The organism is Burkholderia sp. PvR073 (assembly GCF_054055695.1).
In genome coordinates this window covers 1-56,067 of sequence record NZ_JBSRXO010000007.1, presented here as the reverse complement: position 1 = coordinate 56,067, position 56,067 = coordinate 1, and the positions used below count along the sequence as shown (strand labels likewise).

Genomic DNA, 56,067 nt, shown 5'->3' with positions numbered 1-56,067 from the left:
ACGCTGATCGCGCATGTGCGCCGCCTGATCGATTTTGCGCACGCGACCGGGATGCCGGTCTTCTACACCGCGCAGCCGGCGATGCAGGCGACGGTCGACCGGGCGCTTCTGACCGACATGTGGGGGCCGGGCCTCACCGCGCAGCCGTCGTGCGCGTCGATCTGCGAAGCGCTTGCGCCGGCATCCGGCGATACGGTGCTCGACAAGTGGCGCTACAGCGCATTCCAGCGCTCGCTGCTCGACACTCGCCTGCGCGAGCAGAGGCGCGATCAACTCGCGATCTGCGGCGTCTATGCGCACATCGGCTGCCTGATGACGGCATGCGATGCGTTCATGCGTGACGTGAAGCCATTCTTCGTTGCCGATGCGCTCGCGGATTTTTCCGAGCGCGAGCACCGGATGGCGCTCGACTACGTGGCTGGTCGCTGCGGGATGACTGTGACCACGGACAGGCTCGTCGGCAACGCTGCGGCGGCGCCGACACTTGCCGCGATCGCCGCACAGGTTGCCCACAGCCTGCGGATGCCGGCCGCCGATCTGCACGAGCACGATAACCTGGTCGACTGCGGTTTCGATTCGATCCGGATGATGACCCTCGTCGAACAGTGGCGCGGACAAGGGTACGACGTCACGTTCGTCCAGTTGGCCGAGCAGCCGACGCTCGGCGCGTGGACGCGGGTACTGCAGCGCGCGGCGCAGGTGAGCGCGTGAAGGCCGGCCCGACGCTGCAGGACGCGCGTCCGGCACCGTTTGTCAGTACCGCGGCGGTGTCGGTGCCGCAGGCCGAACGCGTGCTGTTCAAGCTGTGCAAGCATTTCGCGATCAAGGTGCCCGTCGTGTTCGACACGCATTGCGCGACCGTCGATTTTCCATACGGCGTGTGCCGGGTGGTGCGCACCGACGACGTATTGCAGCTTCGCTGCGAGGCCGATTCGCCGGAGGGGCTCGCACAGGTCCAGTACGTCATGGACGAACACCTGGGCCTGATGTCGCGCAACCGCGCGCTGGTGGTCGCTTGGGCGCGCGGCGCATGATGCGGCCCGCTTCCGGTTCAACGAACTTCGTGATGTGTCCGCTCATGCAAACCGAACCCGCTTCTTCTCCGCTTCGCGCAACGTCCGCGCAATATGGCATCTGGGTCGCGCAACAGGTCGATCCCGACGATCCGGGCTATCTGACGGCCGAGATCATCGAACTCGACGGTGCGCTCGACGTCGCTGCGCTGACCGACAGCGTCGAGACCGTGCTCGACCACGCCGACACACTGCATATGCGCTTTGCGTGGCAGGACGATGCGCTGTGGCAGGCGCGCGGCACGCCGCGCACGAGACTGCCGCTGGTCGACCTGTCGGCCCGTGCGGACCCCGTCGAGGCGGCGCGCGCGTGGATGAAGGCGTCGCTGTCCACCTGCTGCGACGTGACCGCCGATCCGCTGTACCGCACCGCACTGCTGCGACTGTCGCCGACCCGGCACTGGTGGTATCTGCAGGTCCATCACATCGCGCTCGACGGCTTCGGCTACGGTCTGCTGCAGCAGGCCGTGGCGGCCCGCTACAACGCGCGCGTCGGCGATACGCCGCTGCCGGTGCTGCCTGACTGGCGACTCGGGCGCGTCGTGGACGCCGAAGCGGTTTATCGCGCCGACGGCGGGTTCGAAGCCGATCGCGCGTTCTGGCGAGCGCATCTGCGCGACGTGCCCGCACCGCTCGTGCTCGTGCCGAAGCACGAGATCGCGCTCGACGCGCGGCGCGAGACACGCGTGCTCGACGCCGGCCGCGTGCAGGCGTTGCGCGCGGCCGCCGAGCGGGTCGACGTCGACTGGAACGCATGGCTGCTGTGCGCGATCGGTCTGTGGCTCGCGAAGCAGGGCGGGCAGTGCGATCTGACGCTCGGGCTGCCCGTGATGAACCGGCTCGGCACGCCGGCGCTCGCCGTGCCCTGCATGGCGATGAACATCGTGCCGTTGCGCGTGCATGTCGATGCCGCGTGTTCGTCGCGCGCACTGGCGAGCGAATGCGCGGCGCGACTGCGCGCGATCCGGCCGCACCTGTATTACCGCTACGGCTGGATTCGCGGCGATCTCGGCCTGCTGGAGCGCGACGCATTCCTGTTCAACCAGGCCGTCAACGTGATGCCGTTCGAACGGCAGGTCGCATTCCACGGGCTCGCGAGCGACACGCGTGCGGTTAGCGGCGGCCCGGTGAAGGATCTGAACGTAACGCTCGCCGTGCGCGGCGGCGCGTGGCACCTGACGCTGGAAGCGAACCCGAACGCCTATGACGAGGCCGTGCTCGCCGCGCATGCCGACGATCTTTCGGCGTGGCTGGACGCGTTCGCTGCGCATGCGCCGGACGAGCCCGTCGGCGTGCTGCTCGGCGGGATGCCGACACCGTCGATCGTGCGCGGCGCACCGCTGACCGGGCCGTGCGACGACGTGCTCGAACGGATCGAACGCGTCGCTCGCGCGGCGCCCGCGCATCCGGCGATCGAAGCGGGCGAGCGCTGCATCGACTATCGGACGCTGCTCGCCGACGCCGATGCGCTCGCGGGGGAACTCGTGCAGCGCGGCATCGCGCGCGGCGCATGCGTTGCGATCGCCGCGCCGCGTGCGCCCGATGTGATCGCAGCGATGCTCGCGGTACTGAAGGTCGGCGCGGTGATCGTGCCGGTCGATCCGGACGGACCGCCTCAGCGGGTCGTCGCGATGCTGGCGGACGCCGCACCCGCGCTCGTGATCACGCGCGATGCATGGCGCGGATGCGCAGACGGTCGCGCGGTGCTCGATCTCGATGCGGCGCGACCGCCGTCGCCGTCATGGGGGACGTACGCAACCGACGCTGCGCAACCCGCCTATCAGTTGTATACGTCGGGCTCGACCGGCCGGCCGAACGGTGTGCGGGTCGGGCGCGGCGCGCTCGCCCATTTCGTCGAAAGCACGCGCGACCTGTATCGGATCGGCCCGGAAGACCGCGTACTCCAGTTCGCGCCGTTGCATTTCGATGCGAGCTTCGAGGAAATCTTCGCGAGCCTTTGCAATGGCGCGACGCTGGTGCTGCGCGACGACGCGATGCTCGATTCGGTCGATGCGTTTACCGCGGAAGTCGAGCGGCTCCGCATCACGGTGCTCGACTTGCCGACCGCCTACTGGCATGTGCTCGCACACGCGCTGGACGCTCGCCATGCCCGACGTCTTGCCGGCGTGCGGCTGACGATCATCGGCGGCGAAGCCGCCTTGCCGGAGCGGATTCGGCGCTGGCGTGCGCACTTGCCGCATCGCGTGTTGTTGAACACCTATGGGCCGACCGAGACGACGATCATCGCGACCGCCGCGCGCGTGAGCGGCCCCGACGCGGTCTGGCGCGACGGTGAACCCGTGCCGATCGGCATGCCGCGCGCAGGGATCGACGCGTATGTCGTCGACGAACGGCTGTATCCGGTGGCGAAAGGGCGCATGGGCGAACTGGTGTTGTGCGGCGACGCCCTAGCGCTCGGTTACCCGGGCAATGCGGCGCTGACGGCCGAGCGCTTCGTCGCGCTGCCCGGCACCGGCGCGCGCGCGTACCGGACTGGTGACCTTGCCGCCGTTATCGACGGCCGGCTGGTATTCGACGGCCGGATCGACCACGAGGTGAAGATCAGCGGCGTACGGATCGACCCGCGCGAGATCGAGGACTGGCTGTTGCGCACGCCGGAGGTGCGCGAGGCTGCGGTGATCGCGTTGCGCGGCGACGCCGACGTGACGACGCTCGCGGCGTTCGTCGCGGGCACCGACGACACGGCCGCACTGCGTGCGCAACTCGCCGACGCGCTGCCGGCCGCCGCGATTCCCGACGCGTGGCATGTGCTCGAGCGCTTGCCGCGCAACATCAACGGCAAGACCGATCGCAATGCGCTGCGCCAGCTTGCGATGGCGGCCCGCGTCGGTGTGGACGACGCGCCGGCCGCCGACGCGCTCGAACGACAGGTGATGCATGCGTGGCGCAGCGTGCTCGGCGGCGTAGCGCTGACGGCCGATTCGAATTTCTTCGAGATCGGCGGCAAGTCGTTGCAGGCGATCCAGGCAAGCGCGCGGCTCGCGAGTGCGCTCGGCCGCGACGTGCCGGTGTCGATGCTGTTCCGTCATGCGACGGTCGCGGCGCTGACGGCCGCGCTACGTGCGCCGCTACCGTACCGGCCGCGCGCGCAGCGCGACGCATTCGGCCCGCACCTCGCGATCCAGACGGCGAGTGGCGCCGCGCAACGGCTGATCTGCATTCATCCGGCCGACGGTCTCGCATGGAGTTACTTGCGGCTGGCGGCGTACCTGCCCGACACGACGATCGACGGGCTGCAACTGTCGCTCGACGATACGAACGGCGCGGTCGACTTCGATGCACTCGTCGACACGTACGTACGGCGCGTGCGGGCACTGCAGCCGCACGGGCCGTACCACCTGCTCGGCTGGTCGCTGGGCGGCGCGCTCGCCTACGCCGTCGCGGCGGCCCTCGATCGCGCGGGTGCGCTGGTCGGCGTGGTCGCGCTGATGGACAGCTATCCGTCTTCCGCGTGGACAGCCAGGCCGCAGCCCGTGCGCAGCGATGCGCTGCGGATCCTGCTGACGGTGAACGGCGATTTCGATACGGCGGCGCTGTCCGACACGTCGCTGCGACAGCGCCTGCTGCGCGCGAACAGTCCGTTCGCGGCGCTCGGCGGCGCGGGGCTCGATGCGCTGGTCGACGCGACGCTGCGGCAGATGCGGCAATTTCGCGCGGCACCCACACCGCACTACGGCGGCGAACTGCTGCTGTTCAACGCGACGTGCAAACAGCCCGGCATACCGGGTCCCGACAGCTGGACAGTACATCGGCCCGCGGCGTTGCCGATCTGCGTGGCGCTCGACTGCTCGCACGACGGGATGTCCGATCCGGCGCCGATGGCGGCGATCGGTGCCGCACTGGCCGAACGGCTCGCAGGGTGGGCCGACCTGGCGTTCGAAACGAGGAGCGAGATGCAATGAGCACGACAGTCGACATGACGTTTCCGGCGGGCGTGGCCGTCGTCACCGGCGCGGCCCGCGGGATCGGCGCCGCCGTGGTTCGCGGGCTCGCCGCACGCGGCGTCGACGTCGCGGCGTTCGATGCCGATGGGGACACGCTGGCGCGTGCCGCGGCGGACCGTCCGCCGGCGCCGGGCCGCGTCCATCCGTTCGCGCTCGACGTGGCCGACCCGCACGCGGTTCGCGTTGCGGTCGAATGCGTGGCCGCGACGACCGGCCCGATCGGCATGCTCGCGAACGTGGCCGGCGTATTGCGGCTCGCGCAGGCGACGTCGCTGACCGACGACGACTGGGCGCATTGCTTCGCCGTGAATACGCACGGGGTGTTCCATCTGGCGCGTGCGGTCGCGCCGTACATGATCGAGCGGCGCGCGGGCAGCATCGTGACCGTCGGATCGAACGCGGCGCTTGTGCCGCGTGCGCAGATGGCCGCCTACGCGGCGTCGAAGGCCGCCGCGCATCAGTTCACTCGCTGCCTCGGCCTCGAGCTGGCCGGGCACGGCATCCGCTGCAACATCGTCGCTCCGGGCTCGACCGACACGCCGATGCAGCGTCAGCTGTGGCGCGGGCCGGACGGTGCCGCAGGCGTCATCGCGGGCGCGCTCGAAACCTTTCGCACCGGCATTCCGCTCGGCCGCATCGCGGAACCCGAAGACGTCGCCGACGCGGTGCTGTTCCTGTTGTCCGACGCGGCGCGGCACGTGACGCTGCATACGCTGTGCGTTGATGGCGGCGCGACGCTCGGCGTGTGATCGTTCGTGACGTCCGTCGGCATTTCGTATCAGGAGCATGGTCATGAAACAGATTTCGGCTTGCGCCGCACACGCGGCGGCAGGCGCGTTCGGGCGGCTGCTCGCGGACATCAATGCGCTCGGGCTGCCGGTCGCGGCCGAGGTGCTGGATGTCGCACCGCCGCACTATCTGTCCGACCTTGTGAGCTGGGCTGCGATCGGCGCCCGCTCGACGGCGAGTTGCGCTACGGCAGTTCGGTCACGGACCCGTGCGTCGGCTGAGAAGCCACCGAGGCCGCGTTGCTGTGCGCACATCGCCGGTTGACCGGCGGCGATGCACGCCGGAACCGCGGTCGGACTTTTTTTCTCCATCGGAACATGTATGTCGACTGCCCCCGCAGATTCCCTGCAAGCGCCGGCTGACGCCGGCACCTCTTTCATTCCGCTGCTGCTTGCGAACTTCGCGATGGTGGCCGGCACCTACGCGTTCGTCACGATCGCCGGCCCGATGGCGCGGTGCATGCATCTCGCGCCGCTGCATTTCGGCGCGATCATCGGTATCGTCGGACTCGTATGGATGGCCGTCGCTCCGCGTTGGGGGCGGGCCGCGGACATCCGCGGGCGGTTGCCGACGATGCGCGCGGCGATCGGCGGATTCGTCGCGAGTTCGCTGCTGCTGGCGGGCTACGTCGGCTGGGCGTTGCGCGGCGGCGGCCACGCCGTGCCGCCGGCGTGGGCCGGCTTTCTTGCATTGCTCGTGACGCGCGCCGCGATGGGCGGCTGCTATGCGGGGCTGCCGGTCGCCGCCACCGCGTGGATCGCCGACCGGACGCCGGTCGCCGGACGGGCGTCCGCGCTCGCGCGATTCGGCGCGGCGGGCGCAATCGGGATGGCGCTCGCGCCGCCGTTGGCGGGCTGGCTCGCGGGGGTGGACATGACGCTCGCGCTCGCCGTTTTCGCGCTGCTGCCGCTTGCCGGATTCGCTGGACTGCGGCGGCTGCGCAGCGATGGTCCGCATCTCGCACGGCATGCGCCGCCCCGGCTGAAACCGACCGATCCGCGCTTGCGCTTACCGTGGGGCAGCGCGTTCGCGCTGTACAGCGCGGTGATGATCGCGAACAGCGTGCTCGGTTTTTACGTGATCGACCGGCTGCAGGTCCGGACGAGCGATGCATCGAGGGTGGTCGGCTATGCGCTCGGCAGCGCCGGGGTCGGCCTGATCGCGATGCAGTCGCTGGTCGGCCGCCTGCGCGCGGTCGCGCCGCGTCAATGGCTGAGCTGGGGCGCGCTGGCGGGCGGCGCCGGGTTCGTGTCGACGCTGGCGGTGGGGGCTGCGCATCCGTTGCTGCTGTGCGCAAGCTATTTGGTCGCGGCGTGCGGCATGGGCGCGGCCTTTCCGACGGTCGCGGCGCTCGCGAGCACGCGCGTCGAACCGCACGAGCAGGCCGCGTGCGCGGGCGCGATGTCGATGGCCCAGGGGCTCAGCATGGTCGTTGCGCCGCTGGTCGGTACGATGCTGTACGAACTGCATCCGGCGGCGCCGTTCGCTTCGATCGGCATGGTGCTCGTCGTCGTGTTCGTCGCGGCCCGCGCCGACGGGGCAGGTACGACGGCGGCGTGACGGTGTTCGATAGACGGGCGCGACACGATCGCCCAGGTGCGTTGGTGTGTACGAGCGGCGCGAGGGGGATCCTCGACGCAGGCAACGGCAGCAAGGTCGACCTGAGCGGCGGCGGCCTGAAGCAGCAGGTCACCAAGCAGATCTGCGACAAGGTGCTGGCGCAAGGGAAGTCGCTGTTGTAAGCCGGCGTCGCGGGCCGTTCGCGCACGTCGAGTCCGTGCGCGAACGGCAGAAAAGGCCGATGTGGCGGCGGCAGAAGCCGGCTGTCGCCATCGCCGGCGGTAACGTCCGGTCGCGTCAACCCGAAAAGTCCGTCACGACCGTCACACCGGCGCCTTCGAACCGGTTCATGTTCATCAGCGCATCAATCGACTGGGCGAGACTGATTTCCTTGCCGATCAACCGGTTCGGCGCAAGCGTGCCGGCATGCACCATGTCGAGCATCGCGTCGTAACGATGCGCCTGCATCCCGTGGCTGCCCAGAATCTCCAGTTCGTGCGCGATGACCTTGCTCATCGGCACGGCCGGCGTCGCATGCTCGCCGAGCATCAGCCCGACCTGCACATGCTTGCCGCGGCGGCGCAGATTGCTGATCGAGTTGAAGCAGGTGGTCGGATGGCCGAGCGCATCGAGCGACACGTGGGCGCCGCCGCGCGTGATCTCCTTCACCGCCTCGACAACGTCCGCGACTTGCGACGCATTGACGGTCGCCGCTGCGCCGACCGATCGCGCGAGCGCGAGCGCCTGGTCCGAAATGTCGATCGCGACGACGTTCGCACCGATCGCATGCGCGATCATGATCGCCGACAGTCCGACGCCTCCGCAGCCGTGCACGGCGACCCACTGGCCGGCCGACGTGCGCCCCTGGTCGACCACCGCGCGAAATGACGTCACGAAGCGGCATCCGAGGCTCGCCGCGGTCGGGAAATCGAGCGCGTCGGGCAGCCGTACGAGGTTCAGGTCCGCGTGATGGATGCCGACGAACTGGGCGAACGAACCCCAATGCGTGAAGCCGGGCTGAAACTGCCGCTCGCATACCTGCTGGTTGCCGGAATGGCATTCCGGGCAGTGCCCGCAGCCGCCGACGAACGGCACCGTGACGCGGTCGCCGGCCTTCCAGCGCGTGACCGCCGCGCCCGCCGCGACCACGACGCCGGCCAGTTCGTGCCCCGGCACATGCGGCAGCACGATGTCCGGGTCGTGCCCCATCCAGCCGTGCCAGTCGCTGCGGCACACGCCGGTCGCCTTCACTTCGATCACGACGCCGTCGGGTGCCGGCGTCGGATCGTCGATATTCATCAACCGCGGCGCCGCGCCGAACGCTTCATAAACGACTGCTTTCACTATCTCCTCCTGGATCGAATGAGTCTTTCAATATAGCCGGACGAAAGCGGATTTATCTTTCATTTTGCGATTGAGAAACGGGTATTCTTGAGATAGCCTTGCGAAGATCGGGCGAATGCCGCAAGGAGCTTTCATGGAACAACTGGACAGGATCGATCGCGGCATGCTCGACATGCTCCAGCAGGACGGGCGCGTATCGAATGCACGGCTCGCCGAAGCGTTCTCGCTGAGCGAGACGTCCTGTTGGCGCCGGCTCAAGCGGCTGGAGGAAGCGGGGTTGATCGCGGGCTATCACGCGCGGCTCGACCGTCGAAAGCTCGGGCTCGGCGTGATGGCGTTCGTGCAGATCGTCTGCACGCAGCACAGCGAGGAGGTGACGGCCGAGTTCGAGCGTCTGATCCAGGCAAGCCCCAACGTGCTTGCATGCGACAACACGACCGGCGAAGCGGATTTTCTGCTGCAGGTGGTGGCGGCCGACCTTGACGACTACAGTCATTTCGTTGAAAGGGTGCTGCGCAGATTGCCGGGCGTGCTGAGCATCCGCTCGAACCTGTCGCTGCGGCAGTTGAAGTCGACGCAGCGGCTGCCGATAGCGTGATGGCGCAAACCGGCGCTCGCGCATGCGCGAGCGGTCAGTCGGCCAGCCGCTTGTCGGCGAGCGCCTTGCAGCAGTCTTCGTAGACCCATTGCACGAGTTTCGCCCGGTAGTCGAGATCGTCGGTATCGACGATTTCCTCGACCGCGTCGCGCGCCCATGACGCATCGACGAAGCCGGCGTGCCGCTTGGCGATGTCCTGCGCCAGCGCGGCCAGCTTCGCGATCGCGAGCCAGTCGGCCTGCCGGTGATGGCGGTCGAGCCAGCGGTGCGCGGCCTGCACCTGGAAAGACGCGTCCGGCCAGGATTCATTCAGATAAAACGCGCCGAGATTGCCGCAGGTGAGCCAGCACAGCAGCTCCAGGCGATCTTGCGAACCGAGGGTACGGGATGCGTCGGTCATGGCAGCGCTCGCGAAAGGCATCGATTCCGGGTGGCGCGGCCTGCAGCGGCCGGCGCCGATACTAAAAACATAGCACGATGCGGACCACGTCGTGCACCCGCGTGGCGCGGATGCCGCAGCCGCGGGAAGCGGGCGTGCGGCGCACCGTCCGTGCGCGCTGCGGCCGCGTTCGACGTCATCGCCGTGCCGCGCCACACTCGTTAGAATGGCCGTTTTCCGGGAGACAGGAAGCGATGAAAATCTACGACCAGTTCTACATCGACGGCGCATGGCGCAAACCGGCCGGAACGGGCACGATCGACGTGATCGACTCGGGTACCGAGGCCGTGATCGGCCGGATTCCCGAAGGCGTCGCGTCGGATGCGCAGGACGCGATCCGCGCGGCGCGCGCGGCATTCGACGCATGGGCCGCGACGCCGGCCGCGACGCGCGCGGGCTACCTGCGCAAGATTGTCGAGCGCCTGCAGGCGCGCAGCGAGGAACTCGCGCAGTCGATCACCGGCGAAGTCGGGATGCCGATCAAGCTGTCGCGCGCGATCCAGGTCGGCGGCCCGATCTACAACTGGAAGGCGTACGCGAAGCTCGCCGAATCGTTCGAATTCGAGGCCACGGTCGGCAACTCGCTGGTCGTGCGCGAGCCGGTCGGCGTCGTCGCGGCGATCACGCCGTGGAACTATCCGCTCAATCAGGTCACGCTGAAGGTCGCACCGGCACTCGCGGCCGGCTGCACGGTTGTTCTGAAGCCGTCCGAAGTCGCGCCGCTCAACGCGTTCATGCTCGCCGAAGCGATTCACGAAGCGGGCCTGCCGCCGGGCGTGTTCAATCTCGTATGCGGTTATGGCCCGGTCGTCGGCGAGGTGCTGGCGACCGATCCGGACGTCGACATGGTGTCGTTCACCGGTTCGACGCGTGCCGGCAAGCGCGTGGCCGAACTCGCGGCCGCGGGCGTGAAGCGCGTCGCGCTCGAACTCGGCGGCAAGTCGGCGTCGGTGATCCTCGACGATGCCGATTTCGCGGCGGCGGTGAAGGGCACGGTCAACGCGTGCTACCTGAACGCGGGCCAGACCTGTTCGGCGCACACGCGGATGCTGGTGCCGGAGGCACGCTACGACGAGGCGCGCGAGATCGCGAAGAAGGCGGCCGAAGCGTATGTCGCGGGCGATCCGCGTGAGGAAGCGACGCGCCTCGGCGCGCTGGCGTCGGCCGCGCAGCAGCAGCGCGTGCAGGCGTATATCCAGCGCGGGATCGACGACGGCGCGGAACTCGTGACGGGCGGCACGGGCCTGCCGGAAGGGCTCGCGAAGGGCTTCTTCGTGAAGCCGACGGTGTTCGGCCGCGTCGATCCGAAATCGACGATCGCGCAGGAAGAGATCTTCGGGCCGGTGCTGTCGATCATCACGTATCGCGACGAAGACGAAGCGGTGCGCATCGCGAACGATTCGCCGTACGGGCTCGGCGGCGCGGTGTGGGCGGGCAGCGACGAACGCGCGATGCGCGTCGCGCGCCGCATCCGCACGGGTCAGGTCGACATCAACGGCGGCATGTGGAACGGCGCCGCGCCGTTCGGCGGCTACAAGCAGTCGGGACACGGCCGCGAGAACGGCGTGTACGGGCTCGAAGAGTATCTCGAGTACAAGTCGATGCAGCTCAAGCCGGCGAATCCGGCCTGAGCGTTTTACCCCGCATGACCCGAAACGGCACGCTCGCGTGCCGTTTTTTATTGACGGCCGTCAAGGTGCGCGCCGGTGGATCGTCGATCATCGCGTTTCCGATTTTCGTTTGTTTCGACGAGGTTCAGATGACCGCACGCACTTCCTTCCCGCCGCTCAAGATTCGCGGCCGCACGTTGCTGCCCGTGGTGCAGGGCGGCATGGGCGTCGGCGTTTCCGCGCACCGCCTCGCCGGCAGCGTCGCGCGCGAAGGCGCGCTCGGCACGATCGCCAGCATCGACCTGCGTCACCACCACGCGGACCTGCTCGCGCGCTGCCGCGCGAATCCCGATCGCCCGACGCTCGAGGCCGCGAACCTCGACGCGCTCGCACGCGAGATTCGCCTCGCGAAAACCTACAGCGAAGGGCGCGGGATGATCGCGGTCAACGTGATGAAGGCGGTGAGCGCGCATGCGGACTACGTGCGCGTCGCATGCGACGAAGGCGCCGACGCGATCGTGATGGGCGCCGGCCTGCCGCTCGATCTGCCCGACCTCACGCAGGGGCACGACATCGCGCTGATCCCGATCCTGTCGGACAGCCGCGGCATCGCGCTGGTGCTGAAGAAGTGGATGAAGAAGGGGCGGCTGCCCGATGCGATCGTGATCGAGCATCCCGCGCATGCGGGCGGCCACCTCGGCGTCACGCAGATCGACGACCTGCACGATGCGCGCTTCGATTTCGCGCGCGTGCTCGACGAGACCGCACAGGTGATGGCGTCGCTCGGCCTCGCGCGCGACACGATCCCGCTGATCGTCGCGGGCGGGATCAACAGTCACGACACGGTGCGCGCGGCGCTCGTGGCCGGCGCGAACGGCGTGCAGGTGGGCACCCCGTTCGCGGTGACGGAGGAGGGCGATGCGCATCCGAACTTCAAGCGCGTGCTGGCCGATGCGCTGCCCGACGACATCGTCGAATTCGTTAGCGTGACGGGGCTGCCGGCGCGCGCGGTGAAGACCCCCTGGCTCGATCGTTACCTGCGCAACGAAACGCGTATTCGCGACAAGCTCGGCGCGTTCCGGCAGCGCTGCCCGACCGCGCTCGAATGCCTGAGCGTCTGCGGGTTGCGCGACGGCATCGAGAAGTTCGGCCATTTCTGCATCGACACGCGGCTCGCGGCCGCGCTGCGCGGCGACGTCGCGAACGGCCTGTTCTTCCGCGGCCGCGAAGCGCTGCCGTTCGGCAACGCGATCCGCAGCGTGCGCGATCTGCTCGATCTGCTGCTGACGGGCCGCGCGGCCGAGCCTGCGACAAACCGTCCGATGTTTACGCTGGCTTGACGAATATCAAGATGCTCCAAAGACCCTACAAGGAGAATGGAATGCATTCTTCAGGGGTCCGCACCATGCATAAAACGATTCGAACTTGTGTCACCGCCGCGGCCATTGCGGCAAGTCTCGCCGCGCTGCCTTCGCTGTCGCACGCGGCTTCGCCGGGCGACGGCATCAACCAGGGTGACGTACTGGTCCGGCTGCGCGCGATCAGCATCCAGCCGAACGAACGCGCGAGCGACACGCTGGGCGCGATCAACACCGGCGTGAACAACGCGATCGTGCCGGAGCTCGACTTCACGTACATGATCCGCGACTACCTCGGCGTGGAACTGATCCTCGGCACGTCGCGGCACCAGATGACGTCGAGCCTCGGCAATCTCGGCGGCGTCGGCGTGCTGCCGCCGACGCTGCTGCTGCAGTACCACTTCAACCATGCCGGCAAGGTGCGCCCGTACGTCGGCGCGGGCCTGAACTACACGTACTTCTACAACAACGGGCTCAATGTCGGCGGCGAGGGCGTGTCGATCAACAAGAGCAGCTTCGGTCCGGCGCTGCAGTTCGGCGTCGACGTGCAGGTCACGAAGAAGGTGTTCATGAACGTCGACGTGAAGAAGATCTGGATGAGCACCGATGCGACGCTCGGCGACAAGGGCATCGGCACGCTGCACATCGATCCGCTGATCGTCGGCGTGGGCGTCGGGATGAAGTTCTAGGCGCGCGCGGAAAAGAACAGAGTTGGGGTTGGCGGCATGGCAGTCGGCATGCCGCTCTTTTTTTGTGCGGCTTGCGCGACGGACGCGGGCGACGATTCGCAGCGCGCGTCGGCCCGCTCGTAATAGCGCGTCGTCGCAGGCGGCTTGGCCGGCAACGCGATCGCCAGGCGGCAGGACGCGCCGTCCGGCAACGCGACCCGCAGCGGCGTCGTCAGTTGGGCGCCCGTGAGCAGCAACCTGCCTTCGCTTCCGGTGACGGTCACGAACCGGTCGTCGTCGTCGGTGACGGTCGACAGCACCGGCAGCGGCACGCCGTCCGCCAGCGTCACGGTCAGCAGCACGCGCCGCGTTTGCTCGACGGCAAATTCGACGCGGCTGACCGAGCCTCGGCCGGCTTCGACGGTCTGTATGCCGTTCTTCAGGTCGAGATTGCGCGGCAGGCTTTTCGTGTTGATCCGGACGAGTGTTCGCGCGTACGCGGGCAGCGATGCGATGACGGCGCGGCCGTGGCGATCGGTCCAGACCGGGCCTGACGGCGTGATGAGTTCGATGCCGGCGCGATCGCCGACGCGGGCGAGTGCGAGCGTGTCGCGGATCTCATACGGCGACAGCATGCCGACGCCATTGAGCAGCGCGACCGCACCGCGCAGATTGATACCGAGCGTGGCGCGATCGGCGCCGTAGAGGCCCGCGTTGACGATCGCGCGCACATGCTTCGGCGTGCCGCTGACCGTCGCGCGGATCGACGGCGACCGGATCGCGGTGTCGTAGTCGGCCGCGACGCTGTAACTGCCGGTCCGGCCGAACGTGTCGGAATAGCGGGCGCCCGAACGCACCGAGTCGCCGGTGACGTTCGCAAAGGCGCTGACGCTGCGCGTGCCGATCGGCACGGTCGCGCTCACATAAACCTGGGTGCCGACGGCGCCGCGGGTGCCGAACGTCCGGCTCACGTTCAGCACGAGCGAGCCCCGCCCGAGCGGGCGGGTCCATGCGCCGGCGATGCGCTGCATCGCGGGGCCGTCGACCACCGCGACCCGCGTGTAGTCGAACGACAGCATGCCGAACGTGCGATCGCGCCAGCCGAGCGCCGCCGCGAACTGGGTGCGCGCCGGCGGCGTGAATGCGTCGATCGACCGCACCGCATCGGTCAGTTCACGGTATCCGGACGTGCGGCGAACGAACGACACATCGGCGCGCAATGGCGTGTCGCCGTTGCTCGATAGCGCGAGACGCGTCTGGGCGCCGTGGCGACCGGCGGCGCGGGTGACGTCGACGCCGACGGCCGCGGCGACGCCGGCAAGCGGTGCGAATTCCACGCTCGCGGCGCCCGCCTGCAACGGCGACGACATGAGGATGCCGGCGTTGAGCCGCGCGCGTTGCCCGATCTGCCAGCCGCGCGTGGCGGTCGCGAGCCACGGGGCTTGTGCGTATCCGTCGTTCTGCAGGCGGCCGACCGCGATCGCCAGCCCTTGCGCGGCGGCGAGCCCGGCACCGGGCAGCGACGAACCCGGCACGATGAAATGCTGCACGTCGCCAGTGGCCTCGACGACGGTCACGTCGAGATCCGCGCTGCCGCTGACGAGCGGCAGGTCGGTCAGCGTGAACGGCCCCGGCGGCAACTGCGACGCATGGATCAGTACGCCGAGCTGGCGCACCTCGACGCGCGCCTGCGTGCGCGCGATCCCGGTCACGCGTGCGGCCGCGCCGGGCGTGACGGCGAGTGCTTCGTCCGGAAACATCTGCACACCGAACGTCCGGCCGATCGCGAACAGCGTCGAGCGCGGGACGATCTGCCCGGCCTGCAGCGTCGTGCCGCGCGATGCGAACGTGCGCTGGGCGTAGGCTGCCTGATGATCGATGCCGGCATGGCCGTCGACGACCGTGGCGATCTGGCTGCTGCGCACGATCCAGTCCGCCGCGTTGAAGCCGGCTTCGGTCGTGGCTTGCCAGTATTGCGACGTGCCGGCCGGGTTACGCGTCGTCATCGCGAGCAGGTCGTAGTTGACGAGCCCGGCGAAGCCGCCGTGCTCGAACATACCGGGCGTGCGCCGGCCCGTGTCGAGTGCGTCGGGCGGCACGACCAGGTCGACGGCGCCGTCGGCCGGGCGCAGCGTGACGATCGCCTGCGGATAGGCGCGCCGGTAGTCGTAGCAGGGCGGCGTGTCGGCGCTGGGGCTCCGCGCGGTCGCCGCAGTCGCATCCCGGAGCGCGTCGGGCACGACCAGGCCGGCCGCGCGCAGCAGGCCCGGCGTCGCGCACAGGTTGCCGTTGTCGTCGAATCGCGCATCGGCGCGTCCGGCGCGCTTGCCGTTGACCGTCAGCCGAACGGAAGCCGTGCCGGGCATGAAGCGCGGCGCGTGCGCGAAATAGCGGCTCGCCGCGGCGTCGATCCCGTGCTCGCGCAGCACGCCGGTATCGAACTCGAGCGTGTCGGGTGCGGTGGGGCCCGGGTCGGTGGCGGCGACGCACGGCATGCAGCTCGCAACGGCGAACAGCCCGAGCGCGAAGAGGCCGCGCGGGCCACGAATGGCACCTGACATCGCAGATCCGGAATCGAATACGCGGTGCTTACCGTTGCGTGGCCGCAGCGGCCGCAGCGGGGACCAGCGCCGCGTCGTAGTGATCGACCGAGTAGCCGTAGACGGTGGCGGGGAAGAGGCGCACGCGCTCCGGCGTCGCGGCCTCGCGGGCCAGTGCGATCCGGCGGGTCTGTCCAGCCAGCACGTAGGGTGCGGGAAGCGACACGATCTGCCCCGACGGGAGCAACTGCACTTTCTGTTCGAGACGCACCACATAGCGGCTGTCGTTGCGCACGATCAGCTTGCCGTCCTCGATCGACCACTTCAGCAGTTCCCATGGCCGGTCGTTGCGCGCGAGGTCTTGCGGCTGGATCAGCACCGGCAGGTTCTGGCGAATGATCGTCTGGATCTCGTTTTTGTTCTGGCGTTTCGGCGGAATGCCGGAGAACGAGACGCGGGCGAGGCGCTGCGTGGCGAGCGGCGCGTTGCCGGCGAGAACGAACCGGACGAGCTGCACCGCACCGCCTTCGACTCGCGCGATCGGGGGCGTGACGATGAGGAGCTCGGCCTTGTCCTCGGGAATGGGCTCGACCGTCGTATGCAGGAGCGTCGGGTGGGTGTCGGTGTTCCTGACCGAGATCGTTCCTTCGCCGTCGGCTTCGTCGACGATCACCACGGACGTCTCGGGCACGACGCCCATCGCGTGTACGACGCTCGAACCGATCAGGCAACCGAGGAGCGGGGCGAGCAACGACGCCCGCAGGGTATGGCATGCAGGGAATTTCATGGAGGTGGCAGGTTAGGCGGTAATCGTGCTGCGCACCGCCGCTTCGGCGAAGCGGCGGTGCGGTCGATGCCTGTCAGGCAATCGACGCGATCGGAGGAAAGACGCGTACCGGAATTACAGGTACACGAGCGACACGGTGGCGAGGCCGTCGAGATTGATTTCCTGGCTCAGGTCGAGATTCGACGTCTTGTCGATCGCGGCCTGCACGTCGAGCGTGCCGGTGAAGACCTTCGCCGCGACCGGGACGGTCTGACCTTTCTTCGCCCACGACTCGTAGCCGCCGGTGTTATTGACAATCCCGTTGGACGCCCCCCAAGTGGCGCCGCTAGTGCTCGAATAAATCGAATCGACCGCCGCGCCATCCGCCGTGAATGAGTTCGTTCTGAAACGGAATGCAAAAGCGCCGATATTCTTGTCGCCGGCCGAGCCGAGGCCGAATTGCGTGTTAACCGAATTGGCCGAGCCGAAGAAATTGATATTGCCGGTAAATGCGCGGGTGCCGGCACGATTATCCTGCGCGCTCAGTGCGACGCGGGCGGCGGCGTCACAGGTGATCGTGATCGAATCCGACAGGACCGCGAGCAGCGTGGGCGCGGTCGGGCTGAGTTCGGCCGAGCCGATCAGTCCGTAATCGAACGTGCCGCCGCCGGCGAGCGTCGGCGTGCAGGCGCCGGGCTTGATCGTCCCGGTGACCTTGACGTCGAACGAGTCGGCGAACGCCGATGCGCTCCCCAGGGCGAGCAGACCTGCCATCACGACGTGCGACGCTTGGTTCGTCATCTTAACGAATTTCATCTGAGCGGTTTCCTTTAACTACCCGGAATTCCGAAGTCAATTCGGTGATCCGGTTTTTCGATTGGTGGAAGATAAATCGCTCGCCATAATTTCCGGAGAGCGGATGGAATTTATCAATTAGATTTAAGAATTGAAATCGTACTTGTACAGATTTTTACGGCGATTTCTATAGTATTTATAGAATTTAATCGAGAAAATAATCCGATTTATCGATGGAAACTGGTGTTTCGATCGTTACGAATGTCAGATGTAATATTTTTCAGCTTCGATAAGGATCGGGCGGATTGGATTCAATCTGAGCGGACAATATCGAAGAACGGGCGGCGCGACCCCGGCATGCCTGTTGGCGACGGACGATCGTGACGAAGGACGCGCGGCGTCATCGCGCCCATGACGCTTGCCGGCAGCGGGAAGTCGGAACGGAAACGGAGTGCGTCGCGTCGATTGCGACGGAGCGAGTGCGGTGGTGACGCGGGGGGAGTGAGGTGCGGCCGGGCAGGCCCGCCAGCGGGCAGCCCGTGATCGGGCCCGCGGCGCCCGGGCGGGCGCATCGCGTCGGCATGCGCCGACGCGGGATGGCTTACAGCTTGTCGTACTGGAAGCGCATCGCGGTGCCTTCGCGCTTGATGCGCTCCCACACGGCCCGCTTTTCGTCGTCGCTCAGGAACACCCAGTTCGATACTTCGGCGGCCGTGCGACCGCAGCCTTTGCAGACTTCGTCGAAGAGGGTCGAGCAGACGCCGATGCAGGGGCTGTCAGGCAGGTCGTGGAGATTGGAGGCCATCGGAAGGTTTTGCGCCGTGAAATCGTCAGGGCGTCATTTTAATGCATGGAGGCCGGGCGGCCGGCCGGATGCCGGAGCGACGCCGGTGCGCACGCGGTTTCGCCACCGCTTTCTTTTCCTGATGGACAGGCGTCGATTAACCGATAGAATTCCCCCGGAACGCCCCGCCGTGCGGGCCGCCCGGGCGGCTTGCGGCGGGAATCTGTTCCGTTTGCGCGACACGGGCATGATTTTTTTGTGACGGCACGCGAATGATGGTAGCGTTCGGGGTTTTCGAGGGGCGGCGTGCCAGAATGCGCCGCCATGACGAGGCAGACGGCAGCCGGACACGCGGTCCGGCCGGAGGGAGAACGGGATGAAAGCAAAGGTAGTGGGCCGGTTCGCAGCGCTCGCGCTGTGCGTGGGTGCGTCGGCCGCAGCGGCGAAGGATACGCAGCTCAATATCTATAACTGGTCGGACTACATTGCGAAGGACACGATCCCGAACTTCGAGAAGCAGACGGGCGTCAAGGTTCGCTACGACAACTACGACAGCGACGACACGCTGCAGGCGAAGCTGCTGACGGGCAGCTCGGGCTACGACATCGTCGTGCCGACCAGCAACTACGCGGGCAAGCAGATCGCGGCCGGCATCTTCACGCCGCTCGACAAGTCGAAGCTGCCGAACCTCAAGCATCTCGATCCGCAACTGATGGCGCTCGTCGCCGGCGCCGATCCGGGCAACAAGTACACGGTGCCCTGGGCATACGGCACGACCGGTCTCGCCTACAACCTGACGAAGGCGCAGCAGGCGCTCGGCAAGGTCCCGCTCGACAACTGGGACATCCTGTTCAAGCCGGAAAACCTCTCGAAGCTGAAGACCTGCGGCGTGTCGGTGCTCGACGCGCCGGACCAGATGTTCGCGGCGGCGCTGCACTACATCGGCAAGGATCCGATGAGCACGAACCCGGCCGACTACAAGGCCGCGATGGAAGTGCTCAAGAAGATCCGCCCGTACATCACGCAGTTCAACTCGTCGGGCTACATCAACGACCTGGTCGGCGGCGACATCTGCTTCGCGTACGGCTGGTCGGGCGACGTCGTGATCGCGAAGCATCGCGCGCTCGAAGCGAAGAAGCCGTACAAGGTCGAGTACTACATTCCGAAGGGCGGCGCACCGGTCTGGTTCGACGTGATGGCGATCCCGAAGGACGCGAAGAACAAGGACGCCGCGCTGCAATGGATCAACTACATCGAGGATCCGAAGGTGCACGCGGCGATCACGAACGCCGTGTACTACCCGAGCGCGAACGCCGAGGCCCGCAAGTACGTGCGGCCGGACGTCGCGAACGACCCGGCCGTCTACCCGCCGGCCGACGTCGTGAAGACGCTGTTCCTGCTCAAGCCGCTGCCGCCTGAAATCCAGCGTCTGCAGACGCGTCTGTGGACCGAGCTGAAATCGGGCCGCTGACGCGAGCCGAAGTGAGCCAGCAGTCATGAAGCCCCTGGTGCCCCCGGGGGCTTTGTTCGTCAAACGCAGGAGAGAAGCAGCACATCATGAATAGCCAGTCGGGTGCGCCGGTTGCGGGCGCGCCGTCCTTCGTTCCTTCGTCCGGCGCGAATGCGCGCGCCGAGAACTTTGTCCAGATCGTCGACGCCGTCAAGAAATTCGGCGAGACCGAAGTGGTGCGCAACGTGAACCTGACGGTACGCCAGGGCGAGCTGTTCGCGCTGCTCGGCAGCTCGGGTTCCGGCAAGTCGACGCTGCTGCGCATGCTCGCGGGCCTCGAGACGGTCACCTCGGGCAAGATCCTGATCGACGGCGAGGACCTCGCGCAGATGCCGCCGTACAAGCGGCCCGTGAACATGATGTTCCAGTCGTATGCGCTGTTCCCTCACATGTCGGTCGAATCGAACGTCGCCTACGGCCTGAAGCAGGAAGGCACGCCGAAGGCGGAGCTGAAGGAGCGCGTCGCCGCGGCGCTCGAGCTCGTGCAGATGAGTAAGTACGCGAAGCGCAAGCCGCACCAGCTGTCGGGCGGCCAGCAGCAGCGCGTCGCGCTCGCGCGTTCGCTCGTCAAGCGCCCGAAGGTGCTGCTGCTCGACGAGCCGATGTCGGCGCTCGACAAGCAGATCCGCCAGCGCACGCAGATCGAGCTCGTCAACATCCTGAAGAAGGTCGGCGTCACCTGCATCATGGTCACGCACGACCAGGAAGAGGCGATGACGATGGCCAACCGGCTCGCCGTGATGAGCGAAGGGCAGATCGTGCAGATCGGCTCGCCGAACGAAGTCTACGAATATCCGAACAGCCGCTTCTCGGCCGAGTTCATCGGCTCGACGAACTTGTTCGACGGCGTCACGGTCGAGGACGAACCCGACTACGTGTACATCGAATCCCCGGAGCTGCCGAGCCGGTTGTACGTGAGCCACGGGATCACGGGCCCGCTCGGGATGCCGGTCACGGTGTCGGTGCGCCCCGAGCGGATCGCGCTCACGCGCAAGCCGCCCGAAGGCGCGTTCAACTGGGCGCGCGGCAGGATCACCAACGTCGCGTACATGGGCGGCTATTCGCTGTATCACGTGAAGCTCGACGCGGGCAAGACGGTGATCGCGAACGTGTCGAGCCTCGCGATCACCGAGCTCGACACGCCGTCGCTCGGCGACGAGATCTACGTGCGCTGGAGCGCGACCGCAGGCGTGGTGCTGACGTCATGAACACGCTCAAGTCCCTGCTCGCATGGCCCGTGCGGCGCTTCAGCCTGACCGGCGCCTCGGCGGTCGTCGCGGGGCCGTACACGTGGCTCGTGCTGTTCTTCCTCGTGCCGTTCGTGCTGGTCGTGAAGATCAGCTTCGCGGAGCTGCAGCTCGGCATCCCGCCGTACACGGAGCTCGCGTCGTACACGGACGGCGTGGTGCACATCGCGCTGAACCTGTCGCACTACGCGTTCTTGCTCACCGACAGCCTGTATTTCGCGACCTACGTGAATTCGGTGGTGGTCGCCGCCATCACGACGCTGCTGTGCCTGCTGATCGGCTATCCGATGGCGTACTACATCGCGCGTTCGAACCCGGCGACCCGCAACCTGCTGATGATGGGCGTGATGCTGCCGTTCTGGACGTCGTTCCTGATCCGCGTGTACGCATGGATCGGGATCCTGAAGAACAACGGGCTGCTGAACAACTTCCTGATGTGGATCGGCTTGACCCATACGCCGATCGAGCTGTACCGCACCAACTACGCGGTGTACATCGGGATGGTGTATTCGTACCTGCCGTTCCTCGTGATGCCGCTGTACGCGCACCTCGTGAAGATGGACCTGCGCCTGCTCGAAGCCGCGTACGACCTGGGCGCCAGGCCGTGGCGGGCGTTCGTGCAGATCACGCTGCCGCTGTCGAGGAACGGGATCATCGCGGGCTGTCTGCTGGTGTTCATTCCGGCGGTCGGAGAGTACGTGATTCCGGAACTGCTCGGCGGCGCGAACACGCTGATGATCGGCCGCGTGATGTGGAATGAGTTCTTCAACAACGCAGACTGGCCGATGGCGTCGGCCGTGACCTGCGCGATGGTGCTGCTGCTGCTCGTGCCGATGGCGATGTTCCAGCACTTCCAGGCGAAGGAGCAGGAGGGCCGCCGTCGATGAAGCCGAATCGCTACCTGCAGTTCGCGGCGCTGTTTGCCGGCTTCGCGTTCCTGTACATCCCGATCATCAGCCTGATCGTCTATTCGTTCAACGAGTCGAAGCTCGTCACCGTGTGGTCGGGCTTCTCGTTGCGGTGGTACTCGGCGCTCGTGGACGACGACGAGCTGCTGACGGCCGCGTGGCTGTCGCTGAAGATCGGCGTGCTGACCGCGTTCGCGTCGGTGTTCATCGGCACGTGGGCCGGCTTCGTGCTCGCGCGGATGGGCCGCTTTCGCGGCTTCGCGTTGTTCAGCGGGATGATCAACGCGCCGCTCGTGATCCCCGAGGTGATCCAGGGCATCTCGCTGCTGCTGCTGTTCATCGAGCTGGCGAAGTGGATCGGCTGGCCGGCCGAGCGCGGCGTGTTCACGATCTGGCTCGGCCACGTGATGCTGTGCATCTCGTACGTCGCGATCATCGTGCAGTCGCGCGTGCGTGAGCTCAATCCGTCGCTCGAGGAAGCCGCGCTCGATCTGGGCGCGACGCCGCTGAAGGTGTTCTTCACGATCACGCTGCCGCTGATCTCGCAGGCGCTGGTCGCGGGCTGGCTGCTGGCGTTTACGCTGTCGATCGACGACCTCGTGCTGTCGGCGTTCCTGTCGGGCCCCGGTTCGACGACGCTGCCGCTCGTCGTGTTCTCGCGCGTGCGCCTCGGCCTGAACCCGGAGATGAACGCGCTCGCGACGCTGTTCATCGTCGCGGTGACGGCCGGCGTCGTGATCGCGAACTTCGTGATGCTGCGCCAGGAACGCAAGCGGATGGCCGCGTTCGCCGTCTGACGTTCTCGCGCACAGGTTGCGCACGCAACGAAAAACGCCCGGTGCCGACGACGAGTCGGGCCGGGCGTTTTGTTTTGGGGTGCGCGCCGAGTGCGGCTCGCGGCTTAGGCGCTGAAGGCCGCCTTCGCCAGCAGCCCGCACGCCACGCAGACGAGCACGGCCGCGAAGCCGGCCTGCACGTGCCGCGCGGACAGGTGCCGGGACGCGCGGCGGCCGACGGCCATCCCGAGCGCGGTCGCGACCGTGAACCACAGCATCATGTCGAGCGGCGCGCGCGTGCCCGACACGAGCGTCGCGAACACGCCGCCGGTGCCGACCAGCGCGATCACCATCAGCGACGTCGCGACCACGCCGTGCATCGACACGTTCGTGAACTTGCGCAGCATCGGCACGATCACGAAGCCGCCGCCGACACCCAGCAGCCCCGTCATCAGTCCCGTCACCGCGCCGGTCGACGCGAGCGCGATCCCGACCGGCCAGGACCACACGAGCCGGCCCGTATCGGGATTCACGCGACCGACGCACAGCGGCGATTCGGCCGTGTCGCCGGGCGCGTTGCGCAGCGCCTGCCGTAGCAGGCGGCCCGCGACGACCAGCATCGTCAGCGCGAACAGCGCCAGCAGCACGCGCTGCGGCAGCACGTGCGCGAGCCGCACGCCGAGCGTCGTGAGCGGCACGCCGGCCACGGCCATCAGCAGCGCCGCGCGATAGCGCACGAGCCCGCGGCGAAACCCTTCGAGCGCGCCGAGCGCGGCACTGCCTGCGACCGCGACGAGCGCGACGGGCGTGGCTTGCTGCATCGGCCAGCCCATCCCGGCGACGAGCGCGGGCACCGCGAGAATGCCGCCGCCCGCGCCGGTGAGGCCGAGCACGGCGCCGACGAAGCCGCCGAGTACGAGGGAAATCAGCATGATGTCAGCGGGTTCCGGTCAACGGGCGATCGCGGGCTTCGCGAGCCATTCGCGGCCCCTGAGCATCGCCTTCCAGTAGAGCGGCGGCAGCACGCGCTCCTTGAGCAGCCACGCGAGCCGCGACGGACGCTTGCCGTCGATCAGCCATGCGGGGAAGGTCGGCGCGACCTTGCCGCCGTACAGGAATTCGGCGAGCACGATCTTGCCGCGCTCGACGGTGAGCGGGCACGATCCGTAGCCGTCGTACGCGGCGTTGCCGAGCGCGCGGCCCAGCGACGCGAGCAGGTTGTGCGCGACCACGGGCGCCTGCTTGCGTGCGGCCGCGGCGGTTTTCGCGTTGGTCGTGTTGGTGACGTCGCCGAGCGCGAAGATGTCCGCGAACCGCCGGTGCCGCAGCGTCGCCGGATCGACGTCGATCCAGCCGGCTGCGTCGGCGAGCGGGCTCGCGCGCACGAAATCGGGCGCCTTCTGCGGCGGCACGACGTGGATCATGTCGAACGCCCGTTCGACGGTTTCCGTACCGCCGTCGGGCAGCGCACGCGTGAACGTCGCGCGCCGCGCCGGGCCGTCGATCGCGACGAGGTTGTGACCGAACGACAGCGCGATGTCATAGCGTGTCACGTACTCCATCAGCGCCGGCACGTAGTCGGCGACGCCGAACAGCGCGCCGCCGGCATTCAGGAACTCGACGTTCGCGGCGCCGAGGCGCCCCGTGCGCCGCCAGTGATCGCACGACAGGTACATCGCCTTTTGCGGCGCGCCCGCGCACTTGATCGGCATCGGCGGCTGCGTGAACAGCGCATTGCCGCCGCGGAACGCCTGTACCAGTTCCCACGTGTACGGCGCGAGATCGTAGCGATAGTTCGACGTGACGCCGTTGCGGCCGAGTGTCTGCGCGAGGCCGTCGATCGCGTGCCAGTCGAGCTTGAGCCCCGGGCACACGACCAGCCTGCGGTAACCGATGCGCCGGCAGCCGTCGAGCACGACCGTATGCGCGTCGGGTTCGAAGCCGGCGACCGCTGCCTGGATCCATTTCACGCCGCGCGGCAGCAGGTCGGCCATCCGGCGCGCGGTCGTGTCGGGCCGGAACACGCCCGCGCCGACCATCGTCCAGCCCGGCTGGTAGTAGTGGGTATCGGCCGGATCGATCACCGCGATATCGAGCGACGCGTCGCGCGCAAGCAGGCTCGACGCGACCGCGACGCCGGCCGCGCCCGCGCCGACGATCACGATGTCGTGCCGCGCGTCGACGGCCGGTGCGGCCTGATAGCCGCCTGGCGCGAGGCCCTGCGCAAGACGCGGCGCGAGCGCGCCGAGGTCGTAGCCGGCCGCGGCGGCGATCGCGATGATGTCGCCGGCCGGGCGCCGACCAGCCTGCGACAGCGCCCACAGCGTCGCCGAACGCGTGCCGCTGCGGCAGTACGCGAGGACCGGGCCGGCGAGCGTCGTGACGAGCGCGCCGAACTGCGCGGCCTGATCGTCGGTGACCTTGCCAGTGTCGACGGGCAGGTCATGCACGGCGATGCCGAGCGGCGCGGCGGCGGCGCGGATCTCGGCGACGGTCGGCTGGTCGGCGCCTTCGCCGTCCGGACGGTTGCAGACGATCGCGCGGATGCCCGCCGCGTGCAGCGCGGGCAGGTCGGTCGCGGCGATCTGGGGCGAGACCGACAGCAGGTCGGTCAGCGGGCGGATGGTCATGTCGGGGTTCTCCGGTCGGGGCGGCGGCTCAGATCGCGTCGAGCGGGATCTTCAGGTAGCGCACGCCATTGTTTTCGGGCTCGGGCAGGTGGCCGGCGCGCATGTTGACCTGCACGGACGGCAGCATCAGCACCGGCATGTCGAGCGTCGCGTCACGCGCGGTGCGCATGGCGACGAAATCGTCCTCGGTCACGCCGTCCTTCACGTGCACGTTCGCGCGGCGCTGCTCCGCGACGGTCGTCACGAACTGCACGTCGCGCCCGCCCGGCTGGTAGTCGTGGCACAGGTACAGGCGCGTGTCGCGCGGCAGGCCCAGCACGCGTGCGATCGAGCGGTACAGCGTGCGTGCGTCGCCGCCGGGGAAGTCGCAGCGGGCGGTGCCGTAGTCGGGCATGAACAGCGTGTCGCCAACGAATGCCGCGCGCTGCGTCGCATCGTCGACGCAGTAGGTCAGGCATGCGGGCGTATGGCCCGGCGTATGCAGCGCGCGGATCGTCAGCGCGCCGAGCGCGAGCGTGTCGCCGTCGTCGAGCAGCCGATCGAACTGGCTGCCGTCCTGGGCGAAGCCGGGGCCGGCGTTGAACAGCGTGCCGAACACGTGCTGCACGCGGCGCACGTGCGAGCCGATCGCGATCCGGCCGCCGACGTGCGCCTTCAGGTAAGGCGCGGCCGACAGGTGGTCGGCGTGCACGTGCGTTTCCAGCAGCCAGTGCACGGTCGCGCCGAGTTCGGCGACGCGGGCGATCAGCCGGTCGGCGCTGGCGGTGCGCGTGCGTCCGGACTTCGGGTCGTAGTCGAGCACGCTGTCGATCAGCGCGCACGCGCGGCTCTCGGTATCGAGCAGCAGATAGCTGACGGTGTGGGTCGCCGGGTCGAAAAAGCCTTCGACCGACAGCAGGGGGGCATGGCTCACGGGATGTCCTCGATCGGGTTCTGCATCGGCAATCGGCAATCCCATGTTCAAGAAGCGTGCCAATCCGCGCCGCGACGCCGGTCGATCCGACAGGTACTTGATTTGGTTCGGATTTTCCGCGCGATCGCGATGCGTCGCGGGCGCGGCCGGCCGATGACCGCCAGTGCGCACTGCCATGTCTGGCAGTGTCGTGGCAGAATTGGCAGTCCGCCTGGCAGTTCGTCCGGCCATTCGTTCTCTCGCCTCCCCATGAATCCGCACGACACCATTCCGATCGTTCCCGCGCCGTCGCGCGCCGTCATGCCCGACGTGCGCGCGCTCGTCGCGTATCTGGAACAGGATCCGCAGCCGATGATCGTCCTCGATCCCGACTACCGCATCCTCGCGGCGAACGATGCGTACCGGCGCCAGTTCGGCGTGGCGGGCGTCGAGCACGTCGGCCGGCACTGCTTCCAGGTCTCGCATCACTACGACGTGCCGTGCGACCAGGCCGGCGAGCATTGCCCGATGAAGCAGGCGCTCGAGTCGCGCAGCCTGAACCGCGTGCTGCACATTCACCATACGCCGCGCGGCCCCGAGCACGTCGACGTGGAATTGCGGCCGATCTTCGACGCGCGCGGCGACGTGATCGCGTACGTCGAGCGGCTGACGACGGTGCGCAGCGCGTCCGCGCAGCCCAGCGCGGAAGGGCTCGTCGGCGGCGCCGACGCGTTCAATGCGGCACTCGGCGCGCTGCAGCGCGTCGCGCCGTCGATGCTGCCTGTGCTGCTGCTCGGGGAATCGGGTACCGGCAAGGAACTGTTCGCGCGAGCGCTGCACGAGGCGAGCGCGCGCGCGATGGGGCCGTTCGTGGTCGTCGATTGTTCGGGCATCGCCGAGACGCTGTTCGAGAGCGAACTGTTCGGCTACGAGAAGGGCGCGTTTACCGGCGCGAACCAGCGCAAGCCGGGCCTCGTCGAGACCGCGCAGGGCGGCACGCTGTTTCTCGACGAAATCGGCGACGTGCCGCTGCCGATGCAGGTGAAGCTGCTGCGGCTGATCGAGTCGGGGACGTTCCGGCGCGTCGGCGGCGTCGAGGCGCTGCGCGCCGATTTCCGGCTCGTCGCGGCCACGCACAAGCCGCTGCGCGAGATGATCGACGACGGGCGGTTCCGGCAGGACCTCTACTACCGGATCAACGCGTTTCCGATTCCGCTGCCGGCGCTGCGCGAACGGCGCGGGGACGTCGCGCTGCTGGCCGAATCGATCCTGCGCCGCATCGCGAACGCGCGCGGCAACGCGGGCGATGCGAGCGCGCGGCCATTCGCGGCCCGGCCGTTCGTGCTGACCGAGCGCGCACGCGCGTGCCTCGATGCGTATGCATGGCCCGGCAACATCCGCGAGCTGCGCAACGTGCTGGAACGCGCGTGCCTGTTCGCGGACGACGGCACGATCCGGGTCGAGCACCTGCCGGCCGAACTCGTCGCGGCGGCAGCGGCGCCGCAGGAGCGTGACGCGGACGCGCGCGGCCTGTCGGACGCGGAGCTCGTGCGCATCGCGCGCACCTTCGACGGCACGCGCAAGGCGCTGGCCGAGCAGGTCGGGATGAGCGAACGGACGCTGTACCGGCGGATGAAGGCGCTCGGTCTCGGCTCGCGCGAGCGCTGAACGGTAGCGCGAGGCTGGTGGCGGCACGCGGCTTTGTCGATAATGGCGCGTTCGATTCCCATGCCATCGCCGATGAAAAGACGTTTCCTTTCGCGTTGCCTGTTGCTTGCAGTCGCAGCGCAGGCCAATCCGGCCCGGGCCGCCGACTACACGTGGACCGATGCGGCCGGCGCGCATGTGGTGACGCTTGCCAAAAGCGCGTCCGGCGACGACGTCGAGCTCAAGGTGTCGGCGACGCTCGACGGCCGGCCCGACTGGACCGTGCGCGACTACGTGAAGGCATGCCCGGTCGACGTGATCCTCGACGTCGTGCCCGCGTCGATCGAGATGCGCGACCTGCTCGGCAACGGCCGCAAGCAGTTCCTGTTCGCCTACCGGATCGGCTGCCGCGGCGACGTCAGCGCCGACCAGGTCAAGTACTTCCTGATCGACGCCGGCACGAAATACGTGTTGCGCGGCGAGGAAACCGTCACGGTCAAGGGGCAAGTTCATGGACGGCGGCGCGGCGCCCGTGCCGAATGCGGACCTTAAGGCCCGGCCCGTGTTCCTGCGCTACATGACGAAGCACTGGCGCGCGATCAGCATGCGCGACTACGACTAGGCGGCCGCCGGGCCGTTGCGCGCGCTACAGGCGGGCGGCCGACACCAGCTGAGCATGCTGAACAATAAAAAATCACAATCGAACAACAATTAATTATCGTTTTACGATAATTATCGACGTACAATCGACGCACGTTCATTCCCCGTCGAGGACTTCGCATGCATTCCGATCGCATCGCCCGTATCAGCCAGAAGATGGCCACCGTCACGCTGGGGTTCATCGTCGGCATGCTGGTGCTCAATGCCGCGTGCTGGGCGTTTCCGTCACTGAACGCGGCCTCCGGGCCCGGCCTCGTGTTCGGCCTCACCGATTCGGTGATCTCGAACCTGCGCGTGGACGTCGCCGCCTTCCCGTGGTGGCAGAAGGCCGTCGGCATCCTGCTGTCGAGCGTGCCGCTGATTGCGCTCGCGAACGGCCTGCGTCATCTGCGCGCGTTGTTTCGCACCTACGCGCGCCGCGACTATTTCTCCGCGCAAGCGGCCGGCCATCTCGGCAAGACGGGCCGTGCGATCGGCCTGTGGGTGTTGCTGAGCCTGTTGTGCGAACCGCTGCTGAGCGTGTGGGCGACGCTGCGCGAACCGGTCGGCCATCGCGTGGTCAGCATCGGCTTCAGCCTGCCGTACGTGGTCGCGCTGTTCACCGCGGCCTGCATCGCGGTCATCGCGCACATCCTCCGGCAGGCAAGCGAACTCGATGCCGAACATCGGCAGTTCGTCTGAGGCGCGCGATGACGATCGTGGTCAAGCTCGATGTGATGCTCGCGACGCGCAAGGTCCGCTCGAAGGATCTCGCGGCGGCCGTCGGCATCACCGAACAGAATCTGTCGCTGCTCAAGCAAGGGAAGGTCAAGGGCATCCGCTTCGCGACGCTCGCGGCCATCTGCCGCTATCTCGACTGCCAGCCCGGCGACCTGCTCGCGTTCAGCGATGACGGTGTCGGCGAGCCGGACTGATACATCGCCGCCGCGACGTGTCGAGACGGCAGGGTGCCGTCGGCCGCGCATCGTCGCGCTGGCCGTCGCAGTCTCCGTATCGATTCACCTGCTCGGATGGTTCGTGCTGCAACAGGCATCGACGGCTACCGGCCCGAAAGCCGGGGCGCCGCCCCGGATCACGCTGCGTGTCGAACTGATTCCCGCGCGGCCCGCGCCCGGGGGGCGTGCGCGTGACGCCCGGCGAACCGGCCCGGTCGCGGGTGAGGGCGGCGTCGAGAGCGCCGTGCGATCGACGAAACGATCCGCCGCGGTTGCAACGTCGCGCATGACGATGCGGTCGACTTCGGATGTGGCGGGCGTTTCGCATCGGCAAGGCGAGACACCTGCCGGCGCAATCGCAAACCGATTTGAAAATCATCCCGAGACCGCATCAAGCCCCGACCTCGACTGGCGCCGCGATCTGGATGCAATCGGCTCGCGGCATGCGGCGGTGCGCAGTCCGGCGCAGGCGGCGGTCGGTGCATTGGGCGCGTCGTCCGGCGGCTCGGCTGTGAGCCGCGACACCGTCGACGCGAGGCTGGCCGATGGCATGTCGGACGCCCGTCGCGCCGACTGCCGGCACGCCTATTCGGGCGCGGGCCTGCTCGCATTGCCGATGCTCGCACTGGATGCGGTTCGCGACACCGGCTGCAAATGGTGAAACGGGCGGCATGCGGGAAACCCGCCTGCCGCCCGCACCTTCATGCGCTCAACACGCTCAACACGCTCAACGCGCAGGCACAAGCTGCGCCATCGCCTCCCGCACGAAACCGAGCAGCGTGTCGTCGACCCACGAATCCTTCGTCAGCGCCGGCTCGTTCATCAGCGCATGGCGAAATTTCGCGTGCGTGGCCGGATCATGGCCCGCGTAGCTGCAGAACAGATCGAGCCAGCGCTGCGCGAGCGCGCGGCCTTGCGGCGAATCGGGCGTCGCGCCCGCGTCGATCGCGTCGCGTACATCGGCCATCAGTTGCGGCCATTCCATCGCGCGTTCGCCGTAGTGCGCCCGCATGAAGCGGATCTCGTCCGGCGCGAGATACTTCTCGAAAATGCGCATTTTCGACTCCGCCGTCGCGCGCAGCACATAGTCGCGCAGCGCGGTTGAAATGCCGATCTTCGACTGCATCGCCGGTTCCCGTTCGTGCATCAGGTTCAGCTTGGCGAGCAGCCGCGGGTCGTTGTTCGTGTCGCGCACGAGCAGCGCCATCCAGCGAGCGGCGAGCGCTCGGACGCGCTCGTCCTCGGGCGGCACGCCCGCGTCGTGCAGCGCGCGGACCTCGCCGATGAGCGCGATCCATTCCGCGTCGCCCGCCTGGCTCTTCTGGTACATCGGCAGGCGCGCAAGTTCTTCCTCGGAGAAATATTTGTCGTACACGGTCATCAACTCCAGTGTGGTGAGCCAATCGGCCAGTTCCGGCTCCGTGCCCGCCGCGAGCTGGGCGTGCAGGCTCACGAGCCGCTCGCGTAGCTGCGCGGTCTGCGCGAGCTGAAGGTCGAGCAGCGCGATCTGCTTGGCGACGAGATCGACGAGCGGGGTGGTGCCGGGCTGGTTCAGGTGGTCGCCGATTTCGGCGAGCGACAGTCCGAAGCGACGCAACGCCTGGATCTGGTGGAGCCGGGCGATGTCGTCACGGTCGTACAGCCGGTAGCCGTTGTCGGCGCGCGCCGAAGGCGTCAGCAGACCGATGGCGTGATAGTGATGAAGCGTGCGGACGGTCAGCCCGCTGCGTTTCGCCAGCTCTCCCACTTTCAGTCGCATTCGTTCCTCCGTTCGGTGCGCACACTGGAGTCTCGAACGTTACGCTACGTGAGGGTCAAGCGGAAGATCGCGGATCGGCGCGCGGGATGGCCCCGCGCGCCGTGCGTCCGAAGGAAACCGCGCGTTATTGCGGCGACGGTGGTGACGGCGGCGCGTCGGGCGCGGCCGTGCGCGCCTGGGCGCCGGCGGCGTCGTGAGCCACGTTGCCGGGATTGCCGGTCGTATCGGCTTTCCCGTCCTTGCCGGCGCCGTCGACCGGCGGCGTGCCCATCGCCTGGTAAAGCCGTGCGGTATCCGCGAACCGTGCGCCGGTCGCGCGAAGCTCGTCGAGCCGCGCATTGCGGTACTGCAGCTCGCTGGCGCGCGCGGCCGACGGCGGCAGCGCGCCGAGCCGCACGCGGGCGGCCGCGTCGTCGTACGCGCCGCGCGCGGAAAGCGCGGCGTGCGACGACGCGTCGAGCGCCTCGGCATCGTGCTCGAGCGCCGCGAGCGAATCGGCCACATTCTGGAACGCGCCGAGCACGGCCTGCTTGTACTGATCGACCGCGGCCTCGTAGGTCGCCTTCGCCGCGCGGCGCTGGGCGAGTAGCGCACCGCCGTGGAAGATCGGCTGGCTCAGCGACGCGCCGACATTCCAGATCGAGCCGGCGCCCGACAGCATCGTCGGCCAGTTGAAGCCGCCTTTGCCCATCGCCGCCGACAGTGACAACTGCGGGAACATCTGCGCGGTCGCGAGGCCCACTTCGGCCGCGGCTGCCTTCAGCCCGGCATCGGCGGCCTGGATGTCCGGGCGGCTTTGCAGCAGGTCCGACGGCACGACGACGGGCACCTGCTCGGGCAGGTGCAGATCGGCGAGCGCGAGATCGGCCGGCGGCCGGTCGGGCGTGCGGCCGACCAGCACCGCGAGCGCATGGCGGGCCGAGTCGCGTTGCTGGCGTAATGCGGGCAGGCTCGCCGCGAACGTGTCGGCGCTTTGCCGTGCAGTCAGCGCGTCGCTGCGCGACGCCGAACCGAGCGCATGGCGGCGTTCGGCGTCGTGCGCCTGATCGTTCGCGAGCGCGACGAGCCGCTCGGTCGTCTCGATCTGCGCATTGAGCACCGCCACGGTGATCGACGCGGTGACGATGTTCGCGGCCAGCGCGCGCCGTGCGGATTCGAGCTGGAACGCACTGACGTCGACGCGTTTCGCGAGCGCGCGGTTCGCGAAGCGCGACACGCCGAACAGGTCGATCGTGTAGCTGGCCTGCAATTGCCCGACGAACGTGTCGTACAGCAGCGTCGGCGCGCCGAGGGCGGGAATCGGCACGCCGAGCGCGCGCTGGCGCGTGGCCTGGGCGCCAGCGTCGATCGACGGCAGCATCGAGCTGCCGATCTGCCCGCGCAGCTGCTCGCGCGCGGCATCCAGCGAATGCGACGCCGCGCCGAGCGTCGGGCTGTTGCGCAGCCCTTCGTCGACGAGCGCGTTCAGCGCATCGGAACGATACTGCGTCCACCAGTCGGGCACCGGCTGCGCGCCGACCTCGAACTGCTGCGCGACGCCTTGCGCGGATACCGTTTGCTGCACTTGGGGCATGGCGCCGTAATGCGCGGGCGACGGCATTGCGGGCGGCTCGCCGCTCGGCGCGAACCATGCGCAGCCGGCCAGCGGGCCGACGAGGCTCGCGGCCGCGAGCGCCCGCGCGGCCTTCGTTTTCAGGTTCATCGACAGTTCCATGGTCAGGCTCCCGACGGCGCGGCAGGCGTGCCGTCGTGCGGCGGGCCGTCGTGTGGTTCATGCGGGTCGCGTTCGTCACGCTTCACGCGGAACCACGCGGCGTACAGCGCGGGCAGGTAGAACAGCGTCAGCACGGTCGCGCTCGTGATCCCGCCCATCAGCGCGGTCGCCATCGGCCCGAAGAAGTTCGAGCGCAACAGCGGGATCAGCGCGAGCACGGCGGCCGCGGCCGTCAGCGTGATCGGACGGAAGCGCCGCACGGTCGCGCCGACGATCGCGTCGAGGCGTCCGTGGCCGGCCGCGATGTCCTGCTCGATCTGGTCGACGAGAATCACCGAGTTGCGCATGATGATCCCGAACATCGCGATCACGCCGAGCATCGCGACGAAGCCGAACGGCTGGCCGAACAGCAGCAGCGTGCCGACCACGCCGATCAGCCCGAGCGGCGCGGTCAGCACGACCATCAGCACGCGCGAGAAGCTCTGCAGCTGGATCATCAGCAGCGTGAACACGGCGATCGCCATCAGCGGCATCTGCGCGTTGATCGACTTCTGCGCTTTCGCGCTTTCCTCGACCGACCCGCCGATGTTGATCTGGTAGCCGACCGGCAGTTGCGCGCGCAACGCATTCAGCTTGCCGTCGATCGTATGCGTGACGTCGATGCCCTGGGCGCCGGCGCGTACGTCGGACTGCACGGTGATCGTCGGCTGGCGGTCGCGCTCCCACACCACGCCGTATTCGAGTGCCGGCGTGAAGCGGCCGAGCGAGCCGAGCGGCACGGGGCCGTTCGGCGTCGGCAGCGCGAGGCCCGCGAGCTTCGCCGGGTCGACACGGTCCGCACGCGGCGCGCGCAGGTCGACCGCGATCAGCTTGTCGCGTTCGCGATACTGCGTGACGGTCGTGCCGGACAGCGTCATCGCGAGGAAGCTCGACACGTCCTGCGACGTGACGTTCAGCTCGCGCGCCTTCTTCTGGTCGAGCTCGAAGCGCACCGAGCGCTCGGCCGGCTCGTCCCAGTCGAACTGCACGTTCACCGTGCGCGCGTCGCCGCGCATCGTCGCCGCGACCTTCTCGGCGATCGAGCGCACGGTCGCGATGTCGTCGCCGCTCACGCGGAACTGCACGGGGTAGCCGACGGGCGGCCCGTTCTCGAGCCGCGACAGGCGCCAGCGCACGGCCGGGAACTGGTCGCGCAGCGTGGTTTCGAGCCAGGTGGCGAGCTTCTCGCGATCCTTGACCGATTTCGCGGTGACGACGAACTGCGCGAAGTTCGGCAACTGCAGCTGCTGGTCGAGCGGCAGGTAGAAGCGCGGCGCGCCGCTGCCGACGAAGCTCACCGAATGATCGATCTCGGGCCGCTTGTCGAGTATTTTCTCGAGGCGCTCGGTCTCGCGCAGCGTCGCGGCGAACGACGCGCCTTCGGGCAATCGCACGTCCACGAGCAGCTCGGGGCGATCCGAGCTCGGGAAGAACTGCTGCGGCACGAGCGAGAAGCCCATCAGCGCGACGACGAAGAGCGCGCCCGTGATCAGCAGCACGACGAAGCGCCGCTCGATGCACCAGTCGACCCAGCCGCGCAGCCGCGTGTAGAAACGCGTGTCGTAGATGTCGTGCTCGTGATCGTCCGGCAGGTGGGCTTCGTGCGCGTGCTTCTTGCGCTCGGGCAGCAGGTGATAGCCGAGCAGCGGGATCAGCACGACGGCCGCGAACCACGACGCGATCAGCGCGATCGCCGACACCTCGAAGATCGAGCGCGTGTACTCGCCGGTGCTCGACTTCGCGAGCGCGATCGGCAGGAAGCCCGACACCGTGACGAGCGTGCCCGTCAGCATCGGGAACGCGGTGCTGGTGTACGCGAACGCGGCGGCGCGCGCGCGGCTGTAGCCCTGCTCGAGCTTCACGGCCATCATCTCGACCGCGATGATCGCGTCGTCGACGAGCAGCCCGAGCGCAAGCACCAGCGTGCCGAGCGACACCTTGTGCAGCCCGATGTCGAACAGGTACATGAACAGGGCGGTCACGGCGAGCACGACCGGAATCGAGATCACGACGACCATCCCGGTGCGCAGGCCGAGCGACACGAGGCTCACGACCAGCACGATCGCGATGGCTTCGGCGACGGCTTCCAGGAAATCGTCGACCGAATGCGCGACCGCGTGCGGCATGCTCGACACCAGCGTCAGCTTGAGGCCCGCCGGCAGTTGCGCCTGCAGGTTCTTCGATTCGGCATCGAGCGCCTTGCCGAGCCGGATCACGTCGCCGCCCGGCTGCATCGTCACGCCGATGCCGAGCACGGCACGGCCGTTCGTTCGCATCTGCGTGACGACCGGATCGTCATAGCCGCGCTTCACCGTCGCGAGATCGCCGAGCCGGAACGTGCGGCCGTTGATCCGGATCAGCGTGTCGGCGATCGCCGCGACGTTGTCGAACTGGCCGCTCGGCCGCACGAACACACGATCGTCGGCGGTCGTCAGCACGCCGGCCGACGAGATGTCGTTCTGCGCGTTGATGGCCTGCCCGAGCTGCTGCGGCGAGATGCCGAGGCGCGTGAGCTGCGTGTTGTCGGCCTCGATGAAGATCCGCTGATCGGGGTCGCCGAAGTAATCGACCTTGCCGACGCCCGGTACGCGCAAGAGCACGGTGCGCAACTGGTCCGCATAGTCGTGGAGCTGCGCGGGCGTGAAGCCGTCGCCTTCGAGCGTCCAGATGTTGGTATAGACGTCGCCGAATTCGTCGTTGAAGAACGGGCCCTGCACGCCGGGCGGCAGCGTATAGCCGATGTCGCCGACCTTCTTGCGGATCTGGTACCAGGTCTCGGGCACGTCCTTTACGGGCGCCGCGTCCTTCATCGTGAAGAAGATCAGCGATTCGCCGGGCCGCGAATAGCTGCGCAGGAAGTCGATGGCCGGCGTTTCCTGCAGCTTGCGGCCGATCCGGTCGGTCACCTGTTCCTGCACCTGCCGCGCGCTCGCGCCGGGCCAGAACGTGCGGATCACCATCACGCGGAACGTGAACGGCGGATCTTCGGATTGCGCGAGCCGCGTGTACGCGAGGATGCCCGCGAGCGTCGCGAGCGCGATCAGGTAGACCACCAGCGCCTGGTGGCGCAGCGCCCATGCCGACAGGTTGAAGCGGCCTTCTTCGCGGGGGCCGCTCATGATGCGAAGTCCTGCGGGTGGAGGGGGGCGACCGGCCGCACCTTCTCGCCCGCGCTGACCGTATGCACGCCCTGCAGCACGACGCGTTCGCCAGGCTGCAGCCCTTGCGACACGGTGACGGTGCGTTCGTTGAAGCGGGCGACGTCGACGCGGCGCAGTTCGAGCGTGTCGTCCTTGGCGCGCACGACCCACACGGCCGGATGCGGGCCGTCGTGGAACAGCGCGGTCGCGGGCAGCGTGATGCTCGGCGCGTTGCCGGCAACCGGTGCGCCGTCGAACGCGACGTTCGTGGTCATCCCGAGGCGGACGGCCGGATCGGGCGCGGCGAGCGTGAGCTTCACGCGATAGGTGCGGCTCTGCGGATCGGCGGCCGGCGCGATCTCGCGCACCTTCGCGGCGAACTGGCGGCCCGGCAGCGACGGCAGCGTAACGCTCGCCGCATGACCGGGCGTGAGCGACGCGAGCGCGGCCTCGGGCACGTCGCTGACGACGTCGACGTCGCCGGACCACGCGAGCTGGTAGACGGCCTGGCCGGCCGATACGTTCTGGCCGGTGTCGGCCTGTTCCGCGGTGATGGTGCCCGCGTGATCGGCGACGAGCGTCGCATAGTGGAGCTGGTTCTTCGCGAGCGCGAGCTGCTGCTGCGCCTGGTCGCGCTGCGCGAGCGCCGACGTGTAGCTGTTCTGGGTCTGTTCGAGTTGCGCGGTCGCGATCAGGTTCTCGCGCGCCTGCGCGCGGTCGCGGTCGAGCTGCTGCTTCGCGAACGCGAGGCTGTGCGTCGCGGCATCGAATTGCGCCTGCGCACTCGCGGCGTTCTTTTCGACGTCGGACGGATCGAGCAGCGCGACGACCTGGCCGGCCTTGACCGTATCGCCGAGCCGCACCTTGCGCTCGACGATCTTGCCCGCGATGCGAAACGACAGCGGCGTCGCATAACGGGGCTGGATCTCGCCGGGCAGCGTGGCCGCGACCGCGGCGCCGTCGGCGTGCGCGGGCAGCGCGACGACCGGGCGCGGCGCGGGCGGCGCGGCTTCCTTCGGGTGACAGGCGGCAAGGACGAGCGCGGTGCCGATCAGCAGCACGGCGCGGGAACCGGAGCGATTCACGAAACCCCCAGATCAGGTGAGAGCGGAACGAAGCCGGCAAGCGCGGCGGGCGCTTGCCCCGAGTGGCGCCGGGTCGGCGCGCACGGACAGTGCCGAACGAGGTTGTTCGGAAACTGCGGCGAATTCTAATACACACCTGTATCTGAATGCAAAGATGAATCCGAAAGGGGGTTGATGCTAGACTGCGCGCCATGAAACCACAGCGCTTAACTCGCGAGCAGAGCCGGGACCAGACGCGCGAACGTCTGCTGAAAGCCGCGCACCGGATTTTTCTGAAGAAAGGCTATGTCGCCGCGAGCGTCGAGGACGTCGCGGCGGCGGCCGGCTATACGCGCGGCGCGTTCTACTCGAACTTCCGCAGCAAGTCGGAGCTGCTCCTCGAGCTGCTCGAGCGCGACCATGATTCGGTGCGGGCCGATTTCGAGGCGATCTTCGAGGAAGGCGGGCCGCGCGAACAGATGGAGTCGATGGCGCTCGCGTACTACCGGACGCTGTTTCGCGACGACGAGTATTCGCTGCTGTGGGGCGAGGCGAAGCTGCAGGCGGCGCGCGACGCGAAGTTTCGCGTGCGCTTCAACCAGTTCCTGCACGGCAAGCGGCTGCAGATGGCCGAGTTCATCCAGCGCTTCGCCGAGCGCGCGGGCACGCCGCTGCTGCTGCCGGCCGACACGCTCGCATTCGGGCTGATGTGCCTGTGCGACGGCGTGCAGTCGTACTACACGGCCGATCCGCAGCACGTATCGGCCGACGCGGCCGAAGCGGTGCTGGCGGGGTTCTTCGCACGGGTCGTGCTGGGTCGCGAGCCGGGCTGAACGATCAGGCGGGCGGCGCACCGGCCTGGGATGCGGCGGCGCCGCACCGGGCGGCGCGCACCTTGTGCGTCAGCGCTCGCCGGTCATGCGCCGGTACGCGTCGAGCAGCGACGTCTTGTAGACGACCCCCGCGAGCGTCGGCTCGGCTTCGCTTTCGATCACCGGCAGCCGCTCGCCCTGGAACGCCATGAAGCGTTCGAGCGCGGTCGCGAGCGGCATGTCGGGCGTCAGCAGCGGAAACGGCGTGTGCGCGTAGTGCGCGGCCGTCTTGTCGGTCGTGTCGCGCTTGTCGAGCAGGTCGGACGTGATGTCCTTCAATGCGACCGCGCCGCGGAAGCGCCCGGCGTCGTCGGTCACGTACAGATACTTCACCGGATATTCGAGAAACACGCGCGTCATGTCGGCGACGCTCGCGGTGAGCGGCACGACCGTCTGCGCGGGCTGGATCAGTTCGCGCATCTGCGTGGTGCGCAGCCGCAGCCGTTCCTGCGCGTCCTGGTGGTGGCGCAGCGTGATCTCGTACATCGACGTCGTGCCGGTCGCGCGCGCGACGAAATACGCGAACACGCACGACACCAGGAGCGGCAGCACGACCTGGTAGCTCAGCGTCATCTCGAAGATCATCAGGATCGCCATCAGCGGCGCCTGCGTGGCGCCGGCCATGAACGCGCCCATCCCGACCATCGCATACGCGAAGTACGCGGACGTGTGGCCCGGCCACAGCGCGTTCATCGCGAGGCCGAACAGCGAGCCGAACACGGCGCCGACGAACAGCGTCGGCGTGAACACGCCGCCGACCGCGCCCGAGCCGGCCGTCGCGGCGGTCGCGATCACCTTGAACACCAGCACCGCGACGAGCGCCTGCCAGGTCCACGGCGCATGCAGGATCTGGTTCACGACGCTGTAGCCGTTGCCCCACACGTCCGGAATCCACACCGAGATCACGCCGACCACGAGGCCGCCGAGCGCGAGCCGCGCCGGCAGCGGAACGGGCAGCCGCTTGAACTGGTTCTTCGATGCATCGAGCAGATGCAGGAACTGCGGCGCGAGCACGCCGCACAGCGCGCCGAGCACGACGAACAGCAGCACCTCGGGGCCCGTCACGGCCGGGAACACCGGCATCTCGTACGGCGGCCGGTAGCCGGCGAATTCCCGCATCACGATGTTCGCGACGACCGATGCGACGACCATCGGCCCGAAGCTCTCCATCGCGATCGTGCCGAGCACGATTTCGGAGATGAAGAACGCGCCGGCGATCGGCGCGTTGTACGCGGACGTGATACCGGCCGCCGCGCCGCATGCGACGAGCAGGCGCAGGCGCGGCGGGTCGAAGTGCACGAAGCGGCCGACCAGCGACGCCGCCAGCGCCGCGAGTTGCACCATCGGGCCTTCGCGGCCGATCGAGCCGCCGCTGCCGATCGTCAGCAGCGACGACACGCTGCGCCACAGGCTCTGGCGCACCGGCACGACGCCGTCGCCGAGCGCGACGGCTTCCATGTAGTCGGTCTTGTCGGTTTTCTTGTCACCGCGCGTCGCGAGCAGCAGCACGCAGCCGGCCAGGAAGCCGCCCGCGGCCGGCATCCAGAAGCGCACGTACCACGGCAGGCTTCTCGCCATCTGCACGAAGCTGCCGCTGTGCCCGGAGATCAGGTGCTGCATCAGGTCGATGCCTTCGCGGAACGTCATGGTGGCGAAGGCGCCGCCGACGCCGACGACGGCCGACCAGATCAGCATCGTATGGGCGTCCGACAGGCGGAACAGCGTCTGGGCGCGAGTGCGCAGCTTCAGCAGGAACGAGAGCACGGCTGAAAGAGATTGATGAAGAGGACGAAGGAAAACGACGCGAAGCATAGCACTGCGCCGCGCCCGCGGGACCTTCCCGTCGGGCGCGGCGCGTGTCGCGGCGTGGATGTGCGGCTCAGCCAAGGCAGCGCTGCACGGCCCAGGTGATCCCGTAACCGCCGACGATCAGCCAGACGTACAGGATCAGGCCGGTGGTCAGGGCGCGCGGGCCTGCCTCGCGGATCTGCGACACGCGGGTCTCGATGCCGAGCGCGGTCATCGCCATCGTCAGCGCGAAGGTGTCGAGCAGGTTCAGCGTATGCGTGACATCGGCGGGCAGCACGTTCAGCGAATTGACGATCACGAAGCCGAGGAAGCCGAGCGCGAACCACGGCACGGCCACCTTGCGCTTGCCTTGCGCGCCGTCGGCGCTCGCGCTGGCCGAGCGGGCGAGCCACCAGCCGAGCGTGAGCAGCACCGGCACCAGCAGCATCACGCGGGTCATCTTCACGATGGTCGCGACGTGCGTGACCTGCGGGCTGATGTCGCTCGCCGCGCCGACCACTTGCGCGACCTCGTGGATCGTGCCGCCGAAGAACAGGCCGAGGCCGGTCGGGTCGAGACCGAGCAGGCCGGCGTGATACGCGAGCGGGTACAGGAACATCGACAGCGTGCCGAACAGCACCACGCTGCCCACGGCCATCGCGCTCTGGTGCGGCTTCGACTGCAGCGTCGACTCGAACGCGAGCACGGCGGCCGCGCCGCAGATCGCGCTGCCGGCGGCGGTCAGCAGCGCCGCGTCGCGATCGAGCTTCATCACCTTCGTGCCGACCCAGGTGCCGATCACGAGCGTGCTGACGACGACCAGCACCGATACCGTCAGGCCCGGCAGGCCAACCTGCGCGATTTCCTGCAGGCTCACGCGCAAGCCGAAGAACGCGACCGCGATGCGCAGCAGCTTGCGCGCGGAAAAGTTGACGCCGGCCGCCCAGCTCGCGGGCATGCCGTCGCGCAGCGCGTTGCCGTACAGCGCGCCGGCGACGATCCCGACGATCAGCGGCGACAGGCCGAGCCCGGCGATCGCCGGCAGTTGCGACAGGCTCGTGACGGCGGCGGCGAACAGCGCGACGAACAGCACGCCGTTCAACTGGCCGCGCATCGACGGCGCGGCGTGGCTGAGAGGGGGAGTCGGAGCAGTGGACATGGGGCACCGTGGCAAAGCCTGTTGTGATGGCCTAATCCTAATTTGGATATATCGATATGAAAAATTGTGATTTGTGACATAAACTATCCGGAAAGCCGATAATTCAATCCCATGACCCCGGATCAACTGATAACGTTCGCGGCCGTCGCCGAACATCTGAACATCAGCCGTGCTGCCGTGGCGCTGCATCTGTCGCAGCCGGCCGTGTCGGGGCAGCTGCGCCTGCTGCAGGACGAGTTCGGCGAGCTGCTGTACCAGCGCGACGGTCGCGGCATCCGCCTGACGCCGGTCGGCGAACAGCTCGCGGAGTACGCGAAGGCGCAGCGCGACACGTTCGCGCAGGCGCGCGCGTTTCGCGACGCCGTGCGCGGGCTCGACGCCGGCACGCTGCGGATCGGCGCGAGCACGACGCCGGCCAGCTACCTGCTGCCGTACCTGATCGCGGCGTTCCAGCCGCGCGTGCCGCGGGTGACGATCCAGACGATGAGCGGCAATACGGCCGACGTGGTCGCCGCGCTCGCGTCGCTCGACATCGCGATGATCGAAGGGCCGCCCGGCGAGGCGCTGCCGCCCGGCACCGCCGTGCATGCGTGGCACGAGGACGAGATCGTCGCGGTCGTGCCGGCCGGCCATCCGCTCGCTGCGCCCGAGTACGAAGCCGGCGTCACGCTCGACGCACTCGCCGCGCATCCGCTCGTGCTGCGCGAGGAGGGCTCCGGCGTGCGGCAGCTCGTCGAACGCGCGTTCGCGCACGGCGGCGCGCCGATGCGCGTCGCGTTCGAGATCGCGGGCGTCGAGGCCGTGAAGGAGGCCGTGCGTGCGGGGATGGGCGTCGGGTTCGTGTCCGCGATGTCGCTGCGTCACGAGGAGGCGGCGCTCGTCCCGCGTTCGCTGGCCCCCGCGCCGCTCACACGCCATTTCTCGATTCTGGTGCCGCACGGCGCCGCGCCGTCGCGCGTGGCCGCCCGGTTCCTCGACATGAGCCTCACGCACGACGCCGGATAAGCAGCCGAACCCTTGCCGGGAACGCCGGACGCAGATGCGCGGCCACCGGATTCGCGCGACGGCGAGCCTTAGGGATTTCCTCTATGGTGCGCACCAGCAGCGAAGCGCACCATCCGTCTCAAGCAAATGGAACCGGTTCCATGCCGGTGAAAAAAGGGCAGAAATGGCAGACATCGTGATCGTGGCGAGCGCATTCGGGATGGACCGTGTGCGCCAGGAGGGCCACCGAGCATTTCTCGCGACCGCGGCGGCATCCGGCGCGACCGGCTTCGAGGTGCGCCGCGAGCTGTTCGCATCCGACGACGACGCGACGCCCGCCGCGCTGGCCGCGCTCGGCACGGCACTCTCCGCGCACGGGCTGTGGTCGGTCTATTCGACGCCGGCCACGTTGTACACGGAAGCCGGCGCGCTCGACGCCGACGCGCTGCGCGACACGCTCGTGGAAGCCGATGCCCTCGGCGCGCGCTTCGTCAAGTTCCAGCTCGGCGGCTTTGCCGGCGACGCGCATGCGGCGCAGATCGTCGCGCTGTCGCGCGGCGCGCGTGCCCGCGTGGTGGTCGAGAACGGCCAACTGCCGGTGGGCGGTGCGCTCGCGCAGTTCCGCGGGCTGTTCGATGCGCTCACCGAGGCTGGCACGCCGGATGCACTGGGCATGACGTTCGACATCGGCAACTGGCAGTGGCCGGGCGAAGCGCCGCTCGCGTGTGCGCACGCGCTCGCGCCGCATGTGGAATACATTCATTGCAAGGCGGTCGTTGGCGACGGCGCGCGCCGCTTCGCGGTGGCGCCCGCGCCGGGCGATCCGCTCGTCACGGGCGTGCTCGCGGCGCTGCCGCAAGCGGTGCCGCGCGGCATCGAGTTCCCGTTCGATGCGGCCGACCTGGCGGGCGATGCCGGGCGGCGCGTCGCGTGGCTCGTCGCCGCGTGACGCCGGAAGGATACGGAGGAGTTCACTCATGAAAGCAGCACTCGATATCGTGACCTACGGCGAAGCGATGGCGATGTTCGTCGCCGCCGAGCCCTGCCACCTCGCGCACGCCGCGCAATTCACGAAGCGGATCGCGGGCGCGGACCTGAACGTCGCGATCGGCCTGTCGCGGCTCGGCTTCCGGGTCGGCTGGATGAGCCGGGTCGGCCGTGATTCGTTCGGCGCCTACGTGCTCGACACGCTCGCGCGCGAAGGCATCGACGCGTCGTGCGTGACCGTCGATCCGCGTTATCCGACCGGCTTCCAGCTGAAGTCGCGCAACGACGACGGCAGCGACCCGACCGTCGAATATTTCCGCAAGGGCTCGGCCGCGAGCCACCTGTCGTGCGACGACTACGTCGCCGATTACGTGCTCGGCGCGCGGCACCTGCACCTGACGGGCGTCGCGCCGGCGATCTCCGCGACGTCGTGCGAGCTGGCGTTCCAGCTCGCGCGCGAGATGCGTGCGGCCGGCAAGACGATCTCGTTCGACCCGAACCTGCGACCGACCCTGTGGCCGTCCGCCGACGTGATGGCGAAGACGCTGAACGCGCTCGCGACGCTCGCGGACTGGGTGCTGCCGGGGCTCGCCGAAGGGCGGCAGCTCACCGGGCATGACACGCCGGCCGACATTGCGGGCTTCTATCTGGCACGCGGCGCACGCGGGGTGGTGATCAAGCTGGGCGCCGAAGGCGCGTATTTCCGCACGGCCGACGGCCGCGCGGGCACGGTGGCGGGCGAGCGCGTCGCGAAGGTGGTCGACACGGTCGGCGCCGGCGACGGCTTCGCGGTCGGCGTGGTCAGCGCGCTGCTGGAAGGGCGCTCCGTCGAGCAGGCTGTCGCGCGCGGCAACCGCATCGGCGCGCTCGCGATCCAGGTGATCGGCGATTCGGAAGGCCTGCCGACCCGTGCGGCACTCGATCAGCTCGAAAACGTCAGCAATCGCGCCGATCGCTTAGAGGAAACCGTCACCGCGCAATGAGAGGCCGGACACGGCACAATCCGCGGACCCATTTCGTGCTTCACGCACGGTTTTGCATGAGGCCGGACGAGGCGACCAGACGCCGAGGCCGGTCGATTCCCGACAGGACGGGAGCGGAGCCAGGCGACGACTCGCCACTCCGATCTACCTAGGAGACATTCTGATGGCAGCCAATCTCGCAGTCCGACGCTGGTGGACGATCATGCCGATCGTCTTCATCACCTACAGCCTTGCCTACCTCGATCGCGCGAACTACGGGTTCGCGGCGGCGGCCGGCATCAACCAGGACCTCGGGATCAGCAAGGGCCTGTCGTCGCTGATCGGTGCGCTGTTCTTCCTCGGCTACTTCTTCTTCCAGATTCCGGGCGCGATCTATGCGGAGCGCCGCAGCGTCAAGAAGCTCGTGTTCGTCAGCCTCGTGCTGTGGGGTGCTTGCGCGGCGCTCACGGGCGTGGTCGCCGACATCCCGTCGCTGATGGTGATCCGCTTCGTGCTCGGCGTGGTCGAGGCGGCCGTGATGCCGGCGATGCTGATCTACATCAGCAACTGGTTCACGAAGAGCGAGCGCTCGCGCGCGAACACGTTCCTGATCCTCGGCAACCCCGTCACCGTGCTGTGGATGTCGATCGTGTCGGGCTATCTGGTCCACGAATTCGGCTGGCGCCACATGTTCATCGCCGAAGGCGTGCCGGCCGTGATCTGGGCCGTGTGCTGGTGGTTCCTCGTGCAGGACAAGCCGGCCGATTCGCCGTGGCTCACCGCGCAGGAAAAGCGCGACCTCGACGCCGTGCTCGCGGCCGAGCAGGCGGCGATCAAGCCGGTGCGCAATTACGGCGAGGCGTTCCGTTCGCCGGCCGTGATCAAGCTGTGCGCGCAGTACTTCTGCTGGAGCATCGGCGTGTACGGCTTCGTGCTGTGGCTGCCGTCGATCGTGAAGAACGGGTCCGAGCTCGGGATGGTCGCGACCGGCTGGCTGTCGGCGCTGCCGTACCTCGCGGCGACGATCGCGATGCTGGTTGCGTCGTGGGCGTCCGACAAGGTCGGCTCGCGCCGCGGCTTCGTATGGCCGTTCCTGCTGATCGGTGCGGCTGCGTTCGCCGCGTCGTATGCGCTCGGCTCGTCGCATTTCTGGATCTCGTATGCGCTCCTGGTCGTCGCGGGCGCCGCGATGTACGCGCCGTACGGCCCGTTCTTCGCGATCGTCCCGGAACTGCTGCCGAAGAACGTCGCCGGCGGCGCGATGGCGCTGATCAACAGCATGGGCGCGCTCGGCTCGTTCGTCGGCTCGTATTTCGTCGGCTACCTGAACGGTGCGACCGGGTCGCCCGTCGCGTCGTATGCGTTCATGAGCGCCGCGCTCGTCGCCGCGGTGATCCTCACGCTGTCCGTCAAACCCCAGGCGCGCGATGCGCACTCGCTCGCGGCGCCGCTGCAAGGAAAATGAAAACGATGAAGCCTCGTATCGTCGCGTACAAGCCGTTGCCCGATGATGTTCTCGCGTACCTGCGCGAGCATGCGGACGTCGTGCAGGCCGACGGCCCCGCCGCGCTCGCCGATGCGTTGGGCGACGTGCACGGCGCGATCGGCGCGAGCCTGAAGGTCACGCCGCAGATGCTCGATCGCGCGCCGAAGCTGAAGGCCTGGTCGACGATTTCGGTCGGCTACGACAACTTCGACGTCGCGGATCTCACGCGGCGCGGGATCGTGCTCGCGCATACCCCCGACGTGCTGACCGAATCGACCGCCGACACCGTGTTCTCGCTGATCCTGGCGTCCGCGCGGCGCGTGGTCGAACTGGCGGAGTGGGTGAAGGCCGGCCACTGGCATCGCAGCATCGGCCCCGATCTGTACGGCACCGACGTGCAGGGCAAGACGCTCGGCATCGTCGGGCTCGGGCGGATCGGCGGCGCCGTCGCGCGCCGCGCGGCGCTCGGTTTCCGGATGCAGGTGCTGTACACGAACCGTTCCGCGCACGCCGAAGCCGAGACGCAGTACGGCGCGCGCCGCGTGACGCTCGACGCGTTGCTCGCGCAGTCGGATTTCGTGTGCCTGCAGGTGCCGCTGTCGCCGCAAACGCATCACCTGATCGGCGCGGCCGAATTCACGAAGATGAAGCGCGGCGCGATCCTGATCAACGCGTCGCGCGGGCCGGTGGTCGACGAGGCCGCGCTGATCGACGCGCTGCGCGCGGGCACGATCCGCGGCGCGGGGCTCGACGTGTTCGAGAAGGAGCCGTTGCCGGCGGATTCGCCGCTGCTGCGGATGAACAACGTGGTCGCGCTGCCGCATATCGGCTCGGCGACGCACGAGACGCGCCATGCGATGGCGCGCTGCGCCGCGGAAAACCTGGTCGGCGCGCTGGCCGGCACGCTGCGCACGAATCTCGTCAATCCCGACGCGCTCGCGCACGCCTGACCGGCGCGGGCCGGCCGGCGGGGCCTCAGGCGCGGTTAGAGTCGATGGTCTTGGTGCGGGAGGGCAGGCTGCGTTATGATCGCCCGCTCGTTGCATCGATGACCCGGCCACGCGGCCGGCAGCGTTCGGCGACGGGCATCCGTGCCAGGTCGGGTGCGGCCGATCGCCATGCGTTTCAGGTGACCGGGGCGGGCGCGAGTGCGCCGGCTTCGGGCGCGCGCGCGGCAGGGGATCGGCGGCGTCCGCCCGGTGGCTTTCGTATCCAACAACAAAGGTCCGTCCGCACACGAAGCGGCGCGGATCGTACGTCGCGAGGCACGACTTGAGCGATTCGCAACCTTCCACGCAGCGTCCCGCGACGATCAGCGACGTCGCACGCGAAGCCGGCACGGGCAAGACCAGCGTGTCGCGCTATCTGAACGGCGAGACGCACGTGCTGTCCGCCGATCTGCGCCAGCGGATCGAGACGGCGATCGCGCGCCTGAACTACCGGCCGAACCAGATGGCGCGCGGGCTGAAGCGCGGCCGCAACCGGCTGCTCGGCATGCTCGCGGCCGACCTGACCAATCCGTACACCATCGAAGTGCTGCAGGGCGTCGAGGCCGCGTGCCACGCGCTTGGCTACATGCCGCTCATCTGTCACGCGGCGAACGAAGTCGAGATGGAGCGGCGCTTCCTGCAGCTGCTCACGACCTACCGGGTCGAAGGGCTGATCGTCAACGCGCTCGGCGCCGATGAAGACGTGCTGCGCCCGCTGCGCGGCGCCGGCATTCCGGCCGTGCTCGTCGACCGGACGGTCGAGGGCTTCGAGGCCGACCTGATCGGGCTCGACAACACCGATGCGATCGAGACGGCGCTCGCGCACCTGGTCGCGCGCGGCTTCGATGCGATCCATTTCGTCGTGCAGCCGTTCGAGCGCGTCAGCTCGCGGCGCCTGCGCGAGGCCGCGTTCCGCGCGGCGCTCGACGCGCGCGGGCTGCCGGTGCCGCCGACGGTCGTGCTCGACCTGAACGAGCCGGCGGCGGCCGCCGCGGCGCTCGCCGACCTCGACGCGCGCCTCGACGACGCGACGCGACGCGGCGTGCGTGCGGCGCTGTTCGCCGCGAATGCGCCGGTCGCGCTCGCGATCGCGCGCCATCTGCGCGCGCGTTTCGGCGCCGCGTGGCAGGAGAAGGCCGCGCTGCTGTCGATCGACGATCCGGAATGGGCCGAACTGATCGGCATCACGACAATCCGCCAGCCGACCTACGAGATCGGCTACAAGGCCGTCGAATTCGTGCACGAGCGCATCGACGGCGCGGCCGGCGACGTGCGCGTCGCGATGCTGCCCGGCGAGCTGATTGCGCGCGCGTCGACCGCAAGCTGAGTATCATTCGGGGCACGCAGCGCGCCAGGTGCGCTGCCCCGAACAAGGAAATTCATGACTGTCGCTCCCGTCACGCTGGCGGTGCTGATCGCCGCCACGCTGATCATCGCGCTACTGCCGTTCGTTCTCTTCCGTATCCTGCGCAAGCCGCTTGCGCTCGACCGCCGCGACACGATCGTCGGCGTCGCCGTCTTCACGCTGTTCGCGATGATCGTCGAACGCGCGTTCCATGGCCTCGTGCTGAGCCAGACACCCGCCGGCGGCTGGCTCACGCAGCCGCTCGCGTTCGTCGCGTACAGCGCGCTCGCCACCGCCGTGTTCGAGGAAGTCGGCCGCTATCTCGGGATGCGGATCCTGAACCGCCGCTACGGCGCGTCGGCCGGCGACGGGCGCGGGATTGGCTACGGGATCGGCCATGCCGGTGCCGAAGCCTGGTTCGTCGGCGTGCTCGTATGGGGTCAGTGGTCGTATCTCGCGTGGCTCGCGAGCCGCGGGCAGCTCGAGACGCAGCTCGCGGATCTCCCCGGCGATACCGTCGTGCGGCTGCACGTGATGCTGGCGACGCTGTCGGCACAGTCGATCCTGCTGTTGCTGCTCGAGCGCTGTGCGGCGTTCGTGCTGCAGCTCGCGCTGTCGGTGCTGGTCTGGCGCGGCGTGCGCGCCGGCCGCGCGGGCGTGCTGCCGCTCGCGATCGTGCTGCATGCACTGGCGGCGGCGCCGGCGCTGCTGTACCAGGTGCGCGTGCTGCCGCCCGCCTGGGTCGAGGCCGGGTATTTCGTGCTGGCCGCGATCCTGGTCGTCGTGCTGGTGAAGGCGTACCGGTCACCGCGTACGGCTGTCTGACGGGAGAGACGGGATGGACGACTATCTGATCGAATGCCAGAGCGCCGAATTCGACGCGCTCGCGCGCGTGATCTGCGATCTCTTTCCGGAGCAGACGCGCTTTGCCGAAACCAGCGACGAGCGCGGGCGGTTCCTGTCCGTGCACTGGCTTGCGATGCGTTTCGGCTCCGCGCCGAAACGGATGACGCTCGACATCCGCATCGTGCCGGCCGCGCTGGCGCGCTATCTGGCGCTCAAGCCGATGCAGCGTGCCCGCAGCCATGCGGTGCTGCATGCGTACACGGAAGCGATGCTGGGCTCGCTCGAGGAGCGCCACGCGGCCGGCGAGGCCATCGAGCGTGACGCGGAACTCGAACTCGACGAAGACTTCGCGTGAACGTGAGCGCGCGCCGGCGCGAGGCCGGCGTCGCGCTGCTGCGGTGCGTCATGCGTCGCGGTAGACCTGCGCGAAACGCTGCGCCTGCACGACACCGTAGTCGCCCGGCGCATACTGCATCACCCAGTCGCCGGTGACACCGCGCAGCGTGTCGCCGTTTTCCGAGCGGGCGATCGTGAACGGCTCGTCCATGCGGCGGGCGAGCACGACGGCCGGCCGGTTCCGGTACGCGCCCGGCGTGCCGTGCGCGAGCGCCGGGTCGGCGGGCAGGTACTTCGCGTCGAAGCGTGCGCGCGACACGACCCAGCGGTCGCCGGTCGAGCCTGTGATCAGTGCGTCGCCCGCGACATAGCGGTTCGGGCCCTCGAGGCTCATCAGTTCGCCGTCGGCAGCCGCGAAGGCGACCGTGACGGTTTCGTCCTTGACGACGTGACGGGCCTGCGGGTCGGTACGCAGATCGATGTGCTTGAGTTCGAGCATGGCGGGGGAAGTGCGGGAAAAGCCGGGAGCTTATCCCGAATCCGGCGCGCCGTGTGACGCGCCGAAATCCCGCGGGATGCGCGACGCCGTTCGCCCGTCCGGGCAACGCGGCGCCGGCGAGGCGGACGTCAGGGTTGCGCGGGTGCGCTTGCGGCCGGCGCGGCGGCTGCCTTGCCTTCCTTGTTCTTGGCCTTGCCCGTGCCGCGATGTTCGCCGCCATGGTGCAGCCAGCTGCGGAACGTCGTGTCGGCCAGTGCCTTCTGTTCGGCCGGGAAGCTCTGGTAGAGCGGCGCGAATGCGTCGGCGAGCTTCTTCGCGCCGTCCGCGTTCGCCTGCGCGAGTTCCGCGTACTGCTTCATGTCGTCGACCGCGGACACGTTGTGGCTTTCCATCCGTGCGCGATACAGGTGACCCATCGTTTCACCGTTCTCGCGCATCGTGTCGGCGAACGTCTTCCATTGCGGCTCCTGTGCCGACGTGATCTTCAGCTGATCGTGCAGGTATTTGATGCGCTGCTCGATGCGCGCTTCGCGGCGTGCCGCGCGTTGTTCGGCGCTCGGCGCCGACGCGGCCGCTGCCGTCGCCGGGGCGGGCGTCTGCGGTTGCGGCGGCGTTTGCGCGAATGCGCCTGCTGCAACGGCGAGCATCGCGAGGGTGAGCGAGATTTTCTTCATGGTTGGCTCTCCGGGGTGGTGTCGTGCGAGCGGGCGCCGCGGCCTGTGCCGCGAGCACGCATCTCGCGTCGCCTGCTATTAGTAGCACGTTGCGTGTCACGCGGCAGTGAAAGCGACACTTGCTTACATCCGAAACGAATCGAAATTGAAAGGAAACGGACATCGCGGACGGGCGGCGGTCGATGGCGTTCGGTTGTGTGTGTCGGCACCCCGTGCGTCGCATGCGAGCGAGGAGAGCGGTGCGAACGCGTGAGCCCGTGAAGGCGTGCGACGCCGTTTGGGCGCACCGGCGTTCGGCGCTATCATCGCGTCACGTTCCATTTCGCCGGCGCGCTGCCGCCGGCCCAGCCTCATGCGTCCACCTCGCCTCGACCAACTCGACGACCTCGACCGACAACTCGTTGCGCTGCTGCAAGCGGATGCGCGCGCAAGCGTTGCCGATCTCGCGCGACAGCTCGACGTCGCCCGCACGACGGTCGTCGCGCGCATCGCGCGGCTCGAGCGCACGAACGTGATCGCCGGGTACAGCGTGCGGCTCGGGCAGGACGTGCTCGATGCGAGCATTTACGCGTATGTCGGCATCATCCTCACGCCGAAGTTCGGCAAGGACGTGTTGCGCCGGCTCGACCGGATGCCCGAAGTGCAGCTGCTGTGCGCGGTGAGCGGTGAATACGACTATGTCGCGTGGCTGCGTGCCGATTCGCCGGAGCGGCTCAACGACCTGCTCGACCAGATCGGCACGCTCGAGGGCGTCGAGCGCACGACGACGTCGATCATTCTGTCGCGCAAGATCGATCGCGGCACGATCGGCGGATGATGCGCCGCGTGCGGCGTCGCGCGTGACGCCGCGGCGTGATTCGTCGCGCAGGTTGTTGCTCCTTTACCTTCTCTTGAACCCCCGCCGTTTGCGTTCGCCGCAAGGCGGGGCGTTGTCTCGCGCATCGTCACGCGAGCGTCGTCGGGTCGAATGCCGGCCTGCACACGCGTAACGATTCCTTCGCTTGGCGCCTGTCCCGCTTTGCCCGCTTCTTTCTCTCCGTCCAGACGCATCGATGGCGGCCCGTTTGCGGGCCGTCATCGATGCAATTTTTAGACGATTTGGTCGTTGTGACGAAATGCATCGTCATTTCGTCGAATTTATAGGTCGTTTCGCATCATTCTTCGTCTTGGAACTGATTTTGCGCGTCCCTAAACTGTGTTCATGGCTCGACGCCGTACACCAACACCAAACCCATCCTCAGGAGATAAGCGCATGAAAATCGCCATCGTCGGCGCAGGTCTGATCGGTCACACCATTGCTCACATGCTGCGTGAAACGGGCGACTACGAGGTCGTCGCGTTCGACCGCGATGCGGATGCGCTCGCCAAGCTGTCGCGTGAAGGCATCGCGACGCAACGCGTCGATTCGGCCGACGCCAATGCGATTCGTGAAGCCGTGAAGGGCTTCGATGCGCTCGTCAACGCGCTGCCGTACTACCTCGCGGTCAACGTCGCCGCGGCGGCCAAGGCGGCCGGCGTCCATTACTTCGACCTGACCGAGGACGTGCGCGCCACCCACGCGATCCGCGAACTGGCCGACGGTTCGGACCGTGCGTTCATGCCGCAGTGCGGCCTCGCACCGGGCTTCATCGGCATCGCCGCACACGAGCTCGTGAACGGCTTCAGCGAAGTGCGCGACGTGAAGATGCGCGTCGGCGCGCTGCCCGAGTATCCGACCAACGCGCTGAAGTACAACCTGACGTGGAGCGTCGACGGCCTGATCAACGAATACTGCCAGCCGTGCGAAGCGATCCGCGATGGCCGCAAGCAGTGGGTGCAGCCGCTCGAAGGCCTCGAGCACTTCTCGCTCGACGGCACCGAATACGAGGCGTTCAACACGTCGGGCGGCCTGGGCACGCTGTGCGAGACGCTGTCGGGCAAGGTCGAGACGCTCGACTACAAGTCGGTGCGCTATCCGGGTCACCGCGAACTCGTGCAGTTCCTGCTCGAGGACCTGCGCCTGGCGAGCGACCGCGACACGCTGAAGTCGATCATGCGCCGCGCGGTGCCGTCGACGAAGCAGGACGTTGTGCTCGTGTTCGTCACGGTAACGGGCGTGAAGGATGGCCAGCTCGTGCAGGACGTGTTCACGCGCAAGATTTTCGCGAAGGACGTGTGCGGCATGCACATGAGCGCGATCCAGATCACGACGGCCGGCGCGATGTGCGCGGTGCTGGATCTGTTCCGCGAAAAGAAGCTGCCGCAGAGCGGTTTCATTCCGCAGGAAAAGGTGTCGCTGAAGGCGTTCCTGTCGAACCGCTTCGGCAAGCTGTACGAAGGCGGCACGATGGAGCGCGTGCACGAAGTCGCCTGACGGATCTCCGGCACGAGGGCCGTGCAACGCCGGGAGCGCAACAGCGCTTCCGGCGTTGTTTTTTGAGGCGGGTCGAAGCGGAAAGGAGCGGGGCGGTGCGTGCCGCTCAGGCGGGCAGCGGCGGGACCATCGTTGCCTGCGGCGCCGGCGGCACGATGCGGTACAGCAGCGCATCGATGTCCGCGTCGGACGGCGCGGTGTTGTCGAACATCACGATGCCGTCGCATTCATGGCCGGTCGGCACGAAGCGGCGTTGCCGGTATTCGTCCCAGTGCGCGAGCTTGTACGCGTCGTTCGGGTTGCCGCGCGCGACGATCCGCTGGTGCGCCACGTCTTCCGCCGTATGCACCCAGACGACCGTCAGCGCGATGTCCGGCCCGATGCCGAGCCAGGCGCGGTCGAGGATGCGCCGGTCACGCACTTCGCGCGACAGCGGGCCGACCACGAGCGCGCCGATGCCGAGCGCGAGATTCTCGCGCGCCGTGTCGAGCAGGCCCTGATATTCGGGATCGCGCAGATGCTTCAGGTAGAGCGGGCTGTCGCGATCGTTCGGATCGGAGGTGAGGGCGCCCATCGCGGCCGAGCTGTAGCGGCCGTAGAGCGTGTCCTTGTCGAGCAGGCAGAAGGCCTCGCCGGTGGCGCGCATCAGCGGCCCGATCAGCCGCTTCGCGAGCGTGGTCTTGCCGGTGCCGGCATGACCGCAGAAGAACACCAGATGCGTCACGAATAGCGGCTCCCCGAGCCCGAGCGCGCTGCGCCGGTGCGCTTGTCGTCGCGCGAGAACACTTCCGCCTCCAGCCACATCGCGTTGATGATGCCGAAGCCGAGCGCCACGCCGATGCCGAGTATCCACGAGAAATACCACATGGGCCTGTCTCCTTGATGGTTGGGCCGCACAGCCGTGCCGTGCGTCTGCCGAAGCGGTGCCGCGCGTGCTGCGGCGCAGGCACTCCGATCATGACCAATATCGGCGCACCGCGCAAGGCGGGCCGCCCGCGCGCCAAACCGGTAAACTGGTGCGAAAACCGCAACATTAGAGACACCATGCTGATCAATTGTGCTGCATACCAGGACGGCCGCAAGCTGGCCGACATCGATATCGACGCCATCAGCGACTACGTGTCGAAGCCCGAGTGTTTCGTGTGGGTCGCCCTGAAGGATCCGACACCGGAAGAGATCGACCTGATGGGCGAGGAGTTCGCGCTGCACGAGCTCGCGCTCGAGGATGCCCGCAAGGGGCATCAGCGCCCGAAAATCGAGGAGTACGGCGATTCGCTGTTCGCGGTGCTGCATACGGTCGAGTTCGATGGCGACGGCGAATTCAATGTCGGCGAGCTGAACGTGTTCGTCGGCCCGAACTACGTGCTGTCGATCCGCAATCATACCGAGCAGGATTTCCGCGCGGTGCGCAAGCGCTGCGAGCGCGAGCCGCATCTGCTGCAGGAGGGGTCGGCGTTCGTGTTCTATGCGTTGATGGACCAGGTCGTCGACCGCTATTTCCCGATCCTCGAGACGCTCGGCAACGAGCTCGAGGAACTCGAGGATCGCATCTTCGCGAAGGCCACGCTCGCGTCGTCGCGGGCGATCATCGAGGATCTCTATTCGCTGAAACGCCGGCTCGTGATGCTGCACCAGCACACGGCGCCGCTGATGGAGCCGCTCGCGAAGCTCACCGGCGGCCGCATTCCGCAGGTCTGCAGCGGCATGGAGCATTACTTCCGCGACGTGTACGACCACCTGCAGCGGATCGTGAAGACGATCGAAGGGCGGCGTGAGATGGTCGTGACCGCGGTCCAGGTCAACCTCGGGATGATCTCGCTCGCGGAGAACGAGGTGACCAAGCGGCTCGGCTCGTTCGCCGCGCTGTTCGCGATACCGACGATGATCGCCGGCATCTATGGGATGAACTTCGCGAACATGCCCGAACTGCACCTCAAGTACGGCTTCTACGGCTGCATCGCGGTGATGGTCGCGGCCGATCTCGCGCTGTGGTGGCGCTTCAAGCGGGCGGGGTGGCTGTAGCCGCGATGGCTAGTGCGGTGCGTGCTTGCCGACCACGACGCGCCACGGCCGCACGCGCCACGACTTGACGAGGCCGTTCTGCACGTACGGATCGGCGCGCGCGAACGATTCGGCGGCTTCCGGCGAATCGCCTTCGAACACGAGCACGGCCTGGTCGGACGGATCCTGCAGCGCGCCGGCGAGTACTAGCTCGCCGCGTTCGGTTGCCGCCTTCGCGAGCGCGAGGTGCTCGGCGCGGTACTGCTCGCGCCGGGACAGGTAATCGTCGACGAGTTCGTAGATCAGCTGGTAATGCATGGTCGCTCCCGGAATCGGCCGCCGCGGGATGGCGGGCGCTTGGGCTCAGTATAGGGCGCGGGCCGATCTTTGTCGGGGCGGCTTGTGGCGGGTTGCCGAACCCTGGCGGCTGTCCGGGATGAGTTCGGCATTTCGATACCTTTCCCTTAAATGCAACTAACGGTCTAATGCCGATCCGCCGTCGCATGAGTTTGCGTCATCGCGCCGCATGGCGTATCGCAGGTTTGGTCTTCAGGCAAGGTGGGTTCGGCAAGCGTATGGACGCGCATTCCGGGCCCGAATTTCACATGCCGGCGAGGGCGGTCGCGTGATCGGAAAAGGGGCCGAAGCCGGGTGTGGGGCCGTCCGTACGGGGTGCCGCGGGAAGGCGTTTCCATTGGCCGCAATGCGACCTATGCTGGACAAATCCGGAGCGAACTTCGTTCGCCCGATTCGCCCAGACGAGGTGTGCCATGCCTGTATCAGCCACCCTGCAGGATTGCCTGCGCCAGAAGTCATCGCGGTACGAAGTCGTGTACCACCCGTATAGCCATACCAGCATGGAGACGGCCGCCGCCGCGCATATCCCCGGCGATCGCCTCGCGAAAACCGTGCTGCTCGAGGACGACGAAGGCTACGTCGCCGCCGTGCTGCCGACATCGCACGCGGTGCGATTGTCGGACCTCTGGGTCCAGACCGGCCGCCATCTCGTGCTCGCCAGGGAAATCGAACTGCGCGAACTGTTCAAGGATTGCGACCTGGGCGCGTTGCCGCCGGTATGCATGGCGTACGGGATGAAGACGTTCCTCGAGGAACATCTCGCGCAGCAGCCGGAAGTGTATTTCGAGGCCGGCGACCACGAAGCGCTGATCCACATGACGCAGGACGAATTCCTGTCGCTGATGGAGACGGCCGAGCGCGCGCATTTCTCGCACAAGATGCAGGGAATGTGGGTTTCCTGATCGTCGTGATGCGGGCGGTTTGCGGTGGATGGAGACGGCGTCTGGTGGGCGGCCGTCGGGGAAATCGTGGGCGATTGATTTTGTCCAGATCGGTTTTTGCTTGGAAAACGGGGCTGGAGGCGGCCGGTGAGGCGGGATTGCGGCGGCGGTTGGCCGGGATTTCAGAGGTGTTTTCGGGTGAATTCTTGATTTGACATAAGGTGAATTATCGACATTAAATTTTGTAATGGCTAGATTGAAATGTCCGCTTTTGGCTACATAGAAATGTCCGCTTTCGTGCCGCGTAAGCTGAACGGCCGCCGGGTGTCCGGCGCCGG

Annotated in this window: 51 protein-coding genes and 2 pseudogenes (1 of these 53 only partly in view); 33 read left to right on the top strand and 20 right to left on the bottom strand. The window is 68.0% G+C overall.

Translation table 11 applies throughout. The features are described from left to right. The 7 genes and pseudogenes from ACVK00_RS21070 to ACVK00_RS21040 all read left to right on the top strand — a co-directional run. On the top strand, window positions 1-711 hold the 3' portion of the coding sequence (locus tag ACVK00_RS21070) for an isochorismatase family protein (RefSeq protein ID WP_228904343.1). Its footprint begins 156 nt before the window's first position; the window shows 711 of its 867 coding nt (coding positions 157-867); the start codon falls outside the window, past its left edge; its stop codon occupies window positions 709-711. After that, window positions 708-1,034, top strand: coding sequence for a DUF2218 domain-containing protein (locus ACVK00_RS21065; protein ID WP_284890854.1), 327 nt, complete (start codon window positions 708-710; stop codon window positions 1,032-1,034). The genes ACVK00_RS21070 and ACVK00_RS21065 overlap by 4 nt, the downstream gene beginning before the upstream one ends. Window positions 1,035-1,078: 44 nt before the next feature. Then, a complete protein-coding gene (locus ACVK00_RS21060) occupies window positions 1,079-4,996 on the top strand; it encodes an amino acid adenylation domain-containing protein (protein WP_284890855.1) in 3,918 nt (1,305 codons plus the stop codon). After that, window positions 4,993-5,787, top strand: a complete 795-nt coding sequence (locus tag ACVK00_RS21055; protein WP_354122977.1) for a 2,3-dihydro-2,3-dihydroxybenzoate dehydrogenase — start codon at window positions 4,993-4,995, stop codon at window positions 5,785-5,787. The genes ACVK00_RS21060 and ACVK00_RS21055 overlap by 4 nt, the downstream gene beginning before the upstream one ends. Window positions 5,788-5,830: 43 nt before the next feature. Continuing rightward, window positions 5,831-6,091 (top strand): hypothetical protein, encoded by a 261-nt coding sequence (locus ACVK00_RS21050; protein ID WP_416378647.1) that lies wholly within the window; start codon window positions 5,831-5,833, stop codon window positions 6,089-6,091. Between the two features lie 57 nt (window positions 6,092-6,148). Continuing rightward, window positions 6,149-7,387 (top strand): MFS transporter, encoded by a 1,239-nt coding sequence (locus ACVK00_RS21045; protein ID WP_354122976.1) that lies wholly within the window; start codon window positions 6,149-6,151, stop codon window positions 7,385-7,387. A gap of 50 nt (window positions 7,388-7,437) precedes the next feature. Further along, a pseudogene (locus ACVK00_RS21040) lies at window positions 7,438-7,569 on the top strand (DUF2501 domain-containing protein); the annotation flags it as partial. Window positions 7,570-7,684: 115 nt separating this feature from the next. On the opposite strand, the gene ACVK00_RS21035 reads toward ACVK00_RS21040, so the two are convergent. Next, window positions 7,685-8,731, bottom strand: a complete 1,047-nt coding sequence (locus ACVK00_RS21035) for a zinc-dependent alcohol dehydrogenase family protein (RefSeq protein ID WP_284890857.1) — start codon at window positions 8,729-8,731, stop codon at window positions 7,685-7,687. A 133-nt stretch (window positions 8,732-8,864) separates the two neighbouring features. Here ACVK00_RS21035 and ACVK00_RS21030 point away from each other — a divergent pair, with 133 nt between their 5' ends. Next, on the top strand, window positions 8,865-9,329 hold the full coding sequence (locus tag ACVK00_RS21030; protein ID WP_284890858.1) for an Lrp/AsnC family transcriptional regulator: 465 nt from the start codon (window positions 8,865-8,867) through the stop codon (window positions 9,327-9,329). Window positions 9,330-9,363: 34 nt separating this feature from the next. On the opposite strand, the gene ACVK00_RS21025 is transcribed toward ACVK00_RS21030, so the two are convergent. Next, window positions 9,364-9,729 (bottom strand): hypothetical protein, encoded by a 366-nt coding sequence (locus ACVK00_RS21025; RefSeq protein WP_006753485.1) that lies wholly within the window; start codon window positions 9,727-9,729, stop codon window positions 9,364-9,366. Between the two features lie 233 nt (window positions 9,730-9,962). On the opposite strand from ACVK00_RS21025, the gene ACVK00_RS21020 reads away from it, so the two are divergent. The 3 genes from ACVK00_RS21020 to ACVK00_RS21010 all read left to right on the top strand — a co-directional run bounded on the left by ACVK00_RS21020 (window position 9,963) and on the right by ACVK00_RS21010 (window position 13,425). Beyond that, window positions 9,963-11,399: an aldehyde dehydrogenase family protein gene (locus ACVK00_RS21020; RefSeq protein ID WP_284890859.1), complete on the top strand. Its 1,437-nt coding sequence runs from the start codon at window positions 9,963-9,965 to the stop codon at window positions 11,397-11,399. Window positions 11,400-11,527: 128 nt separating this feature from the next. After that, complete coding sequence (locus ACVK00_RS21015) at window positions 11,528-12,718, top strand: NAD(P)H-dependent flavin oxidoreductase (RefSeq protein WP_284890860.1); 1,191 nt, start codon at window positions 11,528-11,530, stop codon at window positions 12,716-12,718. Window positions 12,719-12,783: 65 nt separating this feature from the next. Next, a complete protein-coding gene (locus tag ACVK00_RS21010) occupies window positions 12,784-13,425 on the top strand; it encodes an OmpW/AlkL family protein (protein ID WP_284890861.1) in 642 nt (213 codons plus the stop codon). Here the strand turns inward: ACVK00_RS21010 and ACVK00_RS21005 are convergent. The 4 genes from ACVK00_RS21005 to ACVK00_RS20990 form a co-directional block, all read right to left on the bottom strand. After that, window positions 13,422-15,965: a fimbria/pilus outer membrane usher protein gene (locus ACVK00_RS21005; protein WP_284890862.1), complete on the bottom strand. Its 2,544-nt coding sequence runs from the start codon at window positions 15,963-15,965 to the stop codon at window positions 13,422-13,424. The two genes, ACVK00_RS21010 and ACVK00_RS21005, sit on opposite strands and share 4 nt — an antisense overlap. 28 nt (window positions 15,966-15,993) lie before the next feature. Next, complete coding sequence (locus tag ACVK00_RS21000) at window positions 15,994-16,731, bottom strand: fimbria/pilus chaperone family protein (RefSeq protein WP_284890863.1); 738 nt, start codon at window positions 16,729-16,731, stop codon at window positions 15,994-15,996. A 114-nt stretch (window positions 16,732-16,845) separates the two neighbouring features. Next, entirely contained in the window at window positions 16,846-17,484 is a 639-nt protein-coding gene (locus ACVK00_RS20995) for a DUF1120 domain-containing protein (RefSeq protein WP_228904314.1), read from the bottom strand. A 622-nt stretch (window positions 17,485-18,106) separates the two neighbouring features. Further along, complete coding sequence (locus tag ACVK00_RS20990) at window positions 18,107-18,310, bottom strand: DUF1289 domain-containing protein (protein ID WP_228904312.1); 204 nt, start codon at window positions 18,308-18,310, stop codon at window positions 18,107-18,109. 355 nt (window positions 18,311-18,665) lie between these two features. Between ACVK00_RS20990 and ACVK00_RS20985 the strand changes: the two genes are divergently transcribed. The 4 genes from ACVK00_RS20985 to ACVK00_RS20970 all read left to right on the top strand — a co-directional run bounded on the left by ACVK00_RS20985 (window position 18,666) and on the right by ACVK00_RS20970 (window position 22,751). After that, entirely contained in the window at window positions 18,666-19,760 is a 1,095-nt protein-coding gene (locus ACVK00_RS20985) for a polyamine ABC transporter substrate-binding protein (RefSeq protein WP_105788906.1), read from the top strand. Window positions 19,761-19,846: 86 nt separating this feature from the next. Then, a complete protein-coding gene (locus tag ACVK00_RS20980) occupies window positions 19,847-21,007 on the top strand; it encodes an ABC transporter ATP-binding protein (RefSeq protein WP_228904310.1) in 1,161 nt (386 codons plus the stop codon). After that, window positions 21,004-21,933 carry an ABC transporter permease subunit gene (locus ACVK00_RS20975; protein ID WP_228904309.1) on the top strand — a complete coding sequence of 310 codons (930 nt, stop codon included), beginning with the start codon at window positions 21,004-21,006 and terminating at the stop codon, window positions 21,931-21,933. Before ACVK00_RS20980 ends, ACVK00_RS20975 begins: the two co-directional genes overlap by 4 nt. Further along, entirely contained in the window at window positions 21,930-22,751 is an 822-nt protein-coding gene (locus ACVK00_RS20970) for an ABC transporter permease subunit (protein ID WP_228904308.1), read from the top strand. The genes ACVK00_RS20975 and ACVK00_RS20970 overlap by 4 nt, the downstream gene beginning before the upstream one ends. 104 nt (window positions 22,752-22,855) lie before the next feature. Here ACVK00_RS20970 and ACVK00_RS20965 read toward each other — a convergent pair whose 3' ends face one another. Genes ACVK00_RS20965 through ACVK00_RS20955 form a run of 3 tightly spaced genes read right to left on the bottom strand, consistent with a single transcriptional unit; the run spans window position 22,856 to window position 26,318 of the window. After that, the gene (locus ACVK00_RS20965) at window positions 22,856-23,662 is read right to left on the bottom strand and encodes a sulfite exporter TauE/SafE family protein (protein ID WP_284890864.1); all 807 of its coding nucleotides are present in this window, start codon (window positions 23,660-23,662) and stop codon (window positions 22,856-22,858) included. 18 nt (window positions 23,663-23,680) lie between these two features. Next, entirely contained in the window at window positions 23,681-25,360 is a 1,680-nt protein-coding gene (locus ACVK00_RS20960) for a bifunctional protein tyrosine phosphatase family protein/NAD(P)/FAD-dependent oxidoreductase (RefSeq protein WP_284890865.1), read from the bottom strand. Window positions 25,361-25,388: 28 nt separating this feature from the next. Continuing rightward, window positions 25,389-26,318, bottom strand: coding sequence for an MBL fold metallo-hydrolase (locus tag ACVK00_RS20955; protein WP_435521223.1), 930 nt, complete (start codon window positions 26,316-26,318; stop codon window positions 25,389-25,391). Between the two features lie 204 nt (window positions 26,319-26,522). Between ACVK00_RS20955 and ACVK00_RS20950 the strand changes: the two genes are divergently transcribed. The 5 genes and pseudogenes from ACVK00_RS20950 to ACVK00_RS20930 all read left to right on the top strand — a co-directional run bounded on the left by ACVK00_RS20950 (window position 26,523) and on the right by ACVK00_RS20930 (window position 30,155). Further along, a complete protein-coding gene (locus ACVK00_RS20950) occupies window positions 26,523-27,920 on the top strand; it encodes a sigma-54 interaction domain-containing protein (protein ID WP_284890868.1) in 1,398 nt (465 codons plus the stop codon). Between the two features lie 72 nt (window positions 27,921-27,992). After that, a pseudogene (locus ACVK00_RS20945) lies at window positions 27,993-28,521 on the top strand (M949_RS01915 family surface polysaccharide biosynthesis protein). Window positions 28,522-28,679: 158 nt separating this feature from the next. After that, window positions 28,680-29,240, top strand: a complete 561-nt coding sequence (locus ACVK00_RS20940) for a DUF2975 domain-containing protein (RefSeq protein ID WP_284890870.1) — start codon at window positions 28,680-28,682, stop codon at window positions 29,238-29,240. An 8-nt stretch (window positions 29,241-29,248) separates the two neighbouring features. Beyond that, window positions 29,249-29,473, top strand: a complete 225-nt coding sequence (locus ACVK00_RS20935) for a helix-turn-helix domain-containing protein (RefSeq protein ID WP_284890871.1) — start codon at window positions 29,249-29,251, stop codon at window positions 29,471-29,473. Beyond that, complete coding sequence (locus ACVK00_RS20930; RefSeq protein WP_284890872.1) at window positions 29,448-30,155, top strand: hypothetical protein; 708 nt, start codon at window positions 29,448-29,450, stop codon at window positions 30,153-30,155. The genes ACVK00_RS20935 and ACVK00_RS20930 overlap by 26 nt, the downstream gene beginning before the upstream one ends. A gap of 66 nt (window positions 30,156-30,221) precedes the next feature. Here the strand turns inward: ACVK00_RS20930 and ACVK00_RS20925 are convergent, their stop codons facing one another. From ACVK00_RS20925 to ACVK00_RS20910, 4 genes are all read right to left on the bottom strand, one after another. Further along, window positions 30,222-31,253, bottom strand: a complete 1,032-nt coding sequence (locus tag ACVK00_RS20925) for a MerR family transcriptional regulator (RefSeq protein ID WP_228904294.1) — start codon at window positions 31,251-31,253, stop codon at window positions 30,222-30,224. Between the two features lie 124 nt (window positions 31,254-31,377). Next, entirely contained in the window at window positions 31,378-32,967 is a 1,590-nt protein-coding gene (locus ACVK00_RS20920; protein ID WP_284890873.1) for an efflux transporter outer membrane subunit, read from the bottom strand. A gap of 2 nt (window positions 32,968-32,969) precedes the next feature. Beyond that, a complete protein-coding gene (locus ACVK00_RS20915; protein WP_284890874.1) occupies window positions 32,970-36,125 on the bottom strand; it encodes an efflux RND transporter permease subunit in 3,156 nt (1,051 codons plus the stop codon). Then, a complete protein-coding gene (locus ACVK00_RS20910; protein ID WP_284890875.1) occupies window positions 36,122-37,231 on the bottom strand; it encodes an efflux RND transporter periplasmic adaptor subunit in 1,110 nt (369 codons plus the stop codon). The genes ACVK00_RS20915 and ACVK00_RS20910 overlap by 4 nt, the downstream gene beginning before the upstream one ends. A gap of 191 nt (window positions 37,232-37,422) precedes the next feature. Here ACVK00_RS20910 and ACVK00_RS20905 point away from each other — a divergent pair, with 191 nt between their 5' ends. Next, entirely contained in the window at window positions 37,423-38,043 is a 621-nt protein-coding gene (locus ACVK00_RS20905) for a TetR/AcrR family transcriptional regulator (protein ID WP_006754789.1), read from the top strand. A 69-nt stretch (window positions 38,044-38,112) separates the two neighbouring features. On the opposite strand, the gene ACVK00_RS20900 is transcribed toward ACVK00_RS20905, so the two are convergent. Continuing rightward, on the bottom strand, window positions 38,113-39,846 hold the full coding sequence (locus tag ACVK00_RS20900; RefSeq protein WP_284890876.1) for a ClcB-like voltage-gated chloride channel protein: 1,734 nt from the start codon (window positions 39,844-39,846) through the stop codon (window positions 38,113-38,115). A gap of 115 nt (window positions 39,847-39,961) precedes the next feature. Then, window positions 39,962-41,029: a YeiH family protein gene (locus ACVK00_RS20895; protein WP_284890877.1), complete on the bottom strand. Its 1,068-nt coding sequence runs from the start codon at window positions 41,027-41,029 to the stop codon at window positions 39,962-39,964. A gap of 111 nt (window positions 41,030-41,140) precedes the next feature. On the opposite strand from ACVK00_RS20895, the gene ACVK00_RS20890 reads away from it, so the two are divergent. From ACVK00_RS20890 to ACVK00_RS20855, 8 genes are all read left to right on the top strand, one after another. Further along, entirely contained in the window at window positions 41,141-42,034 is an 894-nt protein-coding gene (locus tag ACVK00_RS20890; RefSeq protein WP_175735541.1) for a LysR family transcriptional regulator, read from the top strand. Between the two features lie 163 nt (window positions 42,035-42,197). Then, complete coding sequence (locus ACVK00_RS20885; RefSeq protein ID WP_284890878.1) at window positions 42,198-42,962, top strand: sugar phosphate isomerase/epimerase; 765 nt, start codon at window positions 42,198-42,200, stop codon at window positions 42,960-42,962. 28 nt (window positions 42,963-42,990) lie between these two features. Further along, the gene (locus ACVK00_RS20880) at window positions 42,991-43,983 is read left to right on the top strand and encodes a sugar kinase (RefSeq protein ID WP_284890879.1); all 993 of its coding nucleotides are present in this window, start codon (window positions 42,991-42,993) and stop codon (window positions 43,981-43,983) included. A gap of 163 nt (window positions 43,984-44,146) precedes the next feature. Continuing rightward, complete coding sequence (locus ACVK00_RS20875; RefSeq protein ID WP_166725619.1) at window positions 44,147-45,427, top strand: MFS transporter; 1,281 nt, start codon at window positions 44,147-44,149, stop codon at window positions 45,425-45,427. 5 nt (window positions 45,428-45,432) lie between these two features. Next, entirely contained in the window at window positions 45,433-46,398 is a 966-nt protein-coding gene (locus ACVK00_RS20870) for an NAD(P)-dependent oxidoreductase (RefSeq protein ID WP_284890880.1), read from the top strand. Between the two features lie 322 nt (window positions 46,399-46,720). Continuing rightward, window positions 46,721-47,764, top strand: coding sequence for a LacI family DNA-binding transcriptional regulator (locus ACVK00_RS20865; protein WP_284890881.1), 1,044 nt, complete (start codon window positions 46,721-46,723; stop codon window positions 47,762-47,764). Between the two features lie 54 nt (window positions 47,765-47,818). Next, a complete protein-coding gene (locus tag ACVK00_RS20860; RefSeq protein WP_284890882.1) occupies window positions 47,819-48,607 on the top strand; it encodes a YhfC family intramembrane metalloprotease in 789 nt (262 codons plus the stop codon). Window positions 48,608-48,620: 13 nt separating this feature from the next. Beyond that, the gene (locus ACVK00_RS20855; protein WP_284890883.1) at window positions 48,621-48,983 is read left to right on the top strand and encodes a DUF3022 domain-containing protein; all 363 of its coding nucleotides are present in this window, start codon (window positions 48,621-48,623) and stop codon (window positions 48,981-48,983) included. Between the two features lie 48 nt (window positions 48,984-49,031). On the opposite strand, the gene ACVK00_RS20850 is transcribed toward ACVK00_RS20855, so the two are convergent. Continuing rightward, a complete protein-coding gene (locus tag ACVK00_RS20850) occupies window positions 49,032-49,463 on the bottom strand; it encodes a PGDYG domain-containing protein (protein ID WP_354122975.1) in 432 nt (143 codons plus the stop codon). Between the two features lie 128 nt (window positions 49,464-49,591). Beyond that, window positions 49,592-50,137, bottom strand: coding sequence for a Spy/CpxP family protein refolding chaperone (locus ACVK00_RS20845; protein ID WP_166723556.1), 546 nt, complete (start codon window positions 50,135-50,137; stop codon window positions 49,592-49,594). A 352-nt stretch (window positions 50,138-50,489) separates the two neighbouring features. Between ACVK00_RS20845 and ACVK00_RS20840 the strand changes: the two genes are divergently transcribed. Continuing rightward, complete coding sequence (locus tag ACVK00_RS20840) at window positions 50,490-50,954, top strand: Lrp/AsnC family transcriptional regulator (protein WP_006755043.1); 465 nt, start codon at window positions 50,490-50,492, stop codon at window positions 50,952-50,954. 435 nt (window positions 50,955-51,389) lie between these two features. Then, window positions 51,390-52,490, top strand: a complete 1,101-nt coding sequence (locus tag ACVK00_RS20835; RefSeq protein ID WP_228904268.1) for a saccharopine dehydrogenase family protein — start codon at window positions 51,390-51,392, stop codon at window positions 52,488-52,490. Between the two features lie 106 nt (window positions 52,491-52,596). Here the strand turns inward: ACVK00_RS20835 and ACVK00_RS20830 are convergent, their stop codons facing one another. Beyond that, a complete protein-coding gene (locus tag ACVK00_RS20830) occupies window positions 52,597-53,214 on the bottom strand; it encodes an AAA family ATPase (RefSeq protein WP_175679824.1) in 618 nt (205 codons plus the stop codon). After that, the gene (cydX, locus tag ACVK00_RS20825) at window positions 53,211-53,357 is read right to left on the bottom strand and encodes a cytochrome bd-I oxidase subunit CydX (protein ID WP_166723559.1); all 147 of its coding nucleotides are present in this window, start codon (window positions 53,355-53,357) and stop codon (window positions 53,211-53,213) included. Before cydX ends, ACVK00_RS20830 begins: the two co-directional genes overlap by 4 nt. 177 nt (window positions 53,358-53,534) lie before the next feature. Between cydX and corA the strand changes: the two genes are divergently transcribed. Beyond that, window positions 53,535-54,512 carry a magnesium/cobalt transporter CorA gene (gene corA / locus ACVK00_RS20820; protein WP_228904267.1) on the top strand — a complete coding sequence of 326 codons (978 nt, stop codon included), beginning with the start codon at window positions 53,535-53,537 and terminating at the stop codon, window positions 54,510-54,512. Window positions 54,513-54,521: 9 nt separating this feature from the next. Here corA and ACVK00_RS20815 read toward each other — a convergent pair whose 3' ends face one another. Further along, entirely contained in the window at window positions 54,522-54,809 is a 288-nt protein-coding gene (locus ACVK00_RS20815; protein ID WP_011656925.1) for a YciI-like protein, read from the bottom strand. A 452-nt stretch (window positions 54,810-55,261) separates the two neighbouring features. Between ACVK00_RS20815 and ACVK00_RS20810 the strand changes: the two genes are divergently transcribed. Continuing rightward, entirely contained in the window at window positions 55,262-55,750 is a 489-nt protein-coding gene (locus ACVK00_RS20810) for an aminoacyl-tRNA deacylase (protein WP_166723561.1), read from the top strand. Window positions 55,751-56,067: the final 317 nt, after the last annotated feature.

Coding starts and splice junctions, on each gene's coding strand:
- ACVK00_RS21060 (WP_284890855.1), top strand. CDS start 1,079: ATGCAAACCGAACCCGCTTCTTCTCCGCTTCGCGCAACGTCCGCGCAA.
- ACVK00_RS21055 (WP_354122977.1), top strand. CDS start 4,993: ATGAGCACGACAGTCGACATGACGTTTCCGGCGGGCGTGGCCGTCGTC.
- ACVK00_RS21050 (WP_416378647.1), top strand. CDS start 5,831: ATGAAACAGATTTCGGCTTGCGCCGCACACGCGGCGGCAGGCGCGTTC.
- ACVK00_RS21045 (WP_354122976.1), top strand. CDS start 6,149: ATGTCGACTGCCCCCGCAGATTCCCTGCAAGCGCCGGCTGACGCCGGC.
- ACVK00_RS21030 (WP_284890858.1), top strand. CDS start 8,865: ATGGAACAACTGGACAGGATCGATCGCGGCATGCTCGACATGCTCCAG.
- ACVK00_RS21025 (WP_006753485.1), bottom strand. CDS start 9,729: ATGACCGACGCATCCCGTACCCTCGGTTCGCAAGATCGCCTGGAGCTG.
- ACVK00_RS21020 (WP_284890859.1), top strand. CDS start 9,963: ATGAAAATCTACGACCAGTTCTACATCGACGGCGCATGGCGCAAACCG.
- ACVK00_RS21015 (WP_284890860.1), top strand. CDS start 11,528: ATGACCGCACGCACTTCCTTCCCGCCGCTCAAGATTCGCGGCCGCACG.
- ACVK00_RS21010 (WP_284890861.1), top strand. CDS start 12,784: ATGCATAAAACGATTCGAACTTGTGTCACCGCCGCGGCCATTGCGGCA.
- ACVK00_RS21005 (WP_284890862.1), bottom strand. CDS start 15,965: ATGTCAGGTGCCATTCGTGGCCCGCGCGGCCTCTTCGCGCTCGGGCTG.
- ACVK00_RS21000 (WP_284890863.1), bottom strand. CDS start 16,731: ATGAAATTCCCTGCATGCCATACCCTGCGGGCGTCGTTGCTCGCCCCG.
- ACVK00_RS20995 (WP_228904314.1), bottom strand. CDS start 17,484: ATGGCAGGTCTGCTCGCCCTGGGGAGCGCATCGGCGTTCGCCGACTCG.
- ACVK00_RS20990 (WP_228904312.1), bottom strand. CDS start 18,310: ATGGCCTCCAATCTCCACGACCTGCCTGACAGCCCCTGCATCGGCGTC.
- ACVK00_RS20985 (WP_105788906.1), top strand. CDS start 18,666: ATGAAAGCAAAGGTAGTGGGCCGGTTCGCAGCGCTCGCGCTGTGCGTG.
- ACVK00_RS20980 (WP_228904310.1), top strand. CDS start 19,847: ATGAATAGCCAGTCGGGTGCGCCGGTTGCGGGCGCGCCGTCCTTCGTT.
- ACVK00_RS20975 (WP_228904309.1), top strand. CDS start 21,004: ATGAACACGCTCAAGTCCCTGCTCGCATGGCCCGTGCGGCGCTTCAGC.
- ACVK00_RS20970 (WP_228904308.1), top strand. CDS start 21,930: ATGAAGCCGAATCGCTACCTGCAGTTCGCGGCGCTGTTTGCCGGCTTC.
- ACVK00_RS20965 (WP_284890864.1), bottom strand. CDS start 23,662: ATGCTGATTTCCCTCGTACTCGGCGGCTTCGTCGGCGCCGTGCTCGGC.
- ACVK00_RS20960 (WP_284890865.1), bottom strand. CDS start 25,360: ATGACCATCCGCCCGCTGACCGACCTGCTGTCGGTCTCGCCCCAGATC.
- ACVK00_RS20955 (WP_435521223.1), bottom strand. CDS start 26,318: ATGGGATTGCCGATTGCCGATGCAGAACCCGATCGAGGACATCCCGTG.
- ACVK00_RS20950 (WP_284890868.1), top strand. CDS start 26,523: ATGAATCCGCACGACACCATTCCGATCGTTCCCGCGCCGTCGCGCGCC.
- ACVK00_RS20940 (WP_284890870.1), top strand. CDS start 28,680: ATGCATTCCGATCGCATCGCCCGTATCAGCCAGAAGATGGCCACCGTC.
- ACVK00_RS20935 (WP_284890871.1), top strand. CDS start 29,249: ATGACGATCGTGGTCAAGCTCGATGTGATGCTCGCGACGCGCAAGGTC.
- ACVK00_RS20930 (WP_284890872.1), top strand. CDS start 29,448: ATGACGGTGTCGGCGAGCCGGACTGATACATCGCCGCCGCGACGTGTC.
- ACVK00_RS20925 (WP_228904294.1), bottom strand. CDS start 31,253: ATGCGACTGAAAGTGGGAGAGCTGGCGAAACGCAGCGGGCTGACCGTC.
- ACVK00_RS20920 (WP_284890873.1), bottom strand. CDS start 32,967: ATGGAACTGTCGATGAACCTGAAAACGAAGGCCGCGCGGGCGCTCGCG.
- ACVK00_RS20915 (WP_284890874.1), bottom strand. CDS start 36,125: ATGAGCGGCCCCCGCGAAGAAGGCCGCTTCAACCTGTCGGCATGGGCG.
- ACVK00_RS20905 (WP_006754789.1), top strand. CDS start 37,423: ATGAAACCACAGCGCTTAACTCGCGAGCAGAGCCGGGACCAGACGCGC.
- ACVK00_RS20895 (WP_284890877.1), bottom strand. CDS start 41,029: ATGTCCACTGCTCCGACTCCCCCTCTCAGCCACGCCGCGCCGTCGATG.
- ACVK00_RS20890 (WP_175735541.1), top strand. CDS start 41,141: ATGACCCCGGATCAACTGATAACGTTCGCGGCCGTCGCCGAACATCTG.
- ACVK00_RS20885 (WP_284890878.1), top strand. CDS start 42,198: ATGGCAGACATCGTGATCGTGGCGAGCGCATTCGGGATGGACCGTGTG.
- ACVK00_RS20880 (WP_284890879.1), top strand. CDS start 42,991: ATGAAAGCAGCACTCGATATCGTGACCTACGGCGAAGCGATGGCGATG.
- ACVK00_RS20875 (WP_166725619.1), top strand. CDS start 44,147: ATGGCAGCCAATCTCGCAGTCCGACGCTGGTGGACGATCATGCCGATC.
- ACVK00_RS20870 (WP_284890880.1), top strand. CDS start 45,433: ATGAAGCCTCGTATCGTCGCGTACAAGCCGTTGCCCGATGATGTTCTC.
- ACVK00_RS20860 (WP_284890882.1), top strand. CDS start 47,819: ATGACTGTCGCTCCCGTCACGCTGGCGGTGCTGATCGCCGCCACGCTG.
- ACVK00_RS20855 (WP_284890883.1), top strand. CDS start 48,621: ATGGACGACTATCTGATCGAATGCCAGAGCGCCGAATTCGACGCGCTC.
- ACVK00_RS20850 (WP_354122975.1), bottom strand. CDS start 49,463: ATGCTCGAACTCAAGCACATCGATCTGCGTACCGACCCGCAGGCCCGT.
- ACVK00_RS20845 (WP_166723556.1), bottom strand. CDS start 50,137: ATGAAGAAAATCTCGCTCACCCTCGCGATGCTCGCCGTTGCAGCAGGC.
- ACVK00_RS20840 (WP_006755043.1), top strand. CDS start 50,490: ATGCGTCCACCTCGCCTCGACCAACTCGACGACCTCGACCGACAACTC.
- ACVK00_RS20835 (WP_228904268.1), top strand. CDS start 51,390: ATGAAAATCGCCATCGTCGGCGCAGGTCTGATCGGTCACACCATTGCT.
- cydX (WP_166723559.1), bottom strand. CDS start 53,357: ATGTGGTATTTCTCGTGGATACTCGGCATCGGCGTGGCGCTCGGCTTC.
- corA (WP_228904267.1), top strand. CDS start 53,535: ATGCTGATCAATTGTGCTGCATACCAGGACGGCCGCAAGCTGGCCGAC.
- ACVK00_RS20815 (WP_011656925.1), bottom strand. CDS start 54,809: ATGCATTACCAGCTGATCTACGAACTCGTCGACGATTACCTGTCCCGG.
- ACVK00_RS20810 (WP_166723561.1), top strand. CDS start 55,262: ATGCCTGTATCAGCCACCCTGCAGGATTGCCTGCGCCAGAAGTCATCG.